Annotated in this window: 57 protein-coding genes, 1 other RNA gene and 6 pseudogenes (2 of these 64 running past the window's edge); 38 read left to right on the forward strand and 26 right to left on the reverse strand. The window is 60.3% G+C overall.

Going from position 1 to position 55433, the window contains the following annotated elements; genetic code table 11:
- Positions 1–1328: the 3' portion of an MATE family efflux transporter gene (locus NVV94_RS17965; protein ID WP_258443744.1), read on the forward strand. 79 nt of this gene lie to the left of the window's left edge; 1328 of the gene's 1407 nt are visible here — the last part of the coding sequence; the start codon falls outside the window, past its left edge; the stop codon is at positions 1326–1328.
- Here NVV94_RS17965 and tusA read toward each other — a convergent pair.
- Positions 1325–1558: a sulfurtransferase TusA gene (gene tusA / locus NVV94_RS17970; RefSeq protein WP_258447740.1), complete on the reverse strand. Its 234-nt coding sequence runs from the start codon at positions 1556–1558 to the stop codon at positions 1325–1327. The two genes, NVV94_RS17965 and tusA, sit on opposite strands and share 4 nt — an antisense overlap.
- Before the next feature lie 206 nt (positions 1559–1764).
- On the reverse strand, positions 1765–2829 hold the full coding sequence (gene rlmM / locus NVV94_RS17975) for a 23S rRNA (cytidine(2498)-2'-O)-methyltransferase RlmM (RefSeq protein ID WP_258443745.1): 1065 nt from the start codon (positions 2827–2829) through the stop codon (positions 1765–1767).
- 218 nt (positions 2830–3047) lie between these two features.
- Here rlmM and acnA point away from each other — a divergent pair, with 218 nt between their 5' ends.
- Positions 3048–5789, forward strand: a complete 2742-nt coding sequence (acnA, locus tag NVV94_RS17980) for an aconitate hydratase AcnA (RefSeq protein ID WP_258443746.1) — start codon at positions 3048–3050, stop codon at positions 5787–5789.
- 145 nt (positions 5790–5934) lie between these two features.
- Positions 5935–7500, forward strand: coding sequence for a PAS domain-containing methyl-accepting chemotaxis protein (locus tag NVV94_RS17985; RefSeq protein ID WP_258443747.1), 1566 nt, complete (start codon positions 5935–5937; stop codon positions 7498–7500).
- Between the two features lie 124 nt (positions 7501–7624).
- Here NVV94_RS17985 and NVV94_RS17990 read toward each other — a convergent pair whose 3' ends face one another.
- Positions 7625–8314, reverse strand: a complete 690-nt coding sequence (locus NVV94_RS17990; protein WP_258443749.1) for an alpha/beta family hydrolase — start codon at positions 8312–8314, stop codon at positions 7625–7627.
- 48 nt (positions 8315–8362) lie between these two features.
- Between NVV94_RS17990 and NVV94_RS17995 the strand changes: the two are divergent.
- The 15 genes and pseudogenes from NVV94_RS17995 to NVV94_RS18065 all read left to right on the forward strand — a co-directional run.
- Positions 8363–9283 (forward strand): annotated as a pseudogene (locus tag NVV94_RS17995) (cbb3-type cytochrome c oxidase subunit I); the annotation flags it as partial.
- Complete coding sequence (locus tag NVV94_RS18000; RefSeq protein WP_408733513.1) at positions 9281–9568, forward strand: cbb3-type cytochrome c oxidase subunit II; 288 nt, start codon at positions 9281–9283, stop codon at positions 9566–9568. The pseudogene NVV94_RS17995 and the gene NVV94_RS18000, both read left to right, overlap by 3 nt.
- Positions 9569–9594: 26 nt before the next feature.
- Positions 9595–9855: pseudogene (locus tag NVV94_RS18005) on the forward strand (cbb3-type cytochrome c oxidase N-terminal domain-containing protein); the annotation flags it as partial.
- 532 nt (positions 9856–10387) lie between these two features.
- Positions 10388–11830, forward strand: coding sequence for a cytochrome-c oxidase, cbb3-type subunit I (gene ccoN / locus NVV94_RS18010; RefSeq protein WP_258443750.1), 1443 nt, complete (start codon positions 10388–10390; stop codon positions 11828–11830).
- A complete protein-coding gene (gene ccoO, locus NVV94_RS18015) occupies positions 11830–12438 on the forward strand; it encodes a cytochrome-c oxidase, cbb3-type subunit II (protein ID WP_258443751.1) in 609 nt (202 codons plus the stop codon). Before ccoN ends, ccoO begins: the two co-directional genes overlap by 1 nt.
- A gap of 5 nt (positions 12439–12443) precedes the next feature.
- Entirely contained in the window at positions 12444–12635 is a 192-nt protein-coding gene (locus NVV94_RS18020; protein WP_258443752.1) for a cbb3-type cytochrome c oxidase subunit 3, read from the forward strand.
- Positions 12632–13603 (forward strand): cytochrome-c oxidase, cbb3-type subunit III, encoded by a 972-nt coding sequence (gene ccoP / locus NVV94_RS18025; protein ID WP_258443753.1) that lies wholly within the window; start codon positions 12632–12634, stop codon positions 13601–13603. Before NVV94_RS18020 ends, ccoP begins: the two co-directional genes overlap by 4 nt.
- 389 nt (positions 13604–13992) lie before the next feature.
- Positions 13993–15408, forward strand: a complete 1416-nt coding sequence (ccoG, locus tag NVV94_RS18030; RefSeq protein ID WP_258447741.1) for a cytochrome c oxidase accessory protein CcoG — start codon at positions 13993–13995, stop codon at positions 15406–15408.
- Positions 15409–15419: 11 nt separating this feature from the next.
- A complete protein-coding gene (locus tag NVV94_RS18035; RefSeq protein ID WP_258443754.1) occupies positions 15420–15953 on the forward strand; it encodes a FixH family protein in 534 nt (177 codons plus the stop codon).
- 137 nt (positions 15954–16090) lie between these two features.
- Entirely contained in the window at positions 16091–18574 is a 2484-nt protein-coding gene (locus tag NVV94_RS18040) for a heavy metal translocating P-type ATPase (RefSeq protein WP_258443755.1), read from the forward strand.
- Positions 18553–18771 carry a cbb3-type cytochrome oxidase assembly protein CcoS gene (gene ccoS, locus NVV94_RS18045; RefSeq protein ID WP_258443756.1) on the forward strand — a complete coding sequence of 73 codons (219 nt, stop codon included), beginning with the start codon at positions 18553–18555 and terminating at the stop codon, positions 18769–18771. Before NVV94_RS18040 ends, ccoS begins: the two co-directional genes overlap by 22 nt.
- Positions 18764–19447 carry a sulfite exporter TauE/SafE family protein gene (locus tag NVV94_RS18050; RefSeq protein WP_258443757.1) on the forward strand — a complete coding sequence of 228 codons (684 nt, stop codon included), beginning with the start codon at positions 18764–18766 and terminating at the stop codon, positions 19445–19447. Before ccoS ends, NVV94_RS18050 begins: the two co-directional genes overlap by 8 nt.
- 84 nt (positions 19448–19531) lie before the next feature.
- Positions 19532–20914: an oxygen-independent coproporphyrinogen III oxidase gene (gene hemN / locus NVV94_RS18055; protein ID WP_258443758.1), complete on the forward strand. Its 1383-nt coding sequence runs from the start codon at positions 19532–19534 to the stop codon at positions 20912–20914.
- A 100-nt stretch (positions 20915–21014) separates the two neighbouring features.
- Entirely contained in the window at positions 21015–21749 is a 735-nt protein-coding gene (fnrA, locus tag NVV94_RS18060; protein WP_258443759.1) for a Crp/Fnr family transcriptional regulator FnrA, read from the forward strand.
- 55 nt (positions 21750–21804) lie between these two features.
- A complete protein-coding gene (locus NVV94_RS18065; RefSeq protein ID WP_258443760.1) occupies positions 21805–22353 on the forward strand; it encodes an adenine phosphoribosyltransferase in 549 nt (182 codons plus the stop codon).
- Between the two features lie 147 nt (positions 22354–22500).
- On the opposite strand, the gene recR is transcribed toward NVV94_RS18065, so the two are convergent.
- The 5 genes from recR to dnaX form a co-directional block, all read right to left on the reverse strand.
- A complete protein-coding gene (gene recR / locus NVV94_RS18070) occupies positions 22501–23103 on the reverse strand; it encodes a recombination mediator RecR (RefSeq protein ID WP_258443761.1) in 603 nt (200 codons plus the stop codon).
- Positions 23104–23179: 76 nt separating this feature from the next.
- The gene (locus tag NVV94_RS18075) at positions 23180–24214 is read right to left on the reverse strand and encodes an NADP-dependent oxidoreductase (protein WP_258443762.1); all 1035 of its coding nucleotides are present in this window, start codon (positions 24212–24214) and stop codon (positions 23180–23182) included.
- Between the two features lie 154 nt (positions 24215–24368).
- Positions 24369–24647 (reverse strand): hypothetical protein, encoded by a 279-nt coding sequence (locus tag NVV94_RS18080; protein WP_258443763.1) that lies wholly within the window; start codon positions 24645–24647, stop codon positions 24369–24371.
- 184 nt (positions 24648–24831) lie between these two features.
- Entirely contained in the window at positions 24832–25158 is a 327-nt protein-coding gene (locus NVV94_RS18085; protein ID WP_028945400.1) for a YbaB/EbfC family nucleoid-associated protein, read from the reverse strand.
- Positions 25159–25232: 74 nt separating this feature from the next.
- The gene (gene dnaX, locus NVV94_RS18090; RefSeq protein ID WP_258443764.1) at positions 25233–27290 is read right to left on the reverse strand and encodes a DNA polymerase III subunit gamma/tau; all 2058 of its coding nucleotides are present in this window, start codon (positions 27288–27290) and stop codon (positions 25233–25235) included.
- A gap of 202 nt (positions 27291–27492) precedes the next feature.
- Here dnaX and NVV94_RS18095 point away from each other — a divergent pair.
- Positions 27493–28263, forward strand: a pseudogene (locus NVV94_RS18095) (substrate-binding periplasmic protein).
- 88 nt (positions 28264–28351) lie between these two features.
- A complete protein-coding gene (locus NVV94_RS18100) occupies positions 28352–28723 on the forward strand; it encodes a cupin domain-containing protein (RefSeq protein WP_258443765.1) in 372 nt (123 codons plus the stop codon).
- 116 nt (positions 28724–28839) lie between these two features.
- Here NVV94_RS18100 and ffs read toward each other — a convergent pair.
- The 6 genes from ffs to istA form a co-directional block, all read right to left on the reverse strand.
- Positions 28840–28936, reverse strand: an RNA gene (ffs, locus tag NVV94_RS18105) — signal recognition particle sRNA small type.
- A gap of 232 nt (positions 28937–29168) precedes the next feature.
- Positions 29169–29654, reverse strand: coding sequence for a toll/interleukin-1 receptor domain-containing protein (locus tag NVV94_RS18110; RefSeq protein WP_258443766.1), 486 nt, complete (start codon positions 29652–29654; stop codon positions 29169–29171).
- Positions 29655–29884: 230 nt separating this feature from the next.
- Positions 29885–30133, reverse strand: coding sequence for a hypothetical protein (locus NVV94_RS18115; RefSeq protein ID WP_258443767.1), 249 nt, complete (start codon positions 30131–30133; stop codon positions 29885–29887).
- 859 nt (positions 30134–30992) lie between these two features.
- Positions 30993–32294, reverse strand: a complete 1302-nt coding sequence (locus tag NVV94_RS18120; RefSeq protein ID WP_258443768.1) for a DUF2235 domain-containing protein — start codon at positions 32292–32294, stop codon at positions 30993–30995.
- Positions 32295–32409: 115 nt separating this feature from the next.
- Positions 32410–33165, reverse strand: coding sequence for an IS21-like element helper ATPase IstB (istB, locus tag NVV94_RS18125; RefSeq protein ID WP_258443137.1), 756 nt, complete (start codon positions 33163–33165; stop codon positions 32410–32412).
- Positions 33166–33182: 17 nt separating this feature from the next.
- Entirely contained in the window at positions 33183–34697 is a 1515-nt protein-coding gene (gene istA / locus NVV94_RS18130) for an IS21 family transposase (protein WP_258443136.1), read from the reverse strand.
- A 228-nt stretch (positions 34698–34925) separates the two neighbouring features.
- On the opposite strand from istA, the gene NVV94_RS18135 reads away from it, so the two are divergent.
- From NVV94_RS18135 to NVV94_RS18190, 12 genes and pseudogenes are all read left to right on the forward strand, one after another.
- Positions 34926–35435: a hypothetical protein gene (locus NVV94_RS18135; protein ID WP_258443769.1), complete on the forward strand. Its 510-nt coding sequence runs from the start codon at positions 34926–34928 to the stop codon at positions 35433–35435.
- A complete protein-coding gene (locus NVV94_RS18140; RefSeq protein ID WP_258443770.1) occupies positions 35432–35671 on the forward strand; it encodes a pyocin activator PrtN family protein in 240 nt (79 codons plus the stop codon). Before NVV94_RS18135 ends, NVV94_RS18140 begins: the two co-directional genes overlap by 4 nt.
- Positions 35672–35767: 96 nt before the next feature.
- Positions 35768–36268, forward strand: coding sequence for a hypothetical protein (locus NVV94_RS18145; protein ID WP_258443771.1), 501 nt, complete (start codon positions 35768–35770; stop codon positions 36266–36268).
- Positions 36265–36531, forward strand: coding sequence for an AAA family ATPase (locus NVV94_RS18150; RefSeq protein ID WP_258443772.1), 267 nt, complete (start codon positions 36265–36267; stop codon positions 36529–36531). The genes NVV94_RS18145 and NVV94_RS18150 overlap by 4 nt, the downstream gene beginning before the upstream one ends.
- Positions 36532–36615: 84 nt before the next feature.
- On the forward strand, positions 36616–36798 hold the full coding sequence (locus tag NVV94_RS18155; RefSeq protein ID WP_258443773.1) for a hypothetical protein: 183 nt from the start codon (positions 36616–36618) through the stop codon (positions 36796–36798).
- 83 nt (positions 36799–36881) lie between these two features.
- Positions 36882–37169: a hypothetical protein gene (locus NVV94_RS18160; RefSeq protein WP_258443774.1), complete on the forward strand. Its 288-nt coding sequence runs from the start codon at positions 36882–36884 to the stop codon at positions 37167–37169.
- Complete coding sequence (locus NVV94_RS18165) at positions 37169–37690, forward strand: hypothetical protein (protein WP_258443775.1); 522 nt, start codon at positions 37169–37171, stop codon at positions 37688–37690. The genes NVV94_RS18160 and NVV94_RS18165 overlap by 1 nt, the downstream gene beginning before the upstream one ends.
- Positions 37690–37872, forward strand: coding sequence for a hypothetical protein (locus tag NVV94_RS18170; protein ID WP_258443776.1), 183 nt, complete (start codon positions 37690–37692; stop codon positions 37870–37872). The genes NVV94_RS18165 and NVV94_RS18170 overlap by 1 nt, the downstream gene beginning before the upstream one ends.
- Positions 37869–37985: pseudogene (locus tag NVV94_RS18175) on the forward strand (pyocin activator PrtN family protein); the annotation flags it as partial. The gene NVV94_RS18170 and the pseudogene NVV94_RS18175, both read left to right, overlap by 4 nt.
- A gap of 70 nt (positions 37986–38055) precedes the next feature.
- Positions 38056–38415 carry an IS66 family insertion sequence element accessory protein TnpB gene (tnpB, locus tag NVV94_RS18180; RefSeq protein WP_258443363.1) on the forward strand — a complete coding sequence of 120 codons (360 nt, stop codon included), beginning with the start codon at positions 38056–38058 and terminating at the stop codon, positions 38413–38415.
- 18 nt (positions 38416–38433) lie between these two features.
- Complete coding sequence (gene tnpC, locus NVV94_RS18185) at positions 38434–39978, forward strand: IS66 family transposase (protein ID WP_258443364.1); 1545 nt, start codon at positions 38434–38436, stop codon at positions 39976–39978.
- Between the two features lie 46 nt (positions 39979–40024).
- Positions 40025–40204, forward strand: a pseudogene (locus tag NVV94_RS18190) (pyocin activator PrtN family protein); the annotation flags it as partial.
- Between the two features lie 368 nt (positions 40205–40572).
- Here the strand turns inward: NVV94_RS18190 and NVV94_RS18195 are convergent.
- The 7 genes from NVV94_RS18195 to NVV94_RS18225 form a co-directional block, all read right to left on the reverse strand.
- The gene (locus tag NVV94_RS18195; protein WP_258443777.1) at positions 40573–41334 is read right to left on the reverse strand and encodes a hypothetical protein; all 762 of its coding nucleotides are present in this window, start codon (positions 41332–41334) and stop codon (positions 40573–40575) included.
- Positions 41335–41494: 160 nt separating this feature from the next.
- Positions 41495–43030 carry an IS66 family transposase gene (gene tnpC / locus NVV94_RS18200; RefSeq protein ID WP_258443102.1) on the reverse strand — a complete coding sequence of 512 codons (1536 nt, stop codon included), beginning with the start codon at positions 43028–43030 and terminating at the stop codon, positions 41495–41497.
- Between the two features lie 81 nt (positions 43031–43111).
- A complete protein-coding gene (gene tnpB / locus NVV94_RS18205; protein ID WP_258443103.1) occupies positions 43112–43447 on the reverse strand; it encodes an IS66 family insertion sequence element accessory protein TnpB in 336 nt (111 codons plus the stop codon).
- Complete coding sequence (tnpA, locus tag NVV94_RS18210; protein ID WP_258443077.1) at positions 43444–43776, reverse strand: IS66-like element accessory protein TnpA; 333 nt, start codon at positions 43774–43776, stop codon at positions 43444–43446. Before tnpA ends, tnpB (NVV94_RS18205) begins: the two co-directional genes overlap by 4 nt.
- 273 nt (positions 43777–44049) lie before the next feature.
- Positions 44050–44646, reverse strand: coding sequence for a hypothetical protein (locus tag NVV94_RS18215; protein ID WP_258443778.1), 597 nt, complete (start codon positions 44644–44646; stop codon positions 44050–44052).
- Between the two features lie 133 nt (positions 44647–44779).
- On the reverse strand, positions 44780–45604 hold the full coding sequence (locus NVV94_RS18220) for a GIY-YIG nuclease family protein (RefSeq protein ID WP_258443779.1): 825 nt from the start codon (positions 45602–45604) through the stop codon (positions 44780–44782).
- A gap of 206 nt (positions 45605–45810) precedes the next feature.
- The gene (locus NVV94_RS18225; RefSeq protein ID WP_258443781.1) at positions 45811–46974 is read right to left on the reverse strand and encodes a site-specific integrase; all 1164 of its coding nucleotides are present in this window, start codon (positions 46972–46974) and stop codon (positions 45811–45813) included.
- Between the two features lie 66 nt (positions 46975–47040).
- On the opposite strand from NVV94_RS18225, the gene dusA reads away from it, so the two are divergent.
- Positions 47041–48051, forward strand: a complete 1011-nt coding sequence (gene dusA / locus NVV94_RS18230) for a tRNA dihydrouridine(20/20a) synthase DusA (protein ID WP_258443783.1) — start codon at positions 47041–47043, stop codon at positions 48049–48051.
- Positions 48052–48178: 127 nt separating this feature from the next.
- The gene (gene tal / locus NVV94_RS18235) at positions 48179–49105 is read left to right on the forward strand and encodes a transaldolase (RefSeq protein ID WP_258443784.1); all 927 of its coding nucleotides are present in this window, start codon (positions 48179–48181) and stop codon (positions 49103–49105) included.
- 73 nt (positions 49106–49178) lie between these two features.
- Here tal and rssC read toward each other — a convergent pair whose 3' ends face one another.
- The 3 genes from rssC to NVV94_RS18250 form a co-directional block, all read right to left on the reverse strand.
- A complete protein-coding gene (gene rssC, locus NVV94_RS18240; RefSeq protein ID WP_258443785.1) occupies positions 49179–49661 on the reverse strand; it encodes an anti-sigma factor antagonist RssC in 483 nt (160 codons plus the stop codon).
- Entirely contained in the window at positions 49658–50842 is a 1185-nt protein-coding gene (rssB, locus tag NVV94_RS18245; RefSeq protein ID WP_258447742.1) for a two-component system response regulator RssB, read from the reverse strand. Before rssB ends, rssC begins: the two co-directional genes overlap by 4 nt.
- Before the next feature lie 324 nt (positions 50843–51166).
- Positions 51167–51868, reverse strand: coding sequence for a VacJ family lipoprotein (locus NVV94_RS18250; protein ID WP_258443786.1), 702 nt, complete (start codon positions 51866–51868; stop codon positions 51167–51169).
- A gap of 197 nt (positions 51869–52065) precedes the next feature.
- Here NVV94_RS18250 and NVV94_RS18255 point away from each other — a divergent pair, with 197 nt between their 5' ends.
- Complete coding sequence (locus NVV94_RS18255; protein WP_258443787.1) at positions 52066–52662, forward strand: hypothetical protein; 597 nt, start codon at positions 52066–52068, stop codon at positions 52660–52662.
- A gap of 121 nt (positions 52663–52783) precedes the next feature.
- The gene (locus tag NVV94_RS18260) at positions 52784–53047 is read left to right on the forward strand and encodes a DUF4404 family protein (protein ID WP_258443788.1); all 264 of its coding nucleotides are present in this window, start codon (positions 52784–52786) and stop codon (positions 53045–53047) included.
- Between the two features lie 69 nt (positions 53048–53116).
- On the opposite strand, the gene queF is transcribed toward NVV94_RS18260, so the two are convergent.
- Together queF and NVV94_RS18270 are read right to left on the reverse strand one after the other, a co-directional pair.
- Positions 53117–53947: an NADPH-dependent 7-cyano-7-deazaguanine reductase QueF gene (gene queF / locus NVV94_RS18265; protein ID WP_258443789.1), complete on the reverse strand. Its 831-nt coding sequence runs from the start codon at positions 53945–53947 to the stop codon at positions 53117–53119.
- Between the two features lie 67 nt (positions 53948–54014).
- A pseudogene (locus NVV94_RS18270) lies at positions 54015–54110 on the reverse strand (copper-binding protein); the annotation flags it as partial.
- A gap of 202 nt (positions 54111–54312) precedes the next feature.
- On the opposite strand from NVV94_RS18270, the gene NVV94_RS18275 reads away from it, so the two are divergent.
- Both NVV94_RS18275 and NVV94_RS18280 read left to right on the forward strand, forming a co-directional pair.
- Positions 54313–54993 (forward strand): heavy metal response regulator transcription factor, encoded by a 681-nt coding sequence (locus NVV94_RS18275; RefSeq protein ID WP_258443790.1) that lies wholly within the window; start codon positions 54313–54315, stop codon positions 54991–54993.
- Positions 54993–55433 carry the 5' portion of a heavy metal sensor histidine kinase gene (locus NVV94_RS18280; RefSeq protein ID WP_309304256.1) on the forward strand. It continues 918 nt past the right edge of the window, so only the first 441 of its 1359 coding nucleotides appear in the window; the start codon lies at positions 54993–54995; the stop codon falls past the right edge of the window. Before NVV94_RS18275 ends, NVV94_RS18280 begins: the two co-directional genes overlap by 1 nt.

The raw sequence follows: 55433 nt of genomic DNA on the forward strand, positions 1-55433 counted from the left end.
TCACGCTGGCGCTGCCGATCATCGTTGCCCAACTGGCAACGACCGCCATGGGCTTCGTCGACGCGGTCATGGCCGGCCGCGTCGGCCCGCGCGACTTGGCGGCGGTGGCGCTGGGCAATTCGATCTGGGTGCCGGTATTCCTGTTGATGACCGGCATCCTGCTGGCGACCACCCCCAAGGTCGCACAGCGCTTCGGCGCCGGCCAGCACGCCGAGATCGGCCCGCTGGTGCGCCAGGCGCTCTGGCTGGCCATCGTGGTCGGCATCGGCGCCAGCGCCCTGTTGCTCAGTGCCGAGCCGATCCTGCACCTGATGAAAGTCGACCCGGAACTGATCGAACCGTGCATGGGCTATTTGCGCGGGATCGCCAGCGGCCTGCCGTCGGTGGCGCTATACCACGTACTGCGCTGCTGCAGCGATGGCCTGGGCCGGACCCGGCCAAGCATGGTCCTGGGCCTGTGCGGGTTGATGCTCAACATTCCGCTGAACTATGTGTTCATCTACGGGCACTTCGGCATGCCGGCGCTGGGCGGGGTCGGCTGCGGCTGGGCCACGGCGATTGTCATGTGGGTGATGTGCCTGGGCATGGCCGGCTGGGTGCATTGGGCTCCGGCGTATCGCAGCACCCGGGTGTTCGGCCGTTTCGACTGGCCGCAATGGGCGGTGATCAAGCGACTGTTGGGCATCGGCCTGCCGATCGGCATCGCGGTGTTCGCCGAGTCGAGCATCTTTGCGGTCATTGCCCTGTTGATCGGCAGCCTGGGTTCCACCGTGGTGGCCGGCCACCAGATCGCCCTGAACATCAGCTCACTGGTGTTCATGATCCCGTATTCGCTGGGCATGGCGGTGACCGTGCGGGTGGGCCAGGCCATGGGCCGCAACGCGCCACGCGAGGCCCGTTTCGCCGCGGGCGTGGGCATGGCCGCCGCCCTGGGGTATGCCTGCTTCTCGGCGAGCCTGATGTTGCTGACACGTGAACACCTGGCAGCGATCTATACCCCTGACACGGCGGTTATCCAGATCGCTTCGATGCTGATCGTGTATTCGGCGTTGTTCCAGTTCTCGGACGCCATTCAGGTAACCGCCGCCGGCGCCTTGCGCGGCTATCAGGACACCCGGGTGACCATGATCCTGACGCTGTTCGCCTATTGGGGGATCGGCCTGCCGGTGGGTTACATCCTCGGCCTGACCGACTGGGCCGGCGGCGCCAGCGGCCCGAGCGGCCTGTGGCAGGGGCTGATCGTCGGCTTGACCTGCGCGGCCCTGATGCTCACGGTCCGCCTGGCACGCAGTGCGCGCAAGCGGATTCGCCAGAGCCCACGCGCTTAGTCGGCCTTCTTGCGAATCCAGTACAGGTAGGTGCCGGCCAGTTCCTGTTGCTCGACCAGGTCATGGCCCAGGAATACGCAGAACTTGGGGATATCGCGACGGGTCGACGGGTCGGTGGCGATCACCTTGAGCAAGCCGCCGGCCTGCAGGTCGCGCACGTGCTGGTGCAGCATCATCACCGGCTCCGGGCAATTGAGGCCGCTGGCGTCGAGGACGGCGTCATGGGTCAAGGCATCGATTGAATCAGGCATAAAATACTCCAGGAACTGGCGGGCATTGTCGCGCAAAGTGGCGGTTTGGTCACCTTGGTCTGTCGGAATTGTTGGGTGGCCTTCAGGGCCCTATCGCTGGCAAGCCAGCTCCCACAAGTAACAGCGCGCACGCAATACATTGTGGGAGCTGGCTTGCCAGCGATGAGCGCGCAGCGCTCGCCATCTCAACGCCGCTTGGGGTCCAACCGCCGCAAATGACAAGTCACCTCCTCCCGATCGTGATACAGCTGCTTGCACCCGATCGCCACCTTGATGCCACGGGCCTTGAAGCCCTCCTCTATCCGATCGAGCAACCGCCGCACTTCGGCATAGCGCTGCTTCATCGGCAGCTTGAGGTTGACCACCGCTTCGCGGCACAGGCCTTCGCCCAGCCAGGTTTCCAGCAGCGCCGCATTGCGCGCTGGCTTTTCGACGATGTCACAGACCATCCAGTCCACCGGCTGCTTGGGCTTGTAGGTAAAGCCGTCGGCCATCAAGTGTTGAACCAGGCCGGTATCCATCAGGCTTTCAGCCATCGGGCCGTTGTCGATGGCGGTCACCAGCATGCCGCGCTTGACCAGTTGGTAGGTCCAGCCGCCGGGTGCCGCACCCAGGTCGACCCCCGTCATGTCGCCATTGAGGCGCTCGTCCCATTGGTCACGCGGGATAAAGTGATGCCAGGCCTCTTCAAGCTTCAAGGTCGACCGGCTCGGTGCTTCGCGGGGAAACTTGAGCCGTGGGATGCCCATGGGCCACATGGCCGAGTTGTCGGCCGCCGCCAGGCCCACGAACACCTCGCGCCCACTCCTGAAGGTCAGCAACAACCTCGGCTTGCCGGCATCGTCCTGGAGCTTGCCGGCCTGGGTCAGGGCTTTGCGTAGCGGCGCCTCGAACTTGCGACAGAAGGTCGACAATTCCTTGCCATCGTTGGTGTCCATGACTTCCAGCCAGAGGCTGCCACAGGTCGGAAACGTGGCCAGGTGCTCAAGCAGCACGCTGATGCGGTCGGTCTCCGGCAACTCGACAAATGCCCCACGCGCCCACTGGCGAGGGAAGATCAACTGGGCGAAGCGCAATTCACGCATCAACCGCTCGGGGCCCTCTGCATCGTTGCAGATGAATTCGGCGCAGGCCGTCTGCGGCTTGGCCCTGGCGTAACCGGCAACGTTCAAGCGCGCCGCATGCTCGGCGATTTCGGAACAGACTTCACCTTCGAAGCCGGGCCGGCAATGCATAAACAGGGTATTCATTCACCACTCCTGGGCGGTCGCGGCCCATTGACGGCCACGACCCTGATTCGGCACGCACCGGGCCGAAATCGGCGCATGATAAAGGAAGTTCGCAAGCCGCGACATGCTGTCACAACCCAGTCTATGGATAGAACGCACAATCAGGTCTAGGTTGATAGTTCTGTCCGTTCAGTCAAGTCCGTAGCCGTGCGGACCCTCGACGCAAAAGGAGTTTGTTCATGCCTTCGCTCGATAGCCTGAAAACCCTGAGAACCTTAACGGTCGATGACAAGACGTACCATTATTACAGCCTGACCGACGCCGCCGGCAGCCTCGGCGATCTGCAGCGCCTGCCCATGTCGCTGAAAGTGCTGCTGGAAAACCTGCTGCGCTGGGAGGATGGCAAGACCGTCACCGGGGCCGACCTCAAGGCGCTCGCCGACTGGCTCAATACCCGCAGCAGCGACCGCGAGATCCAGTACCGCCCAGCCCGGGTGTTAATGCAAGACTTCACCGGCGTGCCGGCCGTGGTCGACCTGGCCGCCATGCGCGCCGCCATGGCCAAGGCCGGTGGCGACCCGCAGCGAATCAACCCCTTGTCACCGGTGGACCTGGTCATCGACCACTCGGTGATGGTCGACAAATATGCCAGCCACGAGGCCTTCGCCCAAAACGTCGACATCGAGATGGAGCGCAATGGCGAACGCTACGCGTTCCTGCGTTGGGGCCAGAATGCCTTCCACAACTTCCGCGTGGTGCCGCCGGGCACCGGCATTTGTCACCAGGTCAACCTTGAATACCTGGGCCGCACGGTCTGGACCCGGGAAGCGGACGGTCGAACCTATGCCTTCCCCGACACTCTGGTCGGGACCGACTCGCACACCACCATGATCAACGGCCTGGGCATACTTGGCTGGGGCGTGGGTGGCATCGAAGCGGAAGCGGCGATGCTCGGGCAGCCGGTTTCCATGCTGATTCCCGAAGTGATCGGCTTCAAGCTGACCGGCAAGCTGCGCGAAGGCATCACCGCCACCGACCTGGTACTGACCGTCACGCAGATGCTGCGCAAGAAAGGCGTGGTCGGCAAGTTCGTCGAATTCTACGGTGATGGCCTGGCCGACCTGCCCCTCGCCGACCGCGCCACCATCGCCAACATGGCGCCCGAATACGGCGCGACCTGTGGTTTCTTTCCCGTCGATGAAGTGACCCTGGACTACTTGCGCCTGTCCGGGCGCACGACACAGACAGTGAAACTGGTGGAGGCCTATTGCAAGGTGCAGGGCCTGTGGCGCTTGCCGGGTCAGGAGCCGGTGTTCACCGATAGCCTGGCCCTGGACCTGGGCGAGGTTGAAGCCAGCCTGGCCGGGCCGAAACGCCCGCAAGACCGCGTCCCGTTGTCGCAAGTCGGCCAGACGTTCACCGACTTCATCGGCCTGCGCCTCAAACCGACCAGCAAGGAAGAAGGCCGCCTGGAAAGCGAAGGCGGTGGTGGCGTCGCCGTGGGCAACCCCGACCTGGCCGGTGAAGCCGAATATACCCATGAAGGCCAGAGCCACTGCTTGAGAGACGGCGCGGTGGTGATTGCCGCCATCACCTCCTGTACCAACACCTCCAACCCCAGCGTCATGATGGCCGCCGGGCTGGTGGCGAAAAAGGCCGTGGAAAAGGGCCTGCAACGCAAGCCCTGGGTCAAGAGCTCGCTGGCCCCCGGTTCCAAGGTGGTCACCGACTATTACAAGGCCGCAGGGCTGACCCAATACCTCGATGCCCTGGGCTTTGACCTGGTGGGCTATGGCTGCACCACCTGCATCGGCAACTCCGGCCCATTGGCAGAACCGATCGAAAAAGCCATTGTTCAGGCCGACCTGACAGTCGCTTCGGTACTCTCCGGCAACCGCAACTTCGAAGGTCGGGTCCACCCGCTGGTCAAGACCAACTGGCTGGCCTCACCGCCCCTGGTGGTCGCCTATGCCCTGGCCGGTACCGTGCGTACCGACATCAGCAGCGAACCGCTGGGCCTGGGCAAGGATGGCCGGCCGGTGTACCTGCGCGATATCTGGCCGAGCCAGAAGGAAATCGCCGAGGCCGTGACCAAGGTCGATACGACCATGTTTCACAAGCAGTATGCCGAGGTTTTCGCTGGCGACGCGCAATGGCAAGCCATCGAAGTGCCCCAGGCAGCGACCTATGTCTGGCAGGACGACTCCACCTATATCCAGCATCCACCCTTCTTCGACGATATCGCAGGTCCCTTGCCGGTCATCACCGATATCAAGGGTGCGCGGGTGCTGGCACTGTTGGGCGATTCGGTCACCACCGACCACATCTCCCCGGCCGGCAACATCAAGGCCGACAGCCCCGCCGGGCAGTACCTGCGCGAAAAGGGCGTGGAGCCGCGCGACTTCAACTCCTACGGCTCACGCCGTGGCAATCACCAAGTGATGATGCGCGGCACCTTCGCCAATATCCGCATCCGTAACGAAATGCTCGCCGGTGAGGAAGGCGGCAACACGGTATATATCCCCACCGGCGAGAAGCTGCCGATCTACGATGCTTCCATGCGCTATCAAGCGGCAGGGATCGCGCTGATTGTCATCGCCGGTCAAGAGTACGGCACCGGGTCGAGCCGGGACTGGGCAGCCAAAGGCACTAATCTGCTTGGAGTCAAAGCGGTGATTGCCGAAAGTTTTGAACGCATACACCGTTCCAACCTGGTCGGCATGGGCGTATTGCCGTTGCAGTTCAAGCTCGACCAGAACCGCAAGTCACTGAACCTGACAGGGCGCGAAACCTTTGACATCCTGGGGCTCAGCGGCGCCCCACTGCGTCCGCGAATGAACCTGACCTTGCAGATCACCCGCGAAAGCGGCGTCCAGGAAAAAGTGGAGGTGCTGTGCCGGATCGATACACTCAACGAAGTGGAGTACTTCAAGGCCGGCGGGATCCTGCACTATGTGTTGCGCCAGCTGATCGCCTCTTGAAGGTCCCCCGGTGGGGTCCACCCGGGCCCTGCCGATTAACGACTACTGGGTCACCTCGTGATCCGCGTCACGAATTCGAAAAATAGATTCAATTAATCTTCGCCGTTGCCGACACCCTGTCAACGTCTTGCGGATTGAAAAGCTCATGCGTAATAACCAGCCGATTACCCAACGCGAACGGACTTTCCCGGCGCAACAACGGTTGATTTCAACCACCGACGCCAAGGGGGTCATCACCTACTGCAACGACGCCTTTGTCGACGTCAGCGGGTTTTCTCGCGAAGAGCTGGTGCGAGCCCCGCACAATCTGGTACGCCATCCCGACGTGCCGTCTGCGGTGTTCGCCCATATGTGGAGCACCCTCAAGCAGGGGTTGCCATGGATGGGCGTGGTCAAGAACCGTTGCAAGAATGGCGATCATTACTGGGTCAATGCCTATGTAACGCCGATTTTCGAGAACAATCAGGTCGTTGGCTACGAGTCGGTCCGGGTCAAGCCCAGCGCTGAACAGATCCGCCGTGCCCAGGCGCTCTACCAGCGCTTGAACGCGGGCAAGTCGGCGATTCCCCAAGGCGATCGGTGGCTACCGGTCCTGCAGGACTGGCTGCCGTTCATTTTGGTCAGCCAGGTCGGCTTCCTGATCGGCGCCTGGCTGGACTCCTCCTGGGGCTTTGCGTTGGCGGCGGGGTTGTCGGTACCGCTCGGCCTGATGGGGCTGAGCTGGCAGCAGCGCGGGCTCAAGCGCCTGTTGCGCCTGGCCGAGCAATCCACCTCCGACCCGTTGATTGCGCAGATGTACACCGACAGCCGCGGCGTTCAGGCGCGACTGGAACTGGCCATGCTCAGCCAGGATGCCCGCCTCAAGACCTGCCTGACCCGCCTGCAGGACACCGCCGAGCACCTCACCGAGCAAGCTCGCCAGTCCGACGCCCTGGCCCACAAGAGCTCTACGGGCCTGGAGCGCCAGCGCGTGGAAACCGAACAAGTGGCTACCGCCGTCAACCAGATGGCCGCCACCACCCAGGAGGTCGCCAGCCATGTGCAGCGCACCGCCGATGCCACCCAGGAAGCCAATCGCCTGACCGGGCGCGGTCGTGACATTGCCGGTGAAACCCGCGAAGCGATCGAACGCCTGTCCAGAGTGGTCGGCGAGACCGGCCTGACCGTCACCCAACTGGCCCAGGACAGCAACGAGATCGGCGGAGTGGTCGATGTGATCAAGGGCATTGCCGACCAGACCAACCTGCTGGCGCTCAACGCTGCCATCGAGGCGGCACGTGCCGGCGAGATGGGACGCGGCTTTGCCGTGGTGGCCGATGAAGTCCGTCAACTGGCCCAACGCACCAGTGAATCGACCGGGCAGATCCACGGCCTGATCGCCAAGCTGCAGCAAACCGCCAGCAACGCCGTGCAAACCATGGACGCCGGCCATCGCCAGGCCGAAGAAGGTGTGGCGCGGGTACTGGAAGCCGACCAGGCACTGGTGGGCATCAGCGAGGCGGTGGCCAACATCACCGACATGACCACCCAGATCGCCGCGGCGACCGAAGAGCAGACGGCCGTGGCCGAGGAGATCAGCCGCAACATCAGCACCATCGCCCATCTGGCCGACCAGACCAGCGAACAGGCCCAGAATTCGGCACTGCTCAGTGAGGAGCTGACACGTACGGCGGGGACGCAGTATTCGTTGGTGGAGCGGTTTAATCGTTGATTATTTTGGGGGGCCTTTGGCCCCCATCGCGGGCAAGCGGAACGCCGCCCGGCCCCTCCTACAGAATCTACGCGATCTTTGTAGGAGCTGGCTTTCCAGCGATCGACCGCAAAGCGGTCGCCAACTACAACAGAAACCCCGCCACCCGCTCCGCCGCCGCCTGCAAATGCTGCTCATGGCTAAACCCCGAAGCCTTCAACGGCTTCAAGTCATGATCCCCCGCCGTCAGCCAGCACACCTCGATCGCACTCGATAACGCATACCACCCCACCGCCTCCCGATTGCCCAGCGCATCGCGCTCGCCCTGCACGATCAGTGTCGGCGTACGCAAGTTCGCCAGGTGCTCGACCCGTGGTTTTTCCGGCTTGCCCACCGCGTAAAACGGATACCCCAGGCAAACCAGCGCATCAGCGCCCAATTCATCGGCCACCAGGCTCGCCATCCGCCCGCCCATGGACTTGCCGCCAATGGCCAGTTTCCCGGCGACATGTGGTCGCACCTGCGCATACACCTGGCGCCAGCACTCGAGCAGTTTGGCCTGGGGATTGGGCGGGCGCTTGCTGCCATCCACGCGCCGTTGCGCCATGTAGGGGAACTCGAAGCGTAGTACGCCGACCCCGCAGGCCACCAGCCTGTGGGCCATTTCATTCATGAACCCGCTGTCCATCGGCGCACCGGCGCCATGGGCCAGGATCAGGCACGGCGCGATCTGGCGCGGCCCCTGATTTTGCGCAGGATCCCAGCGCCAGCCGTTGTGCTGCACCAACTGCGCCCATTGATCCCCGTCAATACCGGCCTCTTGCCCATTACTCATGCTTGCCTCGCTTTTGAAAAGTCTGCCTATAACCGTGGATGGAAACCCATGAACACAACCAGCAGTGCTGCCTATAACTATAAGGTGGTCCGCCAATTCGCCATTATGACGGTGGTGTGGGGAATCGTCGGGATGGGGCTCGGCGTTTTTCTCGCCGCGCAACTTGTCTGGCCCTCCCTCAATTTCGACCTGCCCTGGACCAGCTTCGGTCGCCTCAGGCCTCTGCATACCAATGCGGTGATCTTTGCCTTCGGTGGCTGCGCGCTGTTCGCCAGTTCCTACTATTCGGTGCAACGCACTTGCCAGACGGCGCTGTTCTCGCCGCGCCTGGCGGCGTTCACCTTCTGGGCCTGGCAACTGGTGATCGTCCTGGCCGCCGTTTCCTTGCCACTGGGCTTTACCAGCTCCAAGGAATACGCCGAACTGGAATGGCCCATCGACCTGCTGATTACCATCGTCTGGGTCGCCTACGCCGTGGTGTTTTTCGGCACGCTGATGAAACGCAAGACCAGACACATCTATGTCGGCAACTGGTTCTTCGGCGCCTTCATCGTCACCGTGGCGATCCTGCACATCGTCAACAACATGGAGCTGCCGGTCAGCCTTACCAAATCCTACTCGGCTTATGCCGGTGCGACCGACGCCATGGTCCAGTGGTGGTACGGCCATAACGCCGTGGGCTTTTTCCTGACGGCAGGCTTTTTGGGCATGATGTATTACTTCGTGCCCAAGCAGGCCGAACGCCCGGTTTACTCCTATCGCTTGTCGATCGTGCATTTCTGGGCCTTGATCACCCTGTACATCTGGGCCGGCCCGCACCACCTGCACTATACCGCCCTGCCCGACTGGGCCCAGTCGCTGGGCATGGTGATGTCGCTGATTCTGCTGGCACCGAGCTGGGGCGGCATGATCAACGGCATGATGACCCTCTCGGGCGCCTGGCATAAGCTGCGCAGCGGCCCGGACCTGGCCCGGGCCGGCGCGCGCTACTCCGACGACTGGCATCGCGCGCATTTATACAACCCGCGCAACGTCGTGCCCGAGTCGAAGATGCCGGCCTATCCGTGGCTTGCGGCCAACCCGGTCGACAGCCGCCACACCGCAACCAAGCTGCGTGCCATGCGCACCCTGGGCGTGCCGTACTCCGACGCCGACATCGCCGGCGCCGCCGACTCGGTCAAGGGCAAGAGCGAGATGGACGCCCTGGTCGCCTACCTGCAAGTGCTCGGCACCGCTATCAAGAACAAGAGGTGAGCCTGATGAATTTCACGGAACCTGCAATGACCAGTTTCTGGAGTACGTACATTTGCGTGCTGACCCTCGGCAGCCTGATCGGCCTGACTTGGCTGCTGTTGGCCACCCGCAAGGGTGAAACCAAGGGCAGCACCGACCAGACCATGGGCCATAGCTTCGACGGCATCGAGGAGTATGACAACCCGCTGCCGAAGTGGTGGTTCTGGCTATTCGTCGGCACCCTGGCGTTCTCGGTCGGCTATCTGATCCTCTATCCGGGCCTTGGCAACTGGAAGGGCCTCTTGCCTGTCTCGCGAGGGGTTGGAGCCGACTCCGGAGTAACAAGTTGGAACAAATCCGCGCTTGACCATACAGCTGCCGCATCCAGACTGGGCGCGGCAGTTCCCCGCCTCCTTGCGACCAAGTGTCGCACCCTCCCTTGGTCCGCCTTTCCTCCCCCGATATTCGCGACTAAGCTTCTTGCCTCAGCGGGCCGACGGTAAAAAACACTGCTCCGGTGAAACCTGCTCTGGGCACCTGCAACGGAATAACGCGCCGAAAGGCTGGTAGATACCGGCCCAAGTCCGGGTCCTCGATTATTCTGGCATTGCCCCCACAGTGTTCACCTCGTGTGTGCTGCAGTACACCCTGCGTCCTTTTTGTCTGCTAAGGCATTTTGCCATTATGCACGATTGCGTCATCGCGATGGCTGAAACGGCCGCAGAATCAGCTTCGGGAAGCATTTGCAGCGTCCACGTCGCGTTGCAATGGCTAGTTGCTTTCTCCATACTTGCGACCGATTTTTTATCCTAAAAAACACCCAAACCGTGGAACCTTAGAATGAGCACAGCAATCAGTCCGACTGCTTATAACTATAAGGTAGTCCGCCAGTTCGCCATCATGACGGTGGTCTGGGGGATCCTTGGCATGGGGCTTGGTGTCTTCATCGCCTCACAGCTTGTCTGGCCGGATCTCAACTTTGACCTGCCGTGGACGACCTTTGGACGCCTTCGCCCATTGCACACCAACCTGGTGATTTTCGCCTTCGGTGGTTGTGCATTGTTTGCCACTTCCTACTACGTCGTGCAGCGTACCTGCCAGACGCGTCTGATTTCCGACAGCCTCGCAGCCTTCACCTTCTGGGGTTGGCAAGCGGTGATCGTCTCGGCAATCGTGACGTTGCCGCTGGGCTACACCACGACCAAGGAATATGCCGAACTGGAATGGCCTATCGCCATTTTGCTGGCCATTGTCTGGGTCACCTACGGTGTGGTGTTCTTTGGCACCATCGTCAAGCGCAAGACCAAGCACATCTATGTGGGTAACTGGTTCTACGGTGCCTTCATCGTCGTGACCGCAATGCTGCACATCGTCAACCACATGTCGCTGCCGGTCAGCCTGTTCAAGTCCTACTCGGCCTACTCGGGTGCGACCGACGCGATGATCCAGTGGTGGTACGGCCACAACGCGGTGGGCTTCTTCCTGACCACCGGCTTCCTGGGCATGATGTACTACTTCGTACCCAAGCAGGCCGAGCGTCCGATCTACTCCTATCGCCTGTCGATCGTGCACTTCTGGGCACTGATCACCCTGTACATCTGGGCAGGTCCGCACCATCTGCACTACACCGCCCTGCCGGACTGGGCCCAGTCGCTGGGCATGGCAATGTCGATCATCCTGCTGGCTCCGAGCTGGGGCGGCATGATCAACGGCATGATGACCCTCTCGGGCGCCTGGCATAAGCTGCGCACCGACCCGATCCTGCGTTTCCTGGTGGTGTCCCTGGCGTTCTACGGCATGTCGACCTTCGAAGGCCCGATGATGGCCATCAAGACCGTCAACTCGCTGTCGCACTACACCGACTGGACCATCGGCCACGTACACGCCGGCGCTCTTGGCTGGGTAGCGATGATCTCGATCGGCGCCATCTACCACATGATCCCGAAACTCTTCGGTCGCGTGCAGATGCACAGCACCGGCCTGATCAACGCGCATTTCTGGCTGGCTACCATCGGTACCGTGCTCTACATCGCCTCGATGTGGGTCAACGGCATCACCCAGGGCCTGATGTGGCGCGCAATCAACGACGACGGGACCCTCACCTACTCCTTCGTCGAAGCGCTGCAAGCCAGCCACCCTGGCTTCATCGTCCGCGCCCTGGGCGGTGCGTTCTTCGCCAGCGGCATGCTGCTGATGGCGTACAACGTGTTCCGTACCGTACGCGCCTCGAACCCGGCTGAAGCTGAAGCCGCCGCTCAGATCGCTGTAGCTGGAGCTCACTGATGAAGCACGAAGCAGTTGAGAAGAATATCGGCCTGCTGGCCTTCTTCATGGTCATTGCCGTCAGTATTGGCGGCCTGACCCAAATCGTTCCGCTGTTCTTCCAGGACGTCACCAACAAGCCGGTCGAAGGCATGAAGCCTCGTTCGGCGCTGGAACTGGAAGGCCGCGACGTGTACATCGCCAACGGCTGTGTCGGCTGCCACTCGCAGATGATCCGTCCGTTCCGCGCGGAAACCGAACGCTACGGCCACTACTCGGTCGCCGGTGAAAGCGTCTGGGACCACCCGTTCCTGTGGGGTTCCAAGCGTACCGGCCCGGACCTGGCCCGCGTCGGCGGACGTTACTCCGATGACTGGCACCGCGCGCACCTGTACAACCCGCGCAACGTCGTGCCCGAGTCGAAGATGCCTTCCTACCCCTTCCTGGTAGAGAACAAGCTCGACGGCAAGGAAACCGCCAAGAAAATGGAAGTCCTGCGTAACCTGGGCGTTCCGTACACCGACGAAGACATCGCCGGCGCACGTGATGCCGTCAAGGGCAAGACTGAAATGGACGCCGTGGTCGCCTACCTCCAGGGCCTGGGCACCATCATCAAAAGCAAACGGTGATATTGATGGATATCGGGATGATTCGTGGCTTGGGCACCGTTGTCGTGATGGTGGCCTTTATCGGTCTGGCGCTGTGGGTATTCAGCTCGCGGCGCAAGTCCGAGTTTGACGAAGCGACCTTGCTGCCTTTCGCGGATGATCCCGAGGCCATCAAGCACGTCGAGCAAGCGAGAGCTTCTAGGAGTAACAACGAATGACTACCTTCTGGAGTCTGTACGTCACCGTCCTGAGTCTGGGCACCATTTTTGCCCTGACCTGGCTGCTGCTGTCCACCCGCAAGGGCCAGCGTAGCGAAGCCACTGAAGAAACAGTCGGCCACGCGTTCGATGGCATCGAGGAGTACGACAACCCGCTGCCCAAGTGGTGGTTCATGCTGTTCGTCGGCACCATCATCTTCGCCCTGGGCTACCTGGTGCTCTACCCGGGCCTGGGCAACTGGAAAGGCGTGCTGCCGGGCTACAACTACCTCGATAACGACAAGAAGACCGAGTTTGCCAACGGCCAACCGGGCTGGACTGGCGTTCACGAGTGGGAAAAGGAAATGGCCCGTTCGGACGCCAAGTTCGGTCCGATCTTCGCCAAGTTCGCCGCCATGCCGATCGAAGAAGTGGCTAAAGACCCACAAGCCCTGAAGATGGGTGGCCGCCTGTTCGCCTCCAACTGCTCGGTTTGCCACGGTTCCGACGCCAAGGGCGCCTACGGCTTCCCTAACCTCACCGACGCCGAGTGGCGCTGGGGCGGCGAGCCAGCGACCATCAAGACCACCATCATGGGCGGTCGCCACGGCGTGATGCCGGCCTGGGCCGAAGTGATTGGCGAACAAGGCGTTGCCGACGTGGCTGCCTTCGTCCTGACCAACCTCGACGGTCGCAAGCTGCCTGAAGGCGCCAAAGCCGACCCGGCAGCCGGCCAGAAGATCTTCGCCGCCAACTGCGTGGCCTGCCACGGCCCGGAAGGCAAAGGCACCCCAGCCATGGGCGCGCCTAACCTGACCCACCCGCAGGCGTTCATCTACGGCTCGAGCTTCGCCCAACTGCAGCAGACCATCCGTTACGGCCGTCAGGGCCAGATGCCTGCTCAGGACCAAACCCAGGGTAACGACAAGGTTCACCTGCTGGCCGCCTACGTCTACAGCCTCTCCCACGGTGAGAAGGCTGCCGAATAAGGCAACAGCCTGAAACAACGAACGGCCCCGCCAGCGCAAGTTGGCGGGGCCGTTTTGCTTATCAGGTAAACGCCGATGCCTGTAGCCGCTGCCGCAGGCTGCGCTCGCACGCGTTAGCGGGCGCAAGATCTCAACAACGCCGGGGGAGCCCCTGCGGGACTCCAGCGCAGCCTGGCGGCAGCGGCTACATGTTGCGCGCAGGGTACGGAACTGCAAGTCCATTGATTCAAGTCATTACACCATCAATTGATTTTCCCCAACGCGGCCGATTGCCGCACCCTCCCACCCGGCGGCGCGACAGGCGTATCATGCGCCCTAGAGCGATACTCTTCTGACTGTAGCCGGCACGTACTGGCTACGGCACTCGTCCACTGCCGTGGGACTCAATGATGAGCAAACAAATTCCGGTACATGATGTTACCCCGCCTGCCAAGAAAGATAACAACAGCGTCGATCTCTACGCCTCCCGGGAAAAAATCTACACTCGCGCCTTCACCGGCGTCTTTCGCAACCTGCGCATGTTCGGCGGTGCCTTCCTGTTCCTGTTGTACTTCGGTACGGTCTGGCTGAACTGGGGCGGCCACCAGGCCGTCTGGTGGAACCTGCCGGAACGCAAGTTCTTCATTTTCGGTGCGACCTTCTGGCCCCAGGACTTCATCCTGCTCTCGGGCCTGTTGATCATCAGCGCCTTTGGCCTGTTCTTCATCACGGTGTACGCCGGGCGCGTCTGGTGCGGCTACACCTGCCCGCAAAGCGTCTGGACCTGGATCTTCATGTGGTGCGAAAAGGTCACCGAAGGCGACCGCAACCAGCGCATCAAACTCGACAAGGCGCCGATGAGCGCCAACAAGTTCCTGCGCAAGTTCAGCAAGCACAGCCTGTGGCTGCTGATCGGCTTCGTCACCGGGATTACCTTCGTTGGCTACTTCTCGCCGATTCGTGAACTGGTCATCGATTTCCTCACCGGGCAAGCCGATGGCTGGTCGTATTTCTGGGTCGGTTTCTTCACCCTGGCCACTTACGGCAATGCCGGCTGGCTGCGCGAACAGGTGTGCATCTACATGTGCCCGTACGCACGCTTCCAGAGCGTGATGTTCGACAAGGACACCCTGATCGTTTCCTACGACCCGCGCCGTGGCGAAACTCGCGGCCCACGCAAGAAAGGCATCGACTACAAGGCCCAGGGCCTGGGCGATTGCATCGACTGCACCATGTGCGTCCAGGTCTGCCCGACCGGCATCGATATTCGCGACGGCCTGCAGATCGAATGCATCGGCTGTGCAGCGTGCATCGACGCCTGCGACAGCATCATGGACAAGATGGATTATCCGCGCGGCCTGATCAGCTACACCACCGAACACAATCTTTCCGGGCAAAAAACCCATAAACTGCGCCCACGCCTGATCGGCTATGCCGTGGTATTGCTGGCGATGATCAGCCTGCTGATCGCTGCATTCTTCATGCGCTCGCTGGTTGGCTTCGACGTCAGCAAGGACCGCGTGCTCTACCGCGAGAACGCCGAAGGCCGGATCGAGAACGTCTACAGCCTGAAAATCATGAACAAGGACCAGCGCGACCATACCTATGTGCTGGATGCCACTGGCCTGCCGGACCTCAAGCTGCAAGGCAAGCGCGAGATCCGCGTGCCCGCTGGCGAAATCGTCACCCAGCCGGTCGAACTGTCGATGGCGCCCGAGAAGCTGCCCTCGAGCACCAACGAGGTGACGTTCATCCTCAAGGATGCCGACGACGGCGACATCCATGTTGACGCCAAGAGCCGGTTCATCGGCCCGCAAATTCGATAAGAGAACTTTTTATGCCTGCTACAGCCACCAGCCCCTGGTACAAGCATCTCTGGCCATGGATCATCATCGGGGTGCTCGCCACATCGGTGGTCCTGAGCCTGACTATGGTGACCATTGCGGTGAACAACCCGGACAACCTGGTCAACGACAACTACTACGAGGCCGGCAAGGGCATCAACCGCTCGCTGGACCGCGAGTTGCTCGGGCAAACCCTCAAGCTGCGCGCCAGCGTGCACCTGGATGAACTGACCGGCGAAGTCGACTTGCGCCTCAATGGCCAGAGCCAGCCGCAGACCCTGGAACTGAACCTGATCTCGCCGACCCAGCCGGAGAAAGACCGCAGGATCGTCCTGACCCGCAGCGAGACCGAGACGGGTCGCTACATCGGCCAGTTGAACGACAAGGTCGAGGGGCGGCGCTTTGTCGAGCTGCTCGGCAGCCAGGATGAACACATCTGGCGGTTGTTCGAAGAAGAGCAGGTCGGTCATGACAAGACGCTGCTGCTCGGTGACGAGCCCTTGCAAGGTGCCGAAGACTTGAAATAACACACTGTAGCCGCTGCCGCAGGCTGCGCCCGACCGCAAAGCGGGCGCAAGATCTCAAGACCGCCGAAAGCCCCTGCGGGGCTCAGCGCAGCCTTCGGCAGCGGCTACAAGGTTCGCGTGAACTTTCGAAAGACGCCATGACCACTCCAACCCCCTGCTTCCACTGCGCCCTGCCCGTCCCCAACGGCAGCCGCTTCACCGCCACCGTCCTGGGCCAGCCCCGCGAGTTCTGCTGCCCGGGCTGTCAGGCCGTGGCCGAAGCGATCGTGGCCGGCAACCTGGAAAGCTATTACCAGCACCGCAGCGAAGCTTCGGCCAACCCGCAAGCCTTGCCCGTGCAATTGGTCGATGAGCTGGCCCTGTACGACCGCGCCGATGTGCAGCAGCCTTTCGTGCGGCATGCCGGCGAACTGGCCGAGACCACCCTGCTGATCGAAGGCATCAGCTGCGCGGCCTGCGGCTGGCTGATCGAAAAACACCTGCGCAGCTTGCCCGCCGTGGCTGAAGCGCGCCTGAACCTGTCCAACCATCGCCTGCACGTGCAATGGGCCGACAGCCAATTGCCCTTGAGCCAGGTCCTGACCGAGCTGCGCCAGATCGGCTACGCCGCCCACCCGTACCAGGCCGATCGCGCCGCCGAGCAATTGGCCAGCGAAAACCGCACGGCCCTGCGCCAGCTCGGCGTCGCCGGGCTGCTGTGGTTCCAGGCGATGATGGCGACCATGGCCACCTGGCCCGAATTCAATATCGACCTGAGCCCGGAGATGCATACCATCCTGCGCTGGGTCGCGCTGTTCCTGACCACGCCCATTGTGTTCTACAGCTGCGCCCCCTTCTTTCGCGGCGCCGCACGCGACCTGCGCACCCGCCACCTGACCATGGACGTCTCGGTCTCCCTGGCCATCGGCGGGGCTTACATCGCCGGGATCTGGACAGCGATCACCGGCACCGGCGAGCTGTACTTCGACGCCGTCGGCATGTTCGCCCTGTTCCTGCTGGCCGGACGCTACCTGGAACGGCGTGCCCGCGAGCGCACGGCAGCCGCCACCGCGCAACTGGTCAACCTGCTGCCGGCTTCCTGCCTGCGCCTGGACGCGCAAGGGCACAGCGAACGAATCCTGCTGCGTGAGTTGCAACTGGGCGACCGGGTGCTGGTCCACCCAGGCTCGGTCCTGCCCGCCGACGGGCGAATTCTCACTGGCCAATCAAGCATCGACGAATCCCTGCTCACCGGTGAGTACCTGCCGCAACCGCGCAGCCCGGGTGATGCTGTCACCGCCGGCACCCTTAACGTCGAAGGGGCGCTGACCGTGGAAGTCCAGGCCCTGGGCCAGGACACCCGGCTGTCGGCCATCGTCCGCCTGCTGGAGCGGGCCCAGGCGGAAAAACCCCGCCTGGCAGAAATCGCCGACCGTGCCGCGCAATGGTTCCTGTTGATTTCGCTGATTGCGGCAGCCGCCATCGGCCTGCTCTGGTGGCAGCTGGACCCGTCGCGCGCGTTCTGGATCGTCCTGGCCATGCTGGTCGCGACTTGCCCCTGCGCACTCTCGCTGGCAACGCCGACCGCCCTGACCGCCGCTACCGGCACCCTGCACAAGCTCGGCCTGCTGCTGACCCGCGGGCATGTGCTGGAAGGCCTGAACCAGATCGACACGGTGATTTTCGACAAGACCGGCACCCTCACCGAAGGCCGCCTGGCCTTGCGCGCCATTCGCCCATTGACAGCGCTCGACGCCGAGCGCTGCCTGATGTTGGCCGCCGCCCTGGAAAACCGCTCCGAACATCCGATCGCCCGCGCGTTCGGGCGCGCCAGCGAAGCCGCCGAAGATGTCTTGAGCACACCGGGGCTGGGCCTGGAGGGCCTGGTCGGCGGCCAGCGCTTGCGCATCGGCCAACCGGCCTTCGTCTGCGCGCTCAGCGGTTGCCCGGTTCCGCCGATGCCTGATGAGGCCGGGCAATGGCTGCTGCTGGGTGACACCCAAGGTGCACTGGCCTGGTTCGTCCTTGACGACCGCCTGCGCAGCGATGCCCCCGCCCTGCTCGCCGCCTGCAAGGCACGCGGCTGGAAAACCCTGTTGCTGTCCGGCGACAGCTCGCCGATGGTTGCCAGCGTGGCTGCCGAACTGGGCTTCGACGAGGCGCGCGGTGGCTTGCGCCCCGACGACAAGTTGCAAGTGCTGCAAAGCCTTCACCAGCAAGGCCGCAAGGTGCTGATGCTCGGCGACGGGGTCAACGATGTGCCCGTGCTGGCCGCAGCCGACATCAGCATCGCCATGGGTTCGGCCACGGACCTGGCGAAAACCAGCGCCGACGCGGTACTGCTGTCCAACCGTCTCGATGCACTGGTCCATGCCATCACGCTGGCCCGCCGCACCCGGCGTGTAATCATCGAGAATCTTCTTTGGGCGGGGTTGTACAATGGGCTCATGTTGCCGTTCGCCGCGCTGGGCTGGATCACACCGGTCTGGGCCGCCGTCGGCATGTCCATCAGCTCGCTGACCGTGGTTGTCAACGCCCTGCGCCTGACCCGCATGAAGGGCCTGCAGCACGCCACCCAGCCAGTCGCCGGCCACGCGCCGGTCGCCGCCCAGGAGTCCCCATGCCCGCGCTCTACGTCATGATTCCGGCCGCGCTGCTGATTGTCGCCGTCGCCGTCTACATCTTTTTCTGGGCGGTCGACAGCGGCCAGTACGATGACCTCGATGGTCCGGCCCACAGCATCCTCTTCGACGATCAGGACCCCAAGCACCAGGCCGCCGTCGACGAAGCCAGCCAGACCAGCCCCAAGCCCGGGGACGAGACCCCGCCTCGTGCTTGAACTGGCGCCACTGCTGGTTTCAGCGGTTATCCTCGGGCTGCTCGGCGGCGGTCACTGCCTGGGCATGTGCGGCGGCCTGATGGGCGCCCTGACCCTGGCCATCCCAAAGGATCAACGCAGTCGCCGCTTTCGCCTGCTGCTGGCCTACAACCTGGGGCGGATCCTCAGCTATACCTGCGCGGGCCTGCTCATCGGCCTGGCCGGCTGGGCAGTGGCCAGCAGCCCGGCGGCGATGCTCATGCGGGTGATTGCCGCGCTGCTGCTGATCGCCATGGGCCTGTACCTGGCGGGCTGGTGGAGCGGCCTGACCCGCATCGAAAGCCTGGGGCGCGGTTTGTGGCGGCATATCCAGCCCGTCGCCAATCGCCTGCTGCCGGTCTCCAGCCTGCCCCGGGCGCTACTGTTGGGAGCCCTCTGGGGCTGGCTGCCCTGCGGCCTGGTCTACAGCACCCTGCTCTGGGCCGCGAGCCAGGGCAACGCGCTCGACAGCGCGGCGCTGATGCTCGCGTTCGGGTTGGGAACCTGGCCGGTGCTGTTGGCCACCGGGCTTGCCGCCGAACGCACCAGCGCGCTGCTGCGCCAGCGTGGCGTGCGCATCGCCGGCGGTCTGCTGGTGATCCTGTTTGGTCTCTGGACCCTGCCAGGGCCGCACCAGCACTGGCTGATGGGCCACTGACCCGCCCTTGATGCAAGTCAACACGACCGCGGACGCGGCTCCCTAGACTGTGGCAAACCGCTAGCCACACCTGGGAATGTCCACATGCTCGACGCACTTCGTTGGGACGCTGATCTGATCCGCCGCTATGACCTGGCGGGGCCGCGCTATACCTCCTACCCGACTGCGGTGCAGTTCCACAGCCAGGTCAGCAGTTTCGACCTGCTGCATGCCCTGCGCGAGAGCCGCAAGGCGGTGCGCCCGTTGTCGCTGTACGTGCACGTGCCGTTCTGCGCGAACATCTGCTACTACTGCGCCTGCAACAAGGTCATCACCAAGGACCGCGGCCGCGCCCAGCCCTACCTGCAAGCGCTCGAGCAGGAAATCCGATTGATCGGCTGCCACCTGGATCCCGGGCAGAAAGTCGAGCAATTGCATTTCGGTGGCGGCACCCCGACCTTTCTCAGCCACGATGAACTGCGCCAGTTGATGGCTCACCTGCGCCAGCATTTCAACCTGCTGGACGACGACACCGGCGACTACGGGATCGAGATCGACCCGCGCGAAGCCGACTGGTCGACCATGGGCCTGCTGCGCCAGTTGGGCTTCAACCGGGTCAGCCTGGGCCTCCAGGACCTTGACCCGCTGGTGCAACGCTATATCAATCGCCTGCAGAGCCTGGACCAGACCCGCGCCATCGTGGAAGCCGCGCGCACCCTGCAATTTCGCTCGATCAATATCGACCTGATCTACGGCCTGCCCAAACAGACTGCGGAGGGCTTTGCGCGCACGGTCGAAGAAGTGATCAAGCTTCAACCCGACCGGCTCTCGGTGTTCAACTACGCTCACCTGCCCGAGCGCTTCATGCCCCAGCGCCGGATCGACGCCAGTCACCTGCCGTTGCCTGCGATCAAGCTGCAGATGCTGCACAACACCATCGAACAGCTGACCCGGGCCGGTTATCGTTACATCGGCATGGATCACTTCGCCCTGCCCGATGATGAACTGGCCATCGCCCAGGAGGAGTCGACCCTGCAACGCAATTTTCAGGGGTACACCACCCACGGCCACTGCGACCTGATCGGCCTCGGGGTTTCGGCCATCAGCCAGATCGGCGACCTGTACAGCCAGAACCGCAGCGATCTCAATGACTACCAGGGCAGCCTGGCCAGCGCCCAACTGCCCACCAGCCGAGGGCTGGTAGCCTGTGACGACGATCGGCTGCGACGCGAAGTCATCCAGCAATTGATCTGTCATTTCGAACTGGATTTCGAGACCATCGAGCAGGCCTTCAACATTGATTTTCGCGGTTACTTTGCTGCTCAGTGGCCAGCGCTGCAGCAGATGGCCAACGATGGCCTGATCACGCTGAACGCCAAGGGCATTGAAATCCTGCCGGCAGGACGATTGCTGGCCCGGTCAGTGTGCATGGTCTTCGATGCCTACCTTCAAGAGCAGAATCGCCAGCGCTTTTCACGGGTGATCTGAACTCAGGAAGCCTTGCACCAAAACAGCGCGCACTGGCCGGAACAAGCGTCCCTGGGTTACCCTTACAACTTATGTGTGTTTTCCCACAAGGATCGAAGAAATGTCCGAGCCAGTTAAGCTGCGCAGTCACAACCAGGCCCACTGCAAGGATTGCAGCCTGGCGCCTCTGTGCCTGCCGCTTTCATTGAACCTGGAAGATATGGATGCCCTGGATGAAATCGTCAAACGTGGCCGTCCCCTGAAAAAAGGCGAGTTCCTGTTTCGCCAGGGTGACGATTTCGGTTCGGTCTACGCCGTACGCTCCGGCGCCTTGAAGACCTTCAGCCTCAGCGACAGCGGCGAAGAACAGATCACCGGCTTTCACTTGCCCAGCGAACTGGTCGGCCTGTCGGGCATGGACACCGAAACCTATCCGGTCTCGGCCCAGGCCCAGGAAACCACATCCGTCTGCGAAATCCCCTTCGAGCGCCTGGACGAACTGTCCGTGCAACTGCCGCAGTTGCGCCGCCAGCTCATGCGCGTGATGAGCCGCGAGATTCGCGACGACCAGCAAATGATGCTGTTGCTGTCGAAGAAAACCGCCGACGAGCGCATCGCCACCTTCCTGGTCAACCTGTCGGCACGCTTCCGTGCCCGCGGCTATTCGGCCAACCAGTTCCGCCTGAGCATGTCGCGCAACGAAATCGGCAACTACCTGGGCCTGGCGGTGGAAACCGTTTCCCGGGTGTTCACCCGCTTTCAGCAAAATGGCTTGATCGAGGCCGAAGGCAAGGAAGTGCGAATTCTCGATCCGATACAACTTTGCGCCTTGGCCGGCGGAACGCTGGAGGGCTGATTGCCCTATAGGCGGGTATACTGGCGAGCATTGTGCCTGCCAGGATTGATCGACGATGGTAACCGACGCCTTCTGCCTCAAATCCCTGATCCGCCCGGTCCCGGACTTCCCCAAGCCGGGCGTGATCTTCCGTGACATCACGCCGCTGTTCCAGTCGCCTCGCGCCTTGCGCCATGTTGCCGACAGCTTCATCGAGCGTTACGTCGAAGCCGACTTCAGCCATATCGGCGCCATGGACGCGCGCGGCTTTCTGATCGGCGCGGTCATCGCCCACCAACTGAACAAGCCGCTGATTCTGTTTCGCAAGCAAGGCAAACTGCCGGCCGAAGTGATTGCCGAGGGTTACCAGACCGAATATGGCGAAGCGTATCTGGAAGTGCATGCCGACAGCCTGTGCGAAGGCGACTCGGTGCTGATTTTCGATGACCTGATCGCTACCGGCGGCACCCTGATCGCCGCCGCGAACCTGGTTCGGCGCATGGGCGCGCAGGTGTTCGAGGCTGCCGCGATCATCGACCTGCCGGAGCTTGGCGGATCGCAGCGGCTGGAAGCGCTTGGTATCCCGACGTTTTGCCTGACCAGCTTTGCGCTGGACGAGAAGTAGTATTCTGGCCCCTGTGGGAGTTTATGTCGCCTGCGAGGGCCTCATCGCTGGCAAGCCAGCTCCCACAGGATGTGCATCGATTGGTGGCAAAACACAATTCTGTGGGAGCGGGCTTGCCCGCGATGCAGGCGACGCGGTCCGCCGAAATTACAGAGATATGGGCTTACGCCCCGCAAACGAATGCGCCAATGTCCCGCCGTCCACCAGTTCCAACTCTCCTCCCAGCGGCACACCATGGGCAATGCGCGACACAATCAGGCCCTTGTCGCCAAGCAATTGCGCGATGTAATGCGCGGTGGCTTCGCCTTCCACGGTCGGGTTGGTTGCCAGGATGACTTCAGTGAAGCTGCCCTGGGCTTCGATCCGCGCCAGCAGTTGCGGGATACCGATAGCCTCCGGCCCCAGCCCATCGAGCGGCGACAGGTGCCCCTTGAGCACGAAATAGCGCCCACGGTAACCGGTCTGCTCCACCGCATAGACGTCCATCGGCCCTTCCACCACGCACAACAGCGTGTCGTCGCGACGCGGATCGGCGCATTGCGGGCAGAGTTCTTCCTCGGTCAGCGTGCGGCATTGACGGCAATGCCCCACCCCTTCCATTGCCTGGCTGAGCGCCTGGGCCAGCCGGGTACCGCCACTGCGATCACGCTCGAGCAGTTGCAAGGCCATGCGCTGGGCGGTTTTCTGACCAACGCCCGGCAAAGTGCGCAAGGCATCGATCAGTTGGCGAATCAGTGGGCTGAAGCTCATGGTAAAAGGCCTGACATAACAACGAGAGCGGGTTTATACCGGCGCCTGCCACCTGCGTCAAATGCGCAAGTACCGATCAGGCATCCGACACCTTGACCACCACCTTGCCGAAGTTGCGCCCCTCAAGCAGCCCGATAAAAGCATCCGGCGCATTCTCCAGCCCTTCGACCAGATCCTCGCGAAAACGCACCTTGCCGTCGCGCACCCAGGGCGCCATGGCTGCGTAGAACTCCTGATGGCGATCGCCGTAGTCATCGAAGACGATAAAGCCTTGCATACGGATACGCTTGGTCAACAGCGTGCGTTGCAACAGTACCAGCCGGTCCGGCCCCTCCGGCAGTGCCGTGGCGTTGTACTGCGCGATCAGGCCGCATAAAGGGATACGCGCCTTGGCATTGAGCAACGGCAACACGGCATCGAAGACCTCGCCGCCGACGCTCTCGAAGTAGATATCGATGCCCTTGTCACAGGCCTCGGCCAAGTCTTCGGCGAAACTCGGGCTCTTGTGATCCACGCACGCATGAAAGCCCAGCTCGTCGACGACATAGCGGCATTTTTCAGCGCCGCCGGCAACCCCGACCACCCGCAAGCCCTTGAGCCTGGCCACTTGCCCGACCACCGAGCCAACCGCACCGGATGCTGCGGCAACGACCAGCGTCTCCCCGGCCTTGGGTTGGCCGATGTCCATCAGCCCCATGTACGCCGTCATGCCCGTCATGCCGAGCACACTGAGGGCCAGCGAAGGGCTGGGCAGGCCTGGCGGCAACGGCTTCAACTGCTTGCCATCGGAAATGCAGTGGCTTTGCCAACCGGTGTTACCGACGACCAGGTCACCCACGCTGTACTTCGCATGACGCGACGCCTCGACCCGACTGACCGCGCCGCCGGTCATGACCTCGTTGATCTGCACCGGCGCCGCGTACGAGGGCGCATCGCTCATGCGCCCACGCATGTAGGGATCGAGCGACAGGTAAAGCGTACGCAACAAGACCTGGTCGTCGTCCAGCTCCGGCAACATCACCCGCTCCATGCGGAAGTTTTCCGGAGTCGGCGCCCCCGTGGGGCGGGACACCAGCACGATGCGCTGATTGAGGGTCAATTGCTCGCTCATCGCTGTCACTCCTTGATCGAAGAATGAATGCAAACTCTACTCCGCCCACAGCCATGCGTCAGCGGGGAGTATTGATCGGGAGAAAAAGGATGATCGAGTGGCAGGCATATCGCTGCCCTCGACACCCTGGGGCATCGAGTGCAGTTCAACCTGGCTATTTAGTGTGCAACCTGGATTTAATGAAGCCGGCAATGACCGTCAAAATAGCGCCCCCGGCGCCACCGCCGATGATACTGGTCGCGATTGAAGCAATACTCGGCGCAGCTGTTGCGCCATCGCCCGTCATTGCCACCAGCACTTGCCCGAGAATGATCCCACCTATGCCGCCAAGGATGGAGTCAAGCATCGGCCCCATTCCATGTTTGTCCATACCAGCAACATGGCCACCGATAGCACCGCTGATCAATTGAACCAAAAGGTTGACGATGTCCATGGAGTAACCCTCTCTTAGCGTTGATCGATGACAACTCGCACGTAGCTAATTCAAGAGTGTGCCCACTGCTAACGAAGCGTCTCGATCCGTTAAACGATGGCAAACCGTTCTGGATAATTTAAGTATAGGCAGGGCAAAAAAAATGCCAGGCAATAGCCTGGCATCGGTAGCGCTGCATGAACGCTTAGAACGGCATCTTGAAGCCTGGCGGCAACTGCATGCCAGCGGTCATGCCGCCCATTTTCTCCTGGCTGTTCTGCTCGACCTTGCGTACCGCATCGTTGACTGCCGCTGCGATCAAGTCTTCGAGCACTTCCTTGTCTTCCTGCATCAGGCTGTCATCCAGGCTGATGCGCTTGACGTCGTGACGTCCGGTCATCACCACGCTCACCAGGCCCGCGCCGGACTGGCCGGTCACTTCGGCATTGGCCAGTTCTTCCTGCATCTTGGCCATTTTTTCCTGCATTTGCTGAGCCTGCTTCATCAGGCCGGCCATGCCACCTTTCATCATGGGGGGTCACCTCAAGGATTGATTTGATTGGCGCTGCGTGGCGCCTTCAGGCCCACACAGCTTCAGTTATCAGGTTATTCGCTTTGGCTGACCAAAACGTCGACAGGTTCAATAGTATCGTCACGAATGATTGCACCGAACTGTTGCATCATTTGTTGGATGAACGGGTCTGCGTGGATCGACGCCTCGGCCTCGCTCTGGCGGTTGGCGCGCTTGCGAGCGGCTGCCTGAGCCGGGGTTTCCTGCTCCGGGCGGATCAATTCGATGCTCAGAGTCAGCGTCCGACCGAGATGCTGGTTCAGCGCCTCGTTCAGGCGGCGCTGCTGGGTCGCGTTGAACAGCGCGCTGTGCGCAGGGTCCAGGTGCAACAGCCAGTGGTCGCCATCGGCCGCGATCAAGGTACAGTTGGCCGCGATACTGCCGGTCATCCCCGAGATCGGTAATCTGGGGAACAATTCCAGCCATTCAAGGGCAAGCCCGGTGGCCGGTTGCGAAGCCGGCAACAATTGCGGCTCGGCAGGCGTCGGCGCGGCCGATTCACTGGCCAGTTCATCGAGAAAGCTGTAGGACGCCGAATCCATGTCTACCGGATCGTAATCGTCATCCAGGGGCGGCTCGTCGTCGCGTTCCATGCCCGCCGGGCTGTAGCCGATGTCGTCGTCAGGCAGCGGCTGCGGGGTATTCTGCTGCGGTGCGACCGGCACCGCACTGGCCGGCGTCGGCACGGGGGTCAGGTCCGGTTGTTCGGCCTCGACCTCCAGCACAGGTTCGGCGACGGGCTCAGGCACGACTGCCTTGGGCTCGCTCCAGGGCAAATCGACTTCTTCGGCCACTGGCGCAGCGATGGGCTCAGGAACCGCCACGGGTGTCTCCTGCACAACCGCGACCGGCTCTGGCTCTGGCTCTGGCTCTGGCACACTGACCGCCGCCGGTACGGGGGCAACCACCGCTGCCACCGGTGCCGCGCTTGCCACTGCCGGGGAGGATTCAGCTGTGGCCTGGCTGATCCCCATCGGCTTTAGCGCCTGCCTCGGCGCGTCCGCGCTGTCGGCCGGCCGGAAGGCCAGCATCCGCAGCAGGACCATTTCGAAACCGCTGCGCGGGTCCGGTGCCAACGGCAGGTCACGGCGACCGATCAGCCCCATCTGGTAATAGAATTGCACATCTTCGGCAGCCAGTGCCTGGGCCAGCGCGAGCACCCGGTCACGGTCGCCATGACCATTGTCGACCGCCTCGGGCAAGGCCTGGGCAATCGCCACCCGGTGCAGTACGTTGAGCATTTCGGCGAGCACGCCATTCCAGTCCGGCCCCTGCTCGGCCAGCTGACGGACCGCTTCGAGCAGTCCGCGCGCGTCACCTTCGAGCAGCGCCTGGAGCACGCCATAGACCTGGCCATGGTCGAGGCTGCCGAGCATCGCCCGGACATCGGCAGCCAGCACCTTGCCTTCACCAAAGGCAATGGCCTGGTCGGTCAGGCTCATGGCATCGCGCATCGAACCGTCGGCGGCGCGCCCGAGCAACCACAGGGCATCGTCCTCGAAGGGCACGTTTTCCACCCCGAGCACATGGCTCAGGTGTTCGACAACGCGCTCGGGGGTCATGTTCTTCAGGGAGAACTGCAGGCAGCGCGACAGGATGGTCGCCGGCAGCTTCTGCGGATCGGTGGTCGCCAGGATGAATTTGACGTAGGGCGGCGGCTCTTCCAGCGTCTTGAGCAAGGCATTGAACGAGTGGCTCGAAAGCATGTGCACTTCGTCGATCAGGTAGACCTTGAAGCGCCCGCGGCTCGGCGCGTACTGCACGTTATCGAGCAGTTCGCGGGTATCTTCGACCTTGGTCCGGCTCGCGGCGTCGATCTCGATCAGGTCGACGAAGCGCCCCTCGTCGATTTCCCGGCATACCGAGCAGGTACCGCAAGGCGTCGAGGTGATCCCGGTCTCGCAGTTCACGCACTTGGCGATGATCCGCGCGATGGTCGTCTTGCCGACCCCGCGAGTACCGGTAAACAGGTAGGCATGGTGCAGGCGCTGGTTGTCCAGCGCGTTGATCAAGGCCTTGAGCACATGGGTCTGGCCGACCATTTCGCGGAACGAGCGCGGACGCCATTTACGTGCAAGAACCTGATAACTCATCGAAAACCGTCGCGATTGAAAAGCCAAAGACCGCTAATCGTAGCGGAGCATGGGCGAAATTGCACCCGATGTCCGCGCCCGGCGCGGTAGATACACCATATACTCCGCCAGCGCCAATAATCAGTCCACATTCCTCGCCTATTCTGACTGAGATGTATTCTGAACAACGACCGCGGCATTCATTCCCTTCACGGAGAACCCGATGCGTCTAGCGCTGGGCGCACTAGCGCTGCTGACCGGCAATTGCCTGGCCATCGAACCTGCCCTGCGGTTTTCCATCGCCGAAAGCTGGGCCATGCCGCTGATCCGGGTCGAGCAGGGGCAACCGGTCGACGGCATCCTCTACGACCTCACGCAGAGCCTGGCCAGACAGGTCAACCGCCCCACCACCTACCTTGTGCTGGCCAAACTGCGACTGCAAAAGGCGATGGACAACGGCGACATCGACATTCGCTGCTACGTGAGCCAGTCCTGGCTGCCCAACCCTTCCCGCGACTATATCTGGAGCCGGCCGCTGTTTTATCAACGCGACCTGTTGGTCGCCACCGCCGGCCAGAGCGCACCCACCACCCCCACCCAACTGGCCAGGTAAAGCATCGGGACAGTCCTGGGTTACACCTACCCCGCCATGCAAGGGCTGTTCGACAGTGGCCGACTGGTGCGCGATGACGCCCGCACCCAAGAGCTGGTCCTGCAAAAGCTCCAGGCCGGCCGATATCGTTACGCGATCAGTAACCAGCTATCGCTTGACTGGTTCAATCGCCAATTGCCGCCCCAGCAGCAACTGCAAGGCGTGGCTGTCCTCGAGAAACACGCACTGGGCTGCTATGTTCGCAACGATCCGACGCTTCCCGTGCAGCGGATTCTACTGACCTTGCTGAGAATGAAGTTGTCCGGCGAGATCGATCGAATCATCGCCCGCCACGATGCATCGAACGCGATGCCCGGGCCAGGCCCGACCGAGCGTCCGTAAACACCCCGCCAGCCCTCCAGACGCTTGCCAGGCCACTAAGATTAAAGTGTTGCAGGCCTTTTCACGCACACGAACGAGGGCCCCGCTCATGAACATCCACAGGCAAAAAACCGAACATAAATCCTTCTCACAACCGGATGAAGTCCGGGAATTCACCCATGGCAAGGCTGAAATCCTGAGAATCGGCGAAGCCGAAGTGGGCCGTTTTACCTTTCAGCCCGGCTGGCGCTGGTCCAATGACATCCAGCCCCTGGCCAAAACCCCAAGTTGCGAAGCACCGCACTTTCAATACCACGTCGCAGGTCGACTCGCCATCCGCATGGATGACGGTACCGAGCTGATTGCCGGCCCGGGCGACATCACCTCACTACCAAAGGGCCATGATGCCTGGGTGGTCGGGGATGAAGCGGTCGTGGTGGTCGATTGGTTCGGCGCAAGCAACTACGCCAAGAAGGCATGAGAAAAGCCAGGCGTACAAAAACACCGGTCAGGTCTCAGTGAGACACCAGGTCAAAATCGATAGGGGATAAGGATTGAAAAAGCGCCAAGGATTGGCGCGTGGCGTTAAGGTGGCAACCCCACCAGCCACACCCCGGCACACAATGTCACCGCTGCGGCTGCTCCCTTCCAGGCCTGACCGGGTTCACGGCTGATCGTTTCGAAGGCTCTATATCAATGGTTATGGCGTTATTGGGTTATTCCTACCTTCTGTGTTCAAGGTGATCACAGGCAGTCAAAAAATCGGGGTGTAGCCAGCACTGTCACACTTTGCTGTCACACTTTGGTGTCACACCCATGGCCTACCTGATCAAGCGCGGAGTGAAGCAGGTCTGGTTGACCGAAGGGTTAGAGTACATTTTTCCGAACAGCCGCATCTGAATGGCGAACCTGTGTGTGCAATAGAGCTAGAACGCGACCAGCTCGGCGATTTTTGCCGCGACCACCGCCATTGAATCTTCTGCAGTGTCCAGGCCGCTTCGGGAGGCGAGCAAGGGACTGACATTGCGGAGAGCTTCATACGTCGTGTTGTGCACGATGGGAACGAGCTGGTTACCCGCCAGGAGTGCCGAAAGCTCTTTGTCGGCGACGCTCTCTTTGGGGAGGCGGGTCAGCAGCGCAGGGGTCACCAGCACAAGCCCGATTCGCGAATTTGCTAAGCCCTTGTCGATGGCGCGCATCATCGGAACGCCGAGGCCAAGGTCCTTCTCGCTGAACCAAACTTTGACACCAGCCGCCACGAGCAACTCGTGCAGCTCTTTGGCTGGCCCCTGCCGGTCGTCCCACGCGTGGCACAGGAAGACGTCACGAAGGTCAGATTGCTCCGCTGCTCGCGTCTCAACGGTTTGGCGGATTGGCGTGAGTGACTGCACTTGGGCAGACGTGTACGACACGGACGAACCCGCTCTCGACCAGCGCGGCCTTGAACTGCTGCTGGACCTGCCACCACCGCCGCCACTGTTGCCATAGCTACCCCCGCTGCTGCCCGACGAGGAGTAGGACGAGCCATAACCGTCATAGCGGTTGCTACTGCGGTAGCGGCATGCAGGGCAGGCAGCGGCCGCTGCCGCTGAGCTATGTCCGCGTACTGGCGCTGTGCATCTAGCCATGTTCGAGTCTCCTTTCAGCGTTGCTTGTTAGATTGAGAGAGGACCGAAGCGGCGAGAGTCTTGGTAGTCTCGCTGTACTTTTCGGACTGCAGCACCTGAGAGGCTTTCGTCTCCATTGCCTTTCCGGTTTCCTTCGTGGAAGACGTTTGAGAAAGGGCAGATGCAGCGAAGCTTTTTGCAATGGCCGATGCGTTCGGGTTGCGAAGGGTTTCAGAAGCCAGCTTGGCGACTGTAGACGAGGATTGTTTGGTATTCGTAGTCATGACTTTTACGTCTCTGTCAAAGAGGGTTGTGTTGTCAGACCCGTGGTAGTACAGCTAAGCGGTTACCGATTGACGCTGACGTCATGGTTTGGCTCAATATGCGGTCCCACCTGGGGCTAACGTATTTACAATCGTTGGTTTCAGACGGTGCAGATGGCCACGTTCTGTTTGGCGACGTAGGTGGTCATCTGCAAGCTTCCTTCTTTCTTTGCCCGTCCTGGGCCTTCCTTAATCTCCTTCACATACTGTTACTGTGTACAACGGCCATCCACGATGGGGCCGGGCATAACAACTTCGGGACAGATCAGGAATAGGGCTTTTACGTGCCGCTCCTTGGCCGAAGTTAAAGGTTTCGAATCGTCGATCCGAAAACTGTTGCTGTTGGGGGTGCAGGTTGTACCCGCAATTCCCAAACCCGATTTGCCGCTGATGCAGCTCTAAATCGGTCGCCCTCCGCTGAAGCGGTTTGGCTGGTGAATTCGTGTTTCATTCAAACGAAAAAAGCGATGGAAAAGGGCTTGAGTATGTCGTTTGACTTGTGCTTGGTTTTTCTTACAAAACCCAACATGTAGTGTTTTGCCGCGCTTGAGATACAAGATAATGCGGTATCAGGGGTATTGCAAGGTGGGCATCTGTGGATAACTTGTGGGTAAAGCGTGAGTGAAAATAGTGAAACTCACGTAGGCCGCATCTCAGCTGGACAGGGCCGACATTGCTCTTTTTTTTGCCCGCAAATGAGCTGGCGGCAACTTTTGAAAGGGGGGAACGAACGACATCAGAAGACCGACAGAGGGAGTGCCACTCTTGCGACTCCTTCGTGCCATGCCGATACTCGAAAACGCCGAGGACATCAGCCGACTCAGCCCTCTTCCGGCATGCAACCATTCACGAACCAGCGAGGCTGCCCCTTGATCAAATTCAGTTCAAGCTCGGAACGCCCCGATGCTTCACGCACCCGCTGCAACACTCGCTCGGGCACGGTGTATACCTGATCGTTGTTTGCGCCCCTGAGTACGACTTTCAATCGGTCGCCCACCGGCACGACCACAGCATTGAAGCCGATGTCGCTGATTCTTGGATATAGAACCGGATGCTGGCCACCCAGACTGATGAAGCGATAGTTTTCCAGCCATTGAAAACGTAACAAATTGTTAATAAAGGGTGGAGAATGCTCAATCCCACGATAACGTCGCCACGTAAGTTTCATCGCATCGTCGAGGTTCATCTGACTGGGTCTTACGGTTCTCTCGCGGTGATTGAAACAACCATAAGGCGAGGGCACTCTCAGCCAGAGATCGATCGTACCCCGTGAGTCATGAAGCCCTTCATCCAGCACACGGCAACCTGGCTGCTCACTGTTTTCAGGCAAGTCGCAATTGTAATTTTTCAAGGTTGGCCTCAACCCCAACCCTGCCATCGTTATTCGGGCAAACTGTGTGACCGCCATACCAGCACCTTTCTTGTAAGAGTCGCCCAAGTCTGAGTGCGCCCCCGGTACTTCTATGGTCACAATCCGCTGCGGAAAGTAAAAAAGTTTCGCCAGCGGATTACTTTCATAGCCTTCATCGGCGTCGACCACCAGCCCGAAAAACTTGCGAGTCTCGTTCAGGGCTACAAAGTGGTATGCGAACTCCAGATTCGCTGGCAACGACAGATCCAGATAGTTCGCCAAACCGGTCGCTACCGTATCGAACAACAGCGCGTAGGAACGCACTGTGAGTGTTTCGCCCCGCACATTAACCAAAGGCTTGCTGGCCAACAGATTGAGGAAATACCGAGACGTCGCCGCCCCCCGACTGAAGCCAATGACAACGACACGAATCTCTCTGACCCCAGCATCCAGTCTGGCAATTTTGGACTCCACATCGGCCTCGGCGCGACGGGCCGTCAGCCAGGTACTCCAGCCAATCGCAGAATCAAAAGGACATGCCACCCAGGAAGGGCAGCCCGGCCCCCGATAGTAAACCGCCGACAAAGCATTCACAGGGATCGACGCGTTTTCAGGGCCCTTGCGAACTTCGTCGACGACATCCTGATAAAGCCTGCCAACTACCGTGGCGTTTTCCGAGTCAGGGGTATTGAAGAGGTCGTTGTTGGTGCCATCAAACGCCACGACCAGTGTGTACACACCCGGTTCGCCATCATTGACTGCGGATTCCACGCCATCCGGCCACTCATTCCACGCTTATCCGGCCGGGCATTCCACGCACATCCGGCCACCTGTTCCACGGCCATCCGGCCGGGCAGTCGGAGCGCAGCGACGCAGGTTTGCATTGTTAGTCTGAAGTCCCTGTTGCAGTCAATTTCATCGAGCGCCTGCGCATCGATTCACCCTTGAGTTCGATGCGGTAAGCGTTATGCACCAGCCGGTCGAGGATGGCGTCGGCCAAGGTCGGATCGCCGATCAGTTCATGCCATTTGTCTACCGGCATCTGGCTGGTCACCAGTGTCGAGCGGTGCCCGTAGCGGTCGTCCAGCAGCTCCAACATGTCGCGCCGTTGCGCAGCGGTAAACGCCGCCACTCCCCAGTCGTCCAGAATGATCAGATCGGTCTTGGCATAACCGGCCATCAGTTTGGCGAAGCGACCGTCGCCGTGGGCCAGACCCAGTTCTTCCATCAAGCGCGGCAGGCGCAGATAGCGCACGCTGTAGCCGTCCCGGCAGGCCTTGTGGGCCAGTGCGCAGGCCAGCCAGGTTTTGCCCACGCCGGTGGGGCCGCCGATGATCAGGTTCAGGCCGTCGCGCAGCCATTGGCCGCTGCCCAGTTGCAGGATCAGGGACTTGTCCAGCCCACGCGGGCTGCGGTAATCGATGTCTTCCAGGCAGGCGTTGTGGCGCAGTCGGGCGGCTTTGAGGCGAGTGCTCAGGCGCGCATCTTCACGTTCGGTCAGCTCGCGATCGACCATCAGCCCCAGGCGCTCATCGAAGCTGAGGCTGTTGATGTCGGGCGTTGCGTGTTGCTCGCTCAGCGCCTTGAGCATGCCGTGCAGGCGCAGGGTTTGTAGCTTGTCCAGGGTGGGATTGGGGAGCATGGGCGTATTCCTTCAGGTCAGTGGTAGTAGCCGGGGCCGCGCAGGTTGATGTGTTCATCGGGCAACAGCGGCAGGTTCTGCTGGGCCAGCGGTAGCCGCTCCAGCCCTTGGCGCAGGATCGATTCGAGGCTCTTGTAACTGCATGCGCCCAGCGCCAGGGCGCGCTGGCAAGCGGCTTCCAGCCGTTCTTCACCGTGCTGTTTGCCCAGGCGCAGGATGCCCAGGCAAGCACGGAAGCCGTGCTGCGGATGGATTCGGCGCTCGAGGATGTGGGCGATGACACCCGCGGTGTTTGGCCCGGTCTGCTCTGCCCAGCGGATCAGCCGTTGCGGCGTCCACTCGGCATGTTCGCGGTGGCTCTTGGGCATGTGCTCGGTTTGGGTGGTGTGGCGACCTTTGTGCGGCGATCGCACATGGCTGGCCACGCGCTGGTTGGCGTGGAAGCACTCGACGGTCTGTGCGGTCAGGCGCACTTCGAGTTGGTGCTTCACCAGTTGGTACGGTACCGAGTAGTAATGGCCGTCGACTTCGACGTGGTAGTCGATGTGCGCCCGCACCTTTTTCCATTCGGCGTAGACATAGGGCTGTTCCGGCAGGGGTTGCAGCGCGGGTTGGTCGAGCGCCTCGAAGGCCGAGCGGCGCGAGCCGGGCAGCTTATTGAAGGGTCGTTGATTCAGTCGCTCCAGCAGCACGCCGATTGCGGTGTTGAGTTCGCCCAGCGAGAAGAACTGGCGGTTGCGCAAGGCCGCGAGGATCCAGCGTTCGACCACCTGCACGCCGACTTCGACCTTGGCCTTGTCCTTGGGCTTGCGGGCGCGAGCGGGCAACACGGCGACCCCGTAATGCTCGGCCAGATCGCGATAGCTGGGGTTGATGTCCGGTTCGTAGCGATGCGCTTTGGTGACGCCGCTGCGCAAATTATCCGGCACCAGGATCTCGGGCGCTCCACCGAGAAACGCGAGGCAGCGGGCGTGCGAGCCCAGCCAATCGGGCAGTTGCTGCGACCAGGTGGCCTCGGCAAAGGTGTAGCTGGAGGCGCCGAGGACAGCGACGAAGACCTGGGCCTGGCGGATTTCGCCGGTGTGCCGGTCAATGACCGGCACGGTCTGGCCGGCATAGTCGACGAACAGCTTTTCGCCGGCGCGATGTTCCTGGCGCATGGCCACGTCGACCTTGGCGGCCCAGAGCCGGTAGTGCTCGCAGAACCAACTGTATTGGAAGCCTTGCGGGTGGCTGAGCCGGTACTCTTGCCAAAGCAGAGCCAGGGTGACGCCGGGGCGGCGCAGTTCGGCGTGAGCCCATGCCCAGTCAGGCATCGGACGCTGCTCACTGGGGATGGTCGGCGCAGGCGGAAACAACTGACGTTCCAATTCGGCGTCGGTCAGCGCAGAGGGCCAAGTCAGCCCGCAGGCAGCAAAGCGATTGAGGTAGTCACCGATGGTGGCTCGCCCCACTTGCAAGCTGACCGCGATCTGGCGAGCAGATAGACGCACCTCAAACTTGAGGCGCAGAACTTCTCGAATCTTACGCATGGATAAACGCTCCACGACGACCTCTCTGCTTCGAAAAAAGAGGTCGATGGTAGTGAATTAATCCTGCGTGGCTGCCTGCCTGAAGGGTGGCCGGATGGCTGTGGAATCAGTGGCCGGATGCGCGTGGAATGGGTGGCCGGATCATCGTGGAATAGGTGGCCGGATGGCCGCGGAATCCGCAGTCTCGCCCAATGGTCATGTCCGCGCCACTCCATTTGGGGGTGCGGAATGAGCGAGTACATCGTTCCTCTTCGCAATGTGATGCTACTTCAGCGCGCCCTGGAGAAAGGGGGCGCAACCAGTTGCCCAGTACAGCGCCCCGAAGTGACCATCAACGCCGAAGTCATGGTCGAGACCGACGCCAAAACTCATCGGGTGACGGTGACGTTTGGCCCACAGAGAGGCTCCCTCACCCTTCAGCGCGATGACACCGCCAAGTACCAGCTCCTGCGGGACTTCATTCAGGATCTAGCCAATGGCCGTACTGAATCCGGGTGCCAGTCCGAGAAAGCCATTGCCATGCTGGAAGCACTGGACCGCTTGAATGAAGTCATCGGCGCCGACCAGATCGCCTACATCACGCCCACAACCGACCCCATCCACCCATTCGGAGCAGTTGTGACCAACGACCAGGGCGAAATCTGTGCTGCCGCCATAGGCACCTGTAAGGACCACCTCGCGGCAGCGGTCCGCACCAAGCTCCGGCCCAACGAAGAGGGGAGCGGGGAGCATCCATGACCGACATATTGGCCCAGCTACGTAAGGAGTTCCCCTCCCCCTGCCCGACGTTGACTGCTGTGCGAGAGCACTACTTTCCGCACATCAAGACGGACCGCCGACTGCGCGAACTGATCAAAGCAGAACGGATCAAGCTCAAGCTCAGTAAGCCGCACAACTCGGCACGAGCCAAACCAGTGGTGTACCTGCACGACCTCGCTGACTTTCTTGATAGCCAAGCGAAGCAATCGGCTTAAAAACGGCGGTCCCGGCCTGTTGGGATACTTTGCTCGGCATCACACCTTCACCACGACTTCACGGCTTGGTGCCGGGCGACATCTGGAGCACAACACATGCAACAGCAACACTACATCCTAGCCCTGGGCGCTTTGTGGATATTCACCCTGGCTTTTCTCCCCTTCCTATTCGCTAAGGCCCGACGACGCGCCTACGAAGCCGGGCACACCGCCGGTCTCGACAAGATCCAAGCCGAGTACAGCCTCCGCATCAAAAACCTCACGAGCGATTTGGACAACCTTGCTCTGGAGCGTGCCGCCGACCAGAAGAAATTTGCACAGATCACCAGCGCACGGCTGCAGCAAATCACAGAATTGGAAGCCCGGATCATGTCTTACACCGGGCTTGCGGTAAGCAAAATCGACTATGAACAACTGACCAAAGCAGCAGAGACCCTGCGGTTAGCACAGCGCACCTGGGAAACGGCAAAAGGGACCGAACCCTTGTGCGTACGAGCCCACAACGAATGCCGCAGCCTCCAGAGCCTTGCCAAGCGTATTCACGACCAACTGCGCAACACCCCTACCAGCTCCACCAAGGCAGGAGAAACCGCATGAGCACTTCTGCCAACCACACCCTATCCAAGAGCGTTCTGGTGCACGGCCCGCAGGGGTGCGGCAAGTCAACTCACGCCCACACCATCGCAAAGGCGCTTGGCTTGCGCAACATTCTGGATGACTGGCAACCAGGGGCAGCCGTCCCCCTGCTGGATACCCTGGTGTTGACCAATGCCAACAACCCGCTTTGGCACTTCAAGGGCCGGCGCATGACCTACGCCGAGGCCATGCAGATCGCTCACGAGCGGGGGACCGTCGCATGACACTTCGCACACACATATTCAAGCAACCATGTGCGGCATGTAACAGAACCGATTGCCCTGGCTGGCAGGAAGGTGATCCAGTTCATGAGCACCGTGGTAAAGGAAAATGGACCCTCGGCTGCCATTGTCCCGAATGCAGCCGGGCGCGTGATGAGTCTGGTGGTTTCTTCGGCGCGCTGGCAGATCCACATAAACCCCACTGCCCGACGACACTTCAATGCGACACTCTTCGCGCCCACCTGGCCGAGCTGGACGCTGACTCCGTAAGCTGGCTTTGTGGCGAATGCGGCAGCAATGTCCAAGTGCGCAAACCTGGCCACCCCGCTTGGCAAGGCGCACTACCATCCTTCATGCCTGCCGCTGCAGGCCGAGACGTGCTGGCCGAGCGACGCCGGCAGATCAGGGACAAGGGCTGGACAGCGGATCATGACGATGGGCATGCCGATGGCAAACTTGCCGCTGCGGCCGCCTCTTACGCCCTGCGAGCTGCAGGGGCAAGACACGGCGATGTATCCGACTTTTGGCCATGGCGCTGCAGCCAACTGAAGCAGAGCGATCCGCGCCGCATGCTGGTTAAGGCTGGGGCACTTATCCTGGCGGAGATTGAGCGCCTGGATCGCTCCAAGGAGCAACACTAATGGCCATGACTGCAAATCGTCACCAGCAGATGCTGGACAGCCAGTCTGCGTTGGCTCAGAAGATTTTCCTGACGGTACCAATCCAGGAGCACTGGCACACTTCGAGCATTTACGGCTCTCTGCGAAATGCAGGCACGGCAGCAGACACCCGCGCAGTACGCAGATGCCTGGTTGAACTCAAAGACGCCGGCCTGATCCGCGAGCCAGTGAGCGGCCACTTCCAGCGCGTAACACCAAAGACCACATTGAGAAGAACGAAGGAACAGGACATGCCGAAGGAAGCACTGACAGTCGTACCTGGCACAAAGAAGATTGAACCTGGTGCACTTGACGTGCTGGCCAGCCTGTCTGGTGAAGTGATCTCGCTGGTAGAGGATATCAGCCAACGCATGAGGAAGTTGGCCATCCGCATCGAGGAGGTTGCACTTTCCGTTGAGGCTGAGCGCGAAGGGAATGCTGAGCGACTTGAAAATTTCAAACAGCTCCAGTCACTCCTGAAGAGCCTACAGGGAGAACACTAATGAAAGCGCTATATAAGAAAACGGCTGAAGCCCTACAGACGATGCAAGCAGCTCAAGCCGCGGCAATCGCCGCCGTAGAGCTTGAATACCTCATTGACAGCAAGCTAGAGGTGAAACTCGGCGGCCACATTATGGACGTCCCAGCTACCAGCCACCACGGCGCTTACCGGTACTGCCCATGAATACCGCCTTCATCCTGTTGGCTCAATACGATGGCCGGGCAATCATCCCTCTGGATCAGATCTGCAAAGATTACTTCACGCACCTGACGCCCGAGATGTGTAACCGCTCCATGAACTACACATTCAAAGCGTTCCCCTGACGCCGGATGCTGTGCTCCCGTTTTTCTCTGGAGCCCGCCCGCCATGATGCGACCCGACGCCAAAGTCGAAAAAGTCTATCTCTACCCCAAACCCGTGGACTTTCGAAAATCCATTGATGGCCTCGCCGCGCTGGTCGAGCTGGATATAAAAGTGGCGGTGTTCGATCCGGTGCTGTTTGTCTTCCTCAACAAATCCCGGAACCGCGTGAAGATCTTGTACTGGGAGCGCAACGGCTTCTGCCTTTGGCTCAAGCGGCTGGAGTCCGAGCGCTTTAAAGCATCACCCGATGTCAGCGATGAGGCGATTGTGCTGACGGTTCAGGAACTCAACTGGTTACTCGACGGTTTTGATCTTTGGCGTAACCGTCCTCATCAGGTTTTGACCCCGCGCTACGTCGCTTGACCCGGTATAATCCGGGCCATGATTTCCCTACCCGACGACCTTCCTGATGATCCTGTTTTGCTCAAGCAACTGCTGCTTGAGGCACTCAGCCGCCAGGAAGAAGTGGCCCAGGCTTATCAGACTCACATCGTCGACCTGAAGGAACAGATCAAGTTGCTGCGCGACCGCTTGTTCGGGCGCAAATCCGAACAGACCGTTGAGCCCAACACGCCGCAACTGGCGCTGTTCAACGAGCCGGAAAGCGAGCCGATGCCGCTCGTTGATGACCCTGACGAAGAAGCCGTTTCGCCGACGCCGCGCCGTGGCAAACGCAAGCCGTTGTCGGCTGATCTGCCGCGTATCGAAGTTATTCATGAACTGCCCGAACACGAACTGACCTGTGCCTGCGGTTGCCGCAAGCATGTGATCAGCGAAGACACCAGCGAACAGCTGGATATCGTGCCGATGCAGATCCGGGTCATCAAACATATCCGCAAGGTCTACGGTTGCCGTGGTTGCGAAACCGCACCGGTCACCGCCGACAAACCCGCTCAGTTGATCGAGAAGAGCATGGCCAGCCCGAGCGTGCTGGCCATGCTGCTGACCACCAAGTATGTCGACGGCTTGCCGCTGCATCGGTTTGAAACGGTGCTTAGCCGGCATGGCATTGATATCCCGCGCCAGACCCTGGCGCGCTGGGTGATCCAGTGCAGCGAACACTTCCAGCCGTTGCTGAACTTGATGCGCGACCGATTACTGGAAAGTCCGGTGATCCACTGCGATGAAACCCGCGTCCAGGTGTTGAAAGAGCCGGATCGAGATCCGACCAGCCAATCCTGGATGTGGGTACAAGCCAGCGGCCCGCCCGATCGAAAAGTGGTGTTGTTTGATTACACCTCCAGCCGTGCGCAGGACGTGCCGTTGCGTCTGCTGGAAAGTTATCGCGGCTATGTCATGACCGATGATTACGCCGGCTATAACGCCTTGGCGTTGCAACCGGGCGTCGAACGGTTGGCGTGCATGGCGCATGCGCGACGCAAGTTTGTGGACGCGCAAAAAGTGCAGCCCAAGGGCAAGACGGGACGTGCGGATATCGCACTGGCAATGATCAACAAACTGTACGGCATTGAGCGTGAACTTAAGGACGTCAGTGACGAACAGCGGTTTATCAGTCGCCAGGAAAAGAGCCTGCCGATCCTCGCCCAACTGAAAAGCTGGCTGGATAAAACCCATCCGCAGGTCACCGCACAAAGTGCGCTGGGCAAGGCCGTGCATTATCTGGCAAACAACTGGAGCCGACTGGAGCGCTATGTCGAGGCCGGTTATTTACCCATCGACAACAATGCGGCCGAAAGAGCAATCAAGCCGTTTGTCATCGGCCGCAAGGCTTGGCTGTTCAGCGATACGCCCAAGGGGGCCACGGCCAGTGCGCAGATCTATAGCCTGGTCGAAACCGCCAAGATCAACGGCCAGGAACCCTATACGTGGCTACGCCACGTACTGGAGCGGTTGCCGCATGCTTCGTCGGTCGAAGACTATGAAGCCTTGCTGCCGTGGAGTTGCTCGCCAGAGATGCCACGGTAAACCGTCGCCCCGTCTTGCGGTAGGTGGGGTTCATGGATCGCATACCGAGATGTTCCAGCGGAAAGTCCTGGCCGGCCAAATTAAGATACCAATCACTCGCCTCGAGCCCAGCCAGAAAAGCGCAAAGGGCGTCCACATCAAGGATCTGGCGGAGTACCTGGAAGCTCAGCGCGCTGCGGCAGTCAAAGAATGCAATCAACTTAACGGCATGCGTCGAGCCGTTTAATCTAAAATAAGCCCTCAATAGCACTTGCTTGACCTCTGCACTCCAATTGTCCAGTCATCTGCACTCACGCAGACCCACTGTTTGCAGTAGTTGGAGGTCAGCAAGCGCTAATCAGTGAGAGTGCCTCAACAACCACTCACGGACTGCAACCGACCCATTGCGGTTGATGGCAGGGGCAGGAATCGGCCAGGAGCTGTCGCTCACGTCATACAGCTTTCGATTCCAAACGGCCCTAGCGTTTGGTTACGGGGCGGGCGTTAGCTCGCCCAAGTGAGCGTAGCGAACGATTTAAACCACTGCTAGGCTGTGCCGCCGGGTCAGACTCTTTGAGTTTCATACATGAAGCTTTTTAGTGCTAGAAACTTTAGCTAGCGCCCGTAAATCTCTCTGTATCCATTCAGCTGTTTCAATGCTTCTTTGAAGCTGCCAGGCGCTTGTGTGCCTCGCGCCAGAAACAATGTGGTTGGGAGTCCAAACATAACTATCTCTTTTTCTGGGTTGGCTTGGCGGGCCACAGTTGCTTGCTTTTGGGCTTCTGACAACCAAGCTTCCTCGTGTCGCAGTGTCATAGTCTTTGTCAATTCATTCATGTGCGCGTAAACAAGCTCGCAATATTCGATTGTCACGCACTCCGAAGGAATCAATCCTTTGTGGATGACCGCATTCCTAAACTCTTTCCAAGTTTTAGTGTCTCCCCGCGATGTATTGGGTAATGTTGGCTTCTTGTTATCGATCACTTCGGGGCATTCTTTAGACCATAAAAGCATGGATAATATAAAGGCGCCGAACTGACGCTCTGACGCCGCATCAATCAGGCGCCAGGCTGCGTGCAGTTGCTCTTCCGGGATTTCGATGCCAGAACTAATGACACGTATGCATAGTTCGTAAAATCGTTCAAGCGCCGCGGCAATAGTGGCAATTGCTTCTCTAGGATAACCATCCGCTAAAGCCATGGCGCCAATTTCGAAGAGGATCTCGTGCTTATGCTGAGTCAAAGCTATGAAGGTTTTGTGGCCACGAGTGCAGATAACCTCGTGAATATTGCTTTCACCAAGCTCTAAAAAAGAGAAAACCGGCTCCTTAATTCCATCCTGTTCGAAGCACTTAAAACAAGGTATCTTTACTTTCAACTTTAGCTCCTATTGCTACACGCCTGGTATTGACTCCGTTCGCCGCTGATTTTAGCCGAAAGTCGTCAAATTAATCGATACTGCCCATCATTTGGCTTGCTTGAGTCTAGCTTGGATGCTTAGGTTGCGAGATGGTTATCTCGGCGTAAGCGAATGGGCATTACAGGTTGCGTAACGGCATCCAATTATGTGGCAACAGCTCGGCGATCTGGCTCGCCCGCTGCGTCGGCAGCCGCGCCAGTACGTTCTTCAAGTATTCGTACGGATCATGCCCGTTGAGCTTGGCCGACTGGATCAGGCTCATCAGTGCCGCCGCACGTTTGCCGCTGCGCAACGACCCGGCAAAGAGCCAGTTCTTGCGACCCAGCGCCCACGGCCTTATCTGCTGCTCGGCGTGGTTGTTATCTATGGGTACCGCGCCGTCATCGAGATAGCGTGACAACGCCGCCCAGCGCTTGAGGCTGTAATCCAGAGCCTTGGCGATAGCCACCCCATCGTGCACAAGCTGGCGCTGGGCGGTCATCCAGGCATGCAACGCATCCATCGCTGGCGCGGCTTTTTCCTGGCGTATCCGTCGTCGAGCGTCAGGTGCGAGGTCGCGGACTTCATGCTCTATTTCGTATAGCACCTGGATGTAGCGCAAGGCCTGTTCGGCAAGCTGGCTTTTGTTCGTGACGTGCAGCTCGAAGAACTTGCGCCGGGCATGAGCCATACAGCCGATCTCGGTGACGCCGAGTGCAAAGCTGGCCTTGTAGCCACCAAAATCGTCGCAAACCAGTTGGCCCTTCCAGTCTTGCAGGAAAGCGCGGGCATGTTCACCCGAGCGGCTGGGGCTGAAGTCGTAAACAACCGCCTTTACGTCGGCAAACGAGCTGGTAGCGTAGGCCCAGACATAGGCGCGGTGAGTTTTCTTCGCGCCCGGCGTGAGCATCTGTACCGGCGTTTCGTCAGCGTGCACCACGTTGTGTCCAAGCACCACCTCGCGCAACGCATCAACCAGCGGTTGCAACTGCACACCGCAGGTGCCGACCCACTGCGCCAGGGTTGAGCGCGGGATGGCCAGGCCAGCCCGGGCAAAGATCTTTTCTTGACGATACAGCGGCAAATGATCACCGTACTTGGCGATCATCACCTGGGCCAGCAGGCCTGCTGTCGGGATGCCCTTGTCGATCACCTGCGCCGGAACCGGGGCCTGGATCAGGGTTTCGCACTGATCGCAGACCCACTTGCCACGGATATGGCGTTCGACGGTGAACACGCCCGGCGTGTAGTCGAGTTTCTCGCTGACATCCTCGCCGATGCGCTTGAGGGCGCAGCCGCAGGTGCACTGCGTGTTGTCCGGTTCGTGATGGATCAGGGTGCGCGGAAACTGCGGCGGCAAAGCCGTACGCTTGGGCTTTTGACGAGCCTCGGTCGGCACGGGAGCCGGTTGCAGAGCTGCAAGCTCGGCTTCGATGGCTGCGATGTCAGTGTCGATCAGGTCATCGAGCAGGCTGGCTTGATCCGGGCTTAATTGCTCGCTGCGCTTGGCAAATTTGAAGCGTTTGAGCTGCGCGATCTCGTGGGTCAGTTTCTCGATAACCGTTTGGTGACGATGGATTTGCTTGTCCATCGTCTCGACGCGCTGCATCAACTGCGCGGCCAGCGCGCGCAGTTGGTCAGGGTTTAGTTGGTCGAGATTGGAAAGCGAAGTCATGCCGCCGATTTTGCCAGAGCAGGCCAATACCGGCGATAGACTCATCGGACAATTGCGCGGCCAGGCTGGCCATGGCAGGCGTCACACGATGGAAATAGCGTCGCCCGGCCCGACTCGTTGCCAGGGCAAACCCAGCACCAGAGCGTGCAACTGCTCAGCGCCCAATTCCACGTGAGCGCCGTGTCGAGAACCCGGCCAGAAAAATTTGCCCTGGTGCAGGCGGCGGGCCGCCAGCCAGATACCTAGGCCATCGTGTACCAACACCTTGATGCGCGTGGCGCGACGATTGGCAAACAGATAAGCACAGTGCGGCTGCGCCGCACCGAACACGGCGACCACCCGCGCCAGCGCGGTTTCGGTGCCGGCGCGCATGTCCATGGGCTCCGTCGCCAGCCAGATGGAGTCGATGCGGATCATCGCAACAGATCTCGCAGAAAGGTGGCGCAGGCAGCCGCGCTTTCGGTCGGCCAGTTCACTTTGACAGTGCCACGCGGGTGCTGGATTTCAACGCAGATATTCGATGATGCAGTTTGCGAATTTGCTCCGGCTAGCTGCATGGGGAACGGAATAAAAGCAGGTTGCAGCTCCGTGTTTTTTTGCTTTTGCCCTCGAATCCACTTGTGGACGAGGTTCGCGTTGAGTCTATGGCTCAGCGCGACGCTGGCAATCGAGGCGCCGGGCTGGGCGCACTCTTGAATGACTTGGACTTTGAAGGATTTGGAGTAGGAACGGCGTTGTGGTTGCATGAAATACCCGCTTGAAAGGCTCGAACTGGTGCCCACTTAAATTTAAGTGCACACCATGTCTTGGCTTTGCAGGGCTGGGTAGATGACTTGGCCGGACGGATACATCTCGGCAACCAGCGGCCATTCTTACCGACCAGAAGGTAGTACGCCATTGTCCGGTTCGGGTCGAAGGTAACAGCCGCGAGTGGCCGCTTTTGGCCGATCTCTGCCGGTCGTGACCGGCAGAAGTCGACCCGTTGCTGCCGGTCAGCCCTGGCGAAAATCGACGAAACCTCATCGAGCAGCTTTCCCCAGGCTCGGACAGGGGCTGTATATTTCGTGAACGTCTGTCCCGACTACAAACGGTACCGCTTTGCCTCCGACATGGACGTTACTGATTCCGTACTCTTTGCTGTCAGTTTTTCGGATGAATGCGGCGGCTTCGCCGGTGAGGTAGGGCTGGCCCTTGCTCTGCAGCAGCTTGAGCGCCTTGGCTCGGAATTCTGGATTGTTCGCGGCTCCAGGACCATCCGCGTAAGGAATAAGAGACACAGCCAACTGATTTTTGAATACAGTGAAGGTCTGTCCATTACCGTCGCTGATGCATTTCACATCCTCTTTCGTCAGGATGTCTTTTTGGACATATGTGCCGTTCTCATAGTTGACCAGCAGCAAGCTTTCGGGAGTAAGGATGCCTATGCCAGGGGTGTACTTGCAGCGAGCGTATCCCCCAATCTGAGACCAACAGAAGCTCATAATCGATGTATCGACGACCTCTGCTAAATTGAGGTCGTGTTTAATCTTTTGCCTTGCCTCCAGCGTTTTATGCTCGACGCTTGCGCATGCGGTGAGGAGAAGGGCGAATGTTGCGAGGAAGAGGTGGCGGAGCATGTTCAGTCCCTGGGTCTGCTAGAGAGGTCAATGCTAACGTATGGCCAGTTGGTGATCTACCTGCTGGTATCCGCTTCTGGCTGTAGCTGCCTTCCAGAACCGTCAGCTATCGACGGAGGACTTTTCGGCCCCTTCAGTTTCCGTTTAAGCCGCTGTCGCGGGTCAGAAGGCGGCGTTTCCAGTGGATTTCCTTCTGCATCATTTCGTCCTTCCCTGTGTGTTTGTCAGCGATTTCGAGGATGCTGAACCTGAAATTTTCTGTGAAATCTTTGCCACGCTTGGTGTGCAGATCTCGTATGCGGGTGTTCCCACCATGCCCGCTATTGGAGTAGTTAACCCATCGGTCCCACAAACCGCCTGTTCCGGTCGCGGAGCCTACGTATAGCTGATGCTCGCCTTCAGTTCGGTCAGATATGAGGTACACGCCTGCTACGCTGGAAAGTGCTGTCTGCCATGACTCCAGACCTTGCTTGACGATGAGTCTCAGTTCCCGATGGGATATATCCACTTCCTTGAAGCCGGGGAATCTGCCAACTGTCATAGGCTTTTCCAGCATCGAGGATACAACCATGCTTTTCAGGCACGTTTGCAGCCAGAGGTAGTTCCCTCGTGGCTTCGTGTAGTCGAGTATCAAACGACCTTCCAGCTCGACAAATTCAGGCACACTGCGGTATTCGTACACGAAGTCACGATTCTCTTTACTGCCCTTTGATTCGTTAACTTTGAGTGAATCGTAAACGCCCGCCAGTAACCATTTTTTGGTGCCGGGTAGTTCGACCAGACCAATCACGTACTCGCATTCAAAATTTCTTCGGGACTGCCATGACTGCCAATCGTCGAAATCGCCTGCAAGGTACACGTCCATTGGGTGTTCAACCCCATTGTGTTGTGCAAGATGAACCTTTGTATTTTGGATTGTGAGTGAAGGCAGGAGGCTGGTCAGAAGCTGCATAAGCATGAAGGGTTGGCTCTGCTGAAAGGGATGGACTACGTGACTCAGGATTCCATGTCAGTGCGTAAGCCGTCCAGGTCGTCTTTCAGAAAGTATTGAGTGGCGTGGACGCTGAGGGCTACGAGCGGCTGCTGTTGGCCGCTCTCTGCCAGTCAGCACAAGGCAACTGACTGGTCAGTGGCAGTGGAGTCAACGTCGTTCTGTGCAGTCAGCTAACCCAATAAAGACCGAGCGCCCAGCTTCACAGGCGCCTGCTGGATTTTCTCCAGCCAAACCCAGCCCATATATGGGTCACCTCTTCCGCGCAAATGGGTATAGCGCCGTAGCGAGTTCCAATCCCGATGGCCCGATACGCTAGCCACCCTCGGTATATCCCAATCCATTTCAAATAGGCGGCTCACACCATCGTGACGCAAATCGTGAAAATGCAGATCTGCGATCTCAAGAAAGGTGCAGGCTCGTGTGAACGCTGCCGAGATTGAATCCGAGTTATAGGGAAAAATCTCTGGGCACTCCTTGGGCATTGTCTGCAGAATCGCCCACGCCTCATCTGGCAAATGACACCAAACGTCGTTGCCGATCTTCTGCCCCGGGTTCTTCATGTCCCGCACAAGCACCGCCTGCCGAGATTCATCCAGGTCGTCCCAGCGAATCCGAGTGATTTCCTCCTGACGCCGCGTCGAATAGAGGGCAAAGCCCAAGACTTTAGGCATGTTGATCGAGGACGGTTTGCGTTTCTGCATCTCGAAGAAATGCTTGAGCAACCGGTCCAGCTCCCCCTTAGTAGGACGTCTGTCACGCTCACGACTTTTCATGTTGTAGCCGAGTTTCTTCAGCACCTTGCGGGCATCAGGCATTGCATGCGGGTCAACCTCATAACCCCAGGCCGGCCTTGCAATCGACAGCACAGAGCCGAGGTGAGCCAGATCATTACCAGCAGTTTGTGGCTGAACCCCTCCTCCTTCCTCGCTCATGCGCCACAACGCAAAATCGACCAGGCGTTGACTGGTGATGTCGGAATCCAGCACCTCACCAAAATCGGTCTCAGCGATCGCTTTGAGTGTTGCTCGTTTCGTTTTCCCCAGCGGTCGAGCCTTCTCCAGTTCAACCAGGTAGCGCTCGATCATTTCCTTGACCGAGAACCCCTTGCGGTTCGCCCGCTCGATCGCACCAGGTTCGGCTAGCTCGGTCTCCCGTCGTTTCGCCCAAGCCTGGGCAGCCTGCTTGCGGGCGAATGTCTGGTTCTCTTGGTAGACTAGCTGCTTGTCGCGATTAATACGGATCTGGACGGTGTAGCTGGTTGTGCCATCGGCCCTTTTGCGTGCTCTGATCGTTGCCATCTGGAATTGGTACACGTCGACTTTCGATTGGTACATTGTACCAACCACTTGGCAAAAATGCCCAAAAAACCCCGAAAATCGGTACAAAACACGTTGAGTGAAATGTCAGTAAAAACAGCCTCAAACCCACAGATTACAAGCTCCGCGCTGTCTCGACGCTTCTCCGTTGCGCCGATGATGGACTGGACCGACCGCCACTGCCGCTACTTCCTGCGCCTGCTCTCCAGCCGTGCCCTGCTCTACACCGAGATGGTCACCACCGGCGCCCTGCTCAACGGTGATCACGAGCGCTTTCTGCGCCATGACGAAACCGAGCACCCGCTGGCCCTACAATTGGGCGGCAGTGTCCCGGCAGACCTGGCAGCCTGCGCCCGCATGGCCGAAGAAGCCGGCTACGATGAGGTCAACCTCAACGTCGGCTGCCCGAGCGATCGTGTGCAGAACAATATGATCGGCGCCTGCCTGATGGGGCATCCGGCGTTGGTGGCCGATTGTGTGAAGGCGATGCGTGATGCGGTGTCGATTCCGGTGACGGTCAAGCACCGGATCGGGATCAACGGGCGCGACAGTTATGCCGAGCTGTGCGATTTCGTCGGGCAGGTGCGCGAAGCGGGCTGCCGCAGTTTTACCGTGCATGCGCGGATTGCGATTCTCGAGGGGCTGTCGCCGAAGGAGAACCGGGACATTCCGCCGCTGCGTTATGAAGTGGCTGCGCAGTTGAAGGCCGATTTTCCCGACCTTGAGATCGTGCTCAATGGCGGGATCAAGACGATGGAAGAATGCCACACGCATCTGCAGACCTTTGATGGCGTGATGCTCGGGCGCGAGGCGTATCACAACCCGTATTTGCTGGCCGATGTCGACCAGCAATTGTTTGGCAGCACGGCGCCGGTGATTTCCCGCAGTGAGGCGCTGGCGCGGCTGCGGCCTTATATTGCCGGGCATGTGGCGGCGGGGGGTTCGATGCACCATATCACCCGGCATATCCTCGGGCTGGGCCAGGGTTTTCCGGGGGCGCGTAAGTTTCGGCAGTTGTTGTCGGTGGATATCCACAAGAGCAAGGACCCGCTGGCGTTGCTCGATCAAGCCGGGCAGTTGCTCGAAGGCCGTTGATTACGGAACCTGTGCGGGGATTGGAAATCAAAATCATATCTTTTACCGTCTGCTGCCGCCCAGGCCCCTTGAGCGGGGGGCAGCGCTCGGGTAATGTCGTCCAAACCGCACAGGACAGAGCACGCACATGACTTCCAAGCTCGAACAACTGAAACAGTACACCACTGTAGTTGCCGACACCGGTGACAGTGAGGCCATTTCCCGTCTCAAGCCGGTCGACGCCACCACCAACCCTTCCCTGCTGCTCAAGGCGGCGGCCATGCCCGGTTATGCCGAGCTGCTGAACGACGCCGTGCGTGACAGCAAGGGCGATGCGGGCCTGGCTTGTGACCGTTTCGCGGTCGCGGTGGGCAGCCAGATCCTGAAAGTGATTCCTGGGCGTATCTCGACCGAGGTGGATGCGCGCCTGTCGTTCGACGAGAAAGCGTCGCTGGCCAAGGCCAATCAGCTGATTGATCTGTACGAAAAAGCCGGCATCGGTCGTGAGCGCGTGCTGATCAAGCTGGCGTCGACCTGGGAAGGTATTCGCGCCGCTGAAAAGCTCGAGCGCGAAGGTATCCAGACCAACCTGACCCTGCTGTTTTCCTTTGCCCAGGCCGTGGCCTGTGCGGACGCCGGGGTGTATCTGATTTCGCCGTTCGTGGGCCGGATCTACGACTGGTACAAGAAGGCCACCGGTACCGACTACGTCGGCTCGGAAGATCCTGGCGTGCAATCGGTGACGCGAATCTACAACTATTACAAGACCAATGCCTTCAAGACCGTGGTCATGGGTGCGAGCTTCCGCAACCTGGGGCAGATCGAAGAATTGGCCGGCTGCGATCGCCTGACCATCAGCCCCGAACTGCTGCAGCAACTGGCCCAGGACGACGGCAAGCTGGTACGCAAGCTGAGCCCGGGCAATGCCGGCGAGCCACGCCAGAGCCTGAACGAAAGCCAGTTCCGCTGGGCCTCGAACGAAGACGCCATGGCCACCGAGAAGCTGGCCGAGGGCATCCGCCAGTTCGCTCGCGACCAGGAAAAACTCGAAGCCCTGCTCGCCGCCAAGGTCTGATCGGCGCAGCGAACGCAAAAAGGGCGACTCCTCGCGGGGTCGCCCTTTTTATTGCCTGCCTTTCAGGCTGCGGTCAGGTCCGCTCCAGCGCATTGACCAGGTCATGGAAGGCTTCACGATTGGAGTCGTTCAGGCCCATGAGGATCTTGTGCGCTTCGAGCACCTTGGCCTTGACCACCTCTTCGGACTGATCCTGCGATGGCAGGTCGGTCAGGCATTCCGGGCACGGGATCGGCCGGTCAACAATGTTGAACACCTGATCGAAGCCCATCGATTGCAGCAGCCGCGTGATGTCCTCGTGGGTGGTCACGACGGTTGGCAGCAGCCCGACTTTTTGCCGCGACAGGATCGACAGCTTGGCCAGCAGGCCCAATGTGGTGCTGTCGATGCTATTGGTTTCGGTCAGATCGATGACGATGGCCGAAAAATTCAGCGCCGTGAAGATCTTCTCAATAGTCGCATCCAACGCCGAACAGAGGGTAAGGCGTACTTCACCGACAAATTTCAGAACGAAGGTGCCGTTCTGTTCGGCGAACTGGATTCTACCGGTACTCATTCAAGATTCCTGCTTAACACCAATAGGGCGATATCATCCGGCATCTCCCCAAGCGTAGCCAATCCAAAACGTTGCCGCAGCCCATCCAGGCTGCCGCCCGCTGCCTTGACTATCTCAGGCAAGGCCGCTTCTTTATCTTTGAGTGTCTCACCGGGCAAAAGGTCCAATATGCCATCAGATAACAGGGTCAGGCTGAAGCTGGGGGGCAGCTCGAGCACCTGGTCCTGGTAGGTGGCTTCATTGAACAGGCCGACCGGCAGGCCACGCCCTTCCAGATAGCGGCTCTGGCCCGGCGTGAACAGCACTGGCAGCGGCAGGTGCCCGCCGATGCTGTAGGTCAATATCCCGGTTTCTTCGTCGATCACACCGCCAACCATTGTCACATGTTTGCCCAGCTTGCAGTTGATCAGGCCACGGTTGATGTGCCCGAGCACTTCCGACGGCTTGAACTCTGGCATGGTGCCATTGCGCTTGGATTCGAACAGCAGGCGCGTGGTCATGAACTTCAGCAGCACGGTGACGAACGCCGATGACGCGCCATGCCCGGACACGTCGGCCAGGTAGAAGCCGATACGCCGGTCATCGACGCGGAAATAGTCGACGAAGTCGCCCGACAGGTACAACGACGGGATGATCTCGTGATCGAATTGCAAGCCATCGACCAGCCACGGGCTTTCCGGCAGCATGTTAATCTGCACCTGGCGCCCGGCGTTCTGGTCTTCCTGCAACAAGTGCAGGCTGGCTTCGAGCTCGCGGTTGGCGGTCTCGAGCTTCTGCCGGTAGCGCTTGTTTTCCAGCAGCAGGTGCGCACGGTCCAGCGCTCGGTGAACCGAATGCTCGAGCACCGCGAGGTCTTCCAGAGGCTTGATCAGGTAGTCGGCAGCGCCCAGGCGCAAGGCCTCGACCGCATCGTTCATGACACCCGCGCCAGAAACGACGATTACCGGGAGATCCGGAGTGCGTTCGGTGACCTGTCGAATCAGCTCAAGGCCGCCCATTTGAGGCATGCGCAAGTCGCAGATCACAAGATCGGGCTGCTGCTGCTCGAATACCTCGAGCCCCTGCAAGCCATTGTTTGCCTGCAGGACGCTGAAGCCACTGTCTTCAAGGTAGGCTGCAAGGCTTGCGCGCACTACGTCGTCATCATCGATTATCAGCAGCGTGGCACTGGTTTTGTGCATGTGGGCAAACGGCGCCAGAAATTGGTTGGCGTAGGCGGCTTGGCTGGGCCTGAGCACACTTACTGGATTCACTTCTAGCCTCTCTGTCTATTGAGTTGTAGGACAATAAGTCCTGCACTGCAACTCTCAGAGGTGCCCTGTAAGGCGCTGACGGTACTCCCATCCGCCGGGCGTTTCAAGCTCGCACCGATGGTCGCTTGAGGTCTTTAGCGCTCAAATGACCGGGAGTTATAAAAACCTGTTTCAGCCCAACCTAATGGTTGGATGGACCTTTATGCGCGCAAGGCGGCCAGATGGCCGCCTTGTGTGGTTTTCAGCCGGCGATCAGAAGTCGTCTTCGACTTGCCCGTCCTTGACCTTGAACTCGCGGTTCTGCAAGTAGGCATTGCGAATGAATGTGTATTTGTCGCCCTGGATCAGCTTCTCGGCCGACAGCAGGCTGGCGCGGGTATCGATCACGTCGACAGCGAGCAGGGAATAGCGCGTCGGCTCATGATCGATGTAGCGATAAGGCTTGGTGTAGGAGTCCGGGTACTTGGCGATGGCGTCGCGCACGGTGCTGGGGCCGAAAAACGGCAGGACCACGTACGGACCGCTGCTGGTGCCCCAGTAGCCCAGGGTCTGGCCGAAGTCTTCATCGTTGCGTTGCAGGCCCATCCTGGTGCCAATGTCGAAGAAACCGAACAAGCCGAAGGTGGTGTTGAAGATCAAGCGCGCGGTGTCGACACCGGCTGCCTGGGGCTTCAACTGAAACACATTGTTGGCCAGGTTGCCGACGTCGCCCACGTTGCGGAACATGTTGTGGATGCCGTCTTCAAGAATCTGCGGAGTGACGAACTGGTAGCCCTGCGCCAGTGGCTTGAGCGCATACGTGTCGAGCGTGTCGTTGAACCGGAAGATAACCCGGTTGACACCTTCCCAAGGATCCTCCTCGGCTGCCTGGGCGGCCACAGGCACCAGAACCACGCTGGCGTACAGACAGGTCCGGACAAGACGATCGATCAATCCTGCACCGATCACACGCATACACTCACTCCTCGAAATCACTGTGGCGGGCACTAAGCCGTACGACCATCAAACGGCAAGTATACGGCCTGGGCTGTCGATTGGGCAGGTTTGCGCTCCTTTGGCCGTAGGACGCCTGTCTTCTACGGCATCACCTGACGGTCACCGGACTGTCATGGACCGCAGGTAGCCTGACTCGTTATTTCAGGGACGTTGCCATGCCACAACCTGCCCCCTTTACCGCCTTGCTTTTTGGCCTCAGTGGCTGCCTGGTCGACGCGAGTGCCCGCTTTCACGCACGGGCCGATTCCGACGAACCGGCGCAGGCCATTCCCGGCGCCCTGGAAACCCTCAACACCCTGCATGAGCAAGGCGTGCCCTGTGCCTGGCTGGACGAGTTGCCCGAGGCCGTCAGCCAGCACTTGGCAACCCCTCTGCCCGACTGGGTCGCCCCGATCAACAACACCTGGGAGCACGGGCGCTGGCCAGCTCCCGATGCCTGTTGGCGGGCGCTGATGGCGCTCAGGGTCGAGCGACTGGAAGGTTGCGTACTGGTCAGTGGTGAGCCGAAGTTGCTGCAGGCGGGCCTCAATGCCGGCCTCTGGACCATTGGCCTGGCGTCCTCCGGCCCGCTGTGCGGCGCATCGGACACTCAATGGCAAACGCTGACCGCCCAGGAGCAGGAACACCAACGCGCCAAGGCGACGCTACGATTGTTCAACCTGGGCGTGCATTCGGTGATCGACCACCTGATGGAGCTCGACGCCTGCCTGTGGGACATCGGTCAACGTCGGCTCAAGGGTGAAAGACCTTGATACATCCGTGTTGATCAGGATCATGCAGGCAGCGCCCGAGTGGATTAATCTAAAGTCAGTGATGGACCTTTCGCATGCTGCCAGGGTCCATGGCTGTGCCTACCATTTGAGGGAGAACGCCATGCCTGCCCGCGAACTGCAAGAGAAATTGAACGCCTTGCGCGAGCAATTGGAGCAAAACCCACCGCACTCCGAAGCGGAGCGGGCCGATTTGCAGCTTTTGATGCAGCAGATCGAACTGCAAATTCAACTGGAAACAAAAACTCAGGACTCCAGCCTGGCCGACGAAGTCAACCTGGCCGTCGAACAATTCGAACTCACGCATCCGGGAGTGGCGGCAGCGCTGCGCAATATCGTTCAGGCCCTGGGCAATATGGGTATCTGAACCCTACAAAAAGCCCCGTCGTTCAGACGGGGCCAAGATCGCCGACCAACCCCATGCCGCTGAATGGCCTTACTGCCGAACCAGGCGCAAATTCTGCTCGGTCACGGCTTCGGTGCTGCGGTAGGGGTTGATATCCAGCCCGCCCCGGCGCACGTAACGGGCGTAGACGGTCAGGGCCTGCGGCTTGAGCAGCCGCTGCAGGTCCAGGAAAATCCGCTCCACGCATTGCTCATGAAAATCGGCATGCTGACGGAAGCTGACCAGATAGGCCAGGAAGCTGGCGTGGTCGAGCGCCGCGCCGCGGTAGTGCACCGTCACACTGCCCCAGTCCGGCTGGCCGGTCACTGGGCAGTTGGATTTGAGCAAATGGCTGTGCAGGCTTTCTTCAATGACTCGCTCGGCATCGCAGCGCAGCAATTGCGGTTGTGGCTGCTCGTAGTTACTGATGCTGACATCCAGCTCATCGATACAAACGCCCGGCAAGGCATGCACGCCTTCTGCCTCCACCTCGGCCAGGGTTCGCACGCGAACACCCACCGGCTTGCCGGCTGCGGCCGAGAGGTCTTTTTCCAGGCATGCCTGTACCGCCTGCACCGATTCGAACGGCGTCTGGTTCAACGAATTGAGGTAAAGCTTGAAGGACTTCGATTCGATGATATTCGGCGACTCGGCCGGAATGCTGAACTCGCCGATGGCGACCACAGGCTTGCCCGATGGCAACAGCCAGGACAGCTCGAAGCAGTTCCAGAAGTCCACGCCCTTGTACGGCAGCGTGTCGGCGGTCAAGCCCAGTTCGGCCCACTTGGCTGCGCGCGGGATAGGGAACAGCAACGACGGCGTGTAGGTAGAGATGTATTCGCTGGACTTGCCCAACGGCGAATGTTCGGCTGCGGGATGCATGGCGGAAACCTGACTGAATAAACTGGCATAGTTTATCGGGTTTGCGCCATGCTTGGGACCCGTCGTGCTATTTGGCGATCTTTAGCGTGCCGACCATGCCTGCCTGGTAGTGGCCGGGTACGTTGCAGGCGAACTCGATGCCGCTGGCCTGGCTGAAGGTCCAGGCAGGCTGAGGGCCATCAGGCCGGCGGCCATGAGTATGCCGTTCATCTTCGTATGCTCCATCAGACGATAATCAGGCTGTGCGACACTGTAGAAAACCGCCACTGGCAGCGAGCTGACGAAAAGATTACAACTTTGTCAGCTTGCGCCAGAGCCCGCGCGCTCAGGGTATAAAGCCTCGGAGCCATTGCCATGAGTCATCCATGAAACTGCTGATTGTCGAAGACCAGGCCAAGACCGGCCACTACCTGCGTCAGGGCCTGAGCGAAGCGGGCTTCAATACCGAACTGGTCGCAGACGGCATTACCGGCCAGCACCTGGCGCTGACCGGCGACTACGCCCTGCTGATACTGGATGTGATGTTGCCGGGCCGCGATGGCTGGCAAATCCTGCAAGCGGTGCGCAGAGCCGGCCTGGACATGCCGGTGCTGTTTCTCACGGCTCGCGATGCTGTCGAGGACCGCGTACATGGCCTCGAACTGGGTGCCGACGACTACCTGGTCAAGCCCTTCGCCTTCTCCGAACTGCTGGCGCGGGTCCGTAGCCTGCTGCGCCGCGGCAGCAGCCCAGCGCAGGAAACTTCGTTGAGCGTGGCTGACCTGCGCCTGGACTTGATACGGCGCCGAGCCGAACGCAATGGCCAGCGCATCGACCTGACCGCCAAGGAGTTTGCCTTGCTGGAACTTCTGCTGCGGCGCCAGGGCGAGGTGCTGCCCAAATCCTTGATCGCCTCGCAGGTCTGGGACATGAATTTTGACAGTGACACCAATGTCATCGAGGTGGCGATCCGCCGCTTGCGCCTGAAAATCGATGACAGCCACGAAAACAAATTGATTCATACCGTGCGCGGCATGGGCTATGTGCTCGAAGAGCGCTGCGCCTGATGCGTCGCTTGTCACTGAGCAGCCGCCTGGCACTGCTGTTCGCCGCCTGTACCGCCGTGGTGTCGTTGATTGCCGGGGTATTGTTCAGCCGCGCCAGCGAAACCCACTTCATCGAACTGGACCAGCAACAGCTTGCCGGTAAACTGCCCGTCCTGCGCCAGTTGCTGCAAGGCGCCGAGAGTCACGCCAGCCTTGAACAGCGGCTGCCGGCCCTGCAAGCCGAGCTGAGCCATCAACCGGATCTGGCACTGCGCATCCAGGGTAGCGACGGCCAGCTCTGGTTCGAGAGCCAGGCCAACCTGCCCGCCGCGCCTCACGCCAGCGGCGTCGGTACGCTCCACGCCAACGGCATCGACTACCGCAGTTTCAGCACGGAGTTGGCCCCGGGCAAAGCCGGCTCGGCACATTTGACCCTACTGCTAGACATCACCCATCACCAA

The sequence above is a fragment of the Pseudomonas sp. LS1212 genome, assembly GCF_024741815.1.
In the GTDB taxonomy this organism is placed as follows: Bacteria; Pseudomonadota; Gammaproteobacteria; order Pseudomonadales; family Pseudomonadaceae; genus Aquipseudomonas.

Excerpts from the sequence above, each read along its gene's own strand:
- NVV94_RS18080 (WP_258443763.1), bottom strand. The coding sequence starts at position 24,647 with ATGGACATCGTCAACCTTTTGGTTCAATTGATCAGCGGTGCTATCGGT.
- NVV94_RS18035 (WP_258443754.1), top strand. The coding sequence starts at position 15,420 with ATGCCTGCTACAGCCACCAGCCCCTGGTACAAGCATCTCTGGCCATGG.
- NVV94_RS18260 (WP_258443788.1), top strand. The coding sequence starts at position 52,784 with ATGCCTGCCCGCGAACTGCAAGAGAAATTGAACGCCTTGCGCGAGCAA.
- ccoP (WP_258443753.1), top strand. The coding sequence starts at position 12,632 with ATGACTACCTTCTGGAGTCTGTACGTCACCGTCCTGAGTCTGGGCACC.
- dusA (WP_258443783.1), top strand. The coding sequence starts at position 47,041 with ATGTCAGTAAAAACAGCCTCAAACCCACAGATTACAAGCTCCGCGCTG.
- NVV94_RS18160 (WP_258443774.1), top strand. The coding sequence starts at position 36,882 with ATGCCTGCCGCTGCAGGCCGAGACGTGCTGGCCGAGCGACGCCGGCAG.
- NVV94_RS18100 (WP_258443765.1), top strand. The coding sequence starts at position 28,352 with ATGAACATCCACAGGCAAAAAACCGAACATAAATCCTTCTCACAACCG.
- istB (WP_258443137.1), bottom strand. The coding sequence starts at position 33,165 with ATGCTCCCCAATCCCACCCTGGACAAGCTACAAACCCTGCGCCTGCAC.
- ccoS (WP_258443756.1), top strand. The coding sequence starts at position 18,553 with ATGCCCGCGCTCTACGTCATGATTCCGGCCGCGCTGCTGATTGTCGCC.
- ccoO (WP_258443751.1), top strand. The coding sequence starts at position 11,830 with ATGAAGCACGAAGCAGTTGAGAAGAATATCGGCCTGCTGGCCTTCTTC.
- NVV94_RS17990 (WP_258443749.1), bottom strand. The coding sequence starts at position 8,314 with ATGAGTAATGGGCAAGAGGCCGGTATTGACGGGGATCAATGGGCGCAG.
- tnpC (WP_258443102.1), bottom strand. The coding sequence starts at position 43,030 with ATGACTTCGCTTTCCAATCTCGACCAACTAAACCCTGACCAACTGCGC.
- NVV94_RS18215 (WP_258443778.1), bottom strand. The coding sequence starts at position 44,646 with ATGCTCCGCCACCTCTTCCTCGCAACATTCGCCCTTCTCCTCACCGCA.
- NVV94_RS18155 (WP_258443773.1), top strand. The coding sequence starts at position 36,616 with ATGAGCACCGTGGTAAAGGAAAATGGACCCTCGGCTGCCATTGTCCCG.
- tal (WP_258443784.1), top strand. The coding sequence starts at position 48,179 with ATGACTTCCAAGCTCGAACAACTGAAACAGTACACCACTGTAGTTGCC.
- tnpC (WP_258443364.1), top strand. The coding sequence starts at position 38,434 with ATGATTTCCCTACCCGACGACCTTCCTGATGATCCTGTTTTGCTCAAG.
- NVV94_RS18255 (WP_258443787.1), top strand. The coding sequence starts at position 52,066 with ATGCCACAACCTGCCCCCTTTACCGCCTTGCTTTTTGGCCTCAGTGGC.
- istA (WP_258443136.1), bottom strand. The coding sequence starts at position 34,697 with ATGCGTAAGATTCGAGAAGTTCTGCGCCTCAAGTTTGAGGTGCGTCTA.
- ccoN (WP_258443750.1), top strand. The coding sequence starts at position 10,388 with ATGAGCACAGCAATCAGTCCGACTGCTTATAACTATAAGGTAGTCCGC.
- rssC (WP_258443785.1), bottom strand. The coding sequence starts at position 49,661 with ATGAGTACCGGTAGAATCCAGTTCGCCGAACAGAACGGCACCTTCGTT.
- NVV94_RS18020 (WP_258443752.1), top strand. The coding sequence starts at position 12,444 with ATGGATATCGGGATGATTCGTGGCTTGGGCACCGTTGTCGTGATGGTG.
- queF (WP_258443789.1), bottom strand. The coding sequence starts at position 53,947 with ATGCATCCCGCAGCCGAACATTCGCCGTTGGGCAAGTCCAGCGAATAC.
- rlmM (WP_258443745.1), bottom strand. The coding sequence starts at position 2,829 with ATGAATACCCTGTTTATGCATTGCCGGCCCGGCTTCGAAGGTGAAGTC.
- ccoG (WP_258447741.1), top strand. The coding sequence starts at position 13,993 with ATGAGCAAACAAATTCCGGTACATGATGTTACCCCGCCTGCCAAGAAA.
- NVV94_RS18250 (WP_258443786.1), bottom strand. The coding sequence starts at position 51,868 with ATGCGTGTGATCGGTGCAGGATTGATCGATCGTCTTGTCCGGACCTGT.
- tnpB (WP_258443363.1), top strand. The coding sequence starts at position 38,056 with ATGATGCGACCCGACGCCAAAGTCGAAAAAGTCTATCTCTACCCCAAA.
- fnrA (WP_258443759.1), top strand. The coding sequence starts at position 21,015 with ATGTCCGAGCCAGTTAAGCTGCGCAGTCACAACCAGGCCCACTGCAAG.
- tnpB (WP_258443103.1), bottom strand. The coding sequence starts at position 43,447 with ATGATCCGCATCGACTCCATCTGGCTGGCGACGGAGCCCATGGACATG.
- NVV94_RS17985 (WP_258443747.1), top strand. The coding sequence starts at position 5,935 with ATGCGTAATAACCAGCCGATTACCCAACGCGAACGGACTTTCCCGGCG.
- recR (WP_258443761.1), bottom strand. The coding sequence starts at position 23,103 with ATGAGCTTCAGCCCACTGATTCGCCAACTGATCGATGCCTTGCGCACT.
- NVV94_RS18115 (WP_258443767.1), bottom strand. The coding sequence starts at position 30,133 with ATGACTACGAATACCAAACAATCCTCGTCTACAGTCGCCAAGCTGGCT.
- NVV94_RS18065 (WP_258443760.1), top strand. The coding sequence starts at position 21,805 with ATGGTAACCGACGCCTTCTGCCTCAAATCCCTGATCCGCCCGGTCCCG.
- NVV94_RS18135 (WP_258443769.1), top strand. The coding sequence starts at position 34,926 with ATGAGCGAGTACATCGTTCCTCTTCGCAATGTGATGCTACTTCAGCGC.
- hemN (WP_258443758.1), top strand. The coding sequence starts at position 19,532 with ATGCTCGACGCACTTCGTTGGGACGCTGATCTGATCCGCCGCTATGAC.
- acnA (WP_258443746.1), top strand. The coding sequence starts at position 3,048 with ATGCCTTCGCTCGATAGCCTGAAAACCCTGAGAACCTTAACGGTCGAT.
- NVV94_RS18275 (WP_258443790.1), top strand. The coding sequence starts at position 54,313 with ATGAAACTGCTGATTGTCGAAGACCAGGCCAAGACCGGCCACTACCTG.
- NVV94_RS18145 (WP_258443771.1), top strand. The coding sequence starts at position 35,768 with ATGCAACAGCAACACTACATCCTAGCCCTGGGCGCTTTGTGGATATTC.
- NVV94_RS18225 (WP_258443781.1), bottom strand. The coding sequence starts at position 46,974 with ATGTACCAATCGAAAGTCGACGTGTACCAATTCCAGATGGCAACGATC.
- NVV94_RS18150 (WP_258443772.1), top strand. The coding sequence starts at position 36,265 with ATGAGCACTTCTGCCAACCACACCCTATCCAAGAGCGTTCTGGTGCAC.
- NVV94_RS18140 (WP_258443770.1), top strand. The coding sequence starts at position 35,432 with ATGACCGACATATTGGCCCAGCTACGTAAGGAGTTCCCCTCCCCCTGC.
- NVV94_RS18165 (WP_258443775.1), top strand. The coding sequence starts at position 37,169 with ATGGCCATGACTGCAAATCGTCACCAGCAGATGCTGGACAGCCAGTCT.
- dnaX (WP_258443764.1), bottom strand. The coding sequence starts at position 27,290 with ATGAGTTATCAGGTTCTTGCACGTAAATGGCGTCCGCGCTCGTTCCGC.
- NVV94_RS18085 (WP_028945400.1), bottom strand. The coding sequence starts at position 25,158 with ATGATGAAAGGTGGCATGGCCGGCCTGATGAAGCAGGCTCAGCAAATG.
- NVV94_RS18170 (WP_258443776.1), top strand. The coding sequence starts at position 37,690 with ATGAAAGCGCTATATAAGAAAACGGCTGAAGCCCTACAGACGATGCAA.
- NVV94_RS18220 (WP_258443779.1), bottom strand. The coding sequence starts at position 45,604 with ATGCTTATGCAGCTTCTGACCAGCCTCCTGCCTTCACTCACAATCCAA.
- NVV94_RS18075 (WP_258443762.1), bottom strand. The coding sequence starts at position 24,214 with ATGAGCGAGCAATTGACCCTCAATCAGCGCATCGTGCTGGTGTCCCGC.
- tnpA (WP_258443077.1), bottom strand. The coding sequence starts at position 43,776 with ATGCAACCACAACGCCGTTCCTACTCCAAATCCTTCAAAGTCCAAGTC.
- NVV94_RS18040 (WP_258443755.1), top strand. The coding sequence starts at position 16,091 with ATGACCACTCCAACCCCCTGCTTCCACTGCGCCCTGCCCGTCCCCAAC.
- rssB (WP_258447742.1), bottom strand. The coding sequence starts at position 50,842 with ATGCACAAAACCAGTGCCACGCTGCTGATAATCGATGATGACGACGTA.